Here is a 57671-nt window from a genome sequence, read left to right as displayed (position 1 = left end):
CTTGTCTTGGTTCGGCAAAACCTGTTATTATTTTTTTTACCGATTTACTTGAAAGGTCAATTACCGTTACTGTATTTGTTGCCTCATTATTAATATAAATTTCTTGACCATTGTTGCTAATTGCTGAACCAAATGCTCCAAAGCCTACCGCATATTTTTCAATGATTTTAAATTTCTTTGTTTCCAGTACAGTTAAAAATCCGGTGCTGCTGTCAGTGATGTAAAACTTCATTCCATCAGGCGAAAAAATGATGTTTCTTGGACTAATGAATCCAAATATCTTTTTTATTAATTTACGAGATTTTAGATTATAAACACTTACGAAATTTACGTCGCTGTTTGATGCTAATGCAATATTTTCGGTTGGACTTATTGCTAAAGAATTATTTTTTATGTTGCCGTCAAAGATTTGTTGCGCTTGAGTTTTGGTAGCAATAATACTAAAGAATAGTATTAACATTCCAATTTTGAATTCATTTTTCATATTTTTAATTTATTAGTTTGTTAAAGTTGTTACAGCCCAAAGTGCAGCAGTTGCTATAATCACCCATAGAATTACACCTTGAATTAATGGTTTAAATCCAACAGAGGATATTGTTTTTCTATTCAATCCACATCCTATTAAAAACAAGGTAAGCGTTAATCCTGCTTTTGCAAAATTTGTTAAATAATGATTGTATTGTTGAACAAAAGGAATATAGGTATTTGCAATCATTGCAAGAACAAATAATCCAATAAAGTAAGGAATTTTTATTTTACTGTCTTTATTTTTAAAAATAAAAGTTGATAAAAAAGCAACAGGAATTATCCATAATGCTCGTGCTAATTTAACAGTTGTAGCAATCTCTAAAGCTTGCGGACCATATTTACTTGCTGCACCTACAACTGAACTGGTATCGTGAATAGCAATTGCACACCACATTCCAAATTGTGATTGTGATAAATTTAACTGATGCCCAATAAAAGGAAATAAAAATAAGGCTACAGAATTTAGAATAAATATAGTTCCTAATGCAACCGATATCTGTTTTTCTTCTGCCTTTATTACAGGAGAAATAGCAGCAATAGCACTTCCACCACAAATGGCTGTTCCAGCTGATATTAAGTAAGAAGTCTTTTTTTCTATCTTTAAAAACTTACCCATAAAGAAACCAATTACTAATGTTCCAATAATAGAAACTATTGTAAATAAAATACCTTCTTTACCCGCTTTTAATGCACTTGTAACATTCATTCCAAAGCCCAAACCAACAACAGAAACCTGTAATAATATATGAGTTGCTTTATGATTTAGATGTAAATATGGATGTCCAATAAATTGCGCAATTATTAAACCCATAAGTAGGGCAATTGGCGGTGATATTAATGGAGACAAGCAGAGTACAACTGCTAATAAAAAAATCACTTCTCTCGTGGTTATACTTTTGTCTAATAAATTTTTGAATCCTTTTTGATTTTCCATCTTACTTTATATATTATTGTTGGTACAAATTTCTGGAAATAAAGGATATGTTGGAAATTGTAAAAAGTTATGCGTCATTACTTAAAGTTATAATGATTGGCAAATTTCATAAATAATTCGGGTAAAGCCTCAACTTGACCTTGTTGTTGGATAAAGTAAAAACTCCTTTCGATAGACAAATGTTGAACATCTATTATTGTAAATTTATTTTCTTTAAGTTCTTTGTATATGGAATGTAATGATATAAAAGCCATAGTGTTGCTGTGAAGTATATAATTTTTAATACTTTCAGTGCTGCCTAATTGCATTTCAATTTTTAAATCTGAAATTTTTACATTCAAAGATTTTAAATGATGTGCAATAACTTCTAGTGTTCCTGATCCTTGCTCGCGAAACAAGAGAGGAATGTTTTTCAGCTCATCAATAGTAATGTTTTGTCTTTTTGAGAGAGGATTTGTGCTATTTGAAACTAAAACAATTTCGTCTTTGACAAATTCGGTATATTTTAGATAGGCTTTTTTGGATTTTCCTTCTATGATACCCAAATCAATTTCATTTTTTTGCAGCGCAATTTCAATTTGTTCTGTATTATTAGCTTCTAAAGAAACGATAAGTTGGTCAAATTTTTTATGAAATGATGCTAAAATTTCAGGTAAAAGATATTGAGCAATTGTTGTACTCGCACCAATTCTTAATTTTCCGTTGAAATTTTGAGAAAGAGAATTAATTTCAAATTCTAAATTACGATAGGTTTCAAATATTTTTTCGGTATGAGAAAATAATATAAGTCCTGCTTTTGTTAATTTTACCTTTGAGCCATTTCTTTCAAAAAGTTTAGTTTTCAGAAAACTTTCAATTTCTTGTATGTGTTTTGAAACTGCTGGCTGCGTAATAAATAATTCTTCGGCAGCTTTTGTAAAATTAAGTCGTTTTGCTACTTTGTGAAATACTTGTAAACGAAAATCAAACATTATTATAGGATTAAGTTATTTTACTCATTTTTTCTTGAGTTCTCCAAGGGTTTCCGCTAACGTTTAGTATATGAAAAGTAGGCGATTACGAAGCACGAAACTTTCGGTTAAGCACGAACTTTGATGCGAGCCGAAACCCTTGATTATACTGATATTTCGCCTATTTTTTATATACATTGTTACCTGCTGGCTTTATTTTTTCGTTCGTCTGTTAGCGTTGGCAAAGACATACTCTTTTGCAATTTTTGGTTGCAGCGTGGGCTGGTGCGAATTGCAAATGTGTATGGCTTTTAGCGTTGGCATTTCTATTCGTTTAATGTGTTTTCTAATGTTGTCTTAAATTCATTTTCGTTGTTGTAATTGTAGAATGGAACGGCTGTTATCAAATAAGTGTCCGTATCAATTTTGATTGTCTTTTGTTCTGCTCTTATTTCATTTAAAAAGTCTTCTTTCCATTTGTCGTATCCTTTTAAATGTTCTCCTTTTGGCTCTATGAAAACTTGAAAAGTCATTTGTTCTCCGTCACGCTGTTTGCAGAAAAGTAAAAAGTCAGGCTCAAAAGCTCGTCCGAGTTTGTCGAAGATTTTAATTTCTCTTTCGTTTCGGATTAGGTAAATGTTTTCAAACTTTTGATTCAGTCCTTCAAATCGTCTGGAAAACAGTTCTACAAATTTCTTTTCTTCACTCGTGCCATAATTGGCATTATAAACATACCAAGGCTCGTTGGCTATCAATGTTTCTTGTCCGTTTGCTCGTTCGCTGTCTTTGTAAACCTTGATTTCTTTGTCTTTGAATACTTTATGAATTGGCTCTTTGATATAGTCTGAACCTTCGTATTCTGTTGAATTGCCTTTTATGTCTGCTTCAATGTTTTGCAAAAGACCATTTAGCGTTTGTAAATAGTCAAAATGGCTAATTTCTTTTAATCGGTTAGGTGTTCCGCTAAATGTGATTTCTAAACCCGCTAAAAAGTCTGTGCTGTCAATGAAGTTTGAAAGCGAATCAACGCTTGGAAAATAATGCATTAAACTGTCAAAATAGAAAAACGGGTTTTGACTTAATGCAAAACGAATTATGTTTTTCGGAATTTCGGTCAGCTTAACATCTTTGGTTTTGATTATTTCATCATTAGATTGTGTCGGCTCCATTTCAAAAAAGGCACTAGACATTCTGCCAACTCCTGAAGATAAAGTGTGTCGATAGTTCGTTTTCGTAACTCCTAAATCGGCAAACGATTTAATGTTGTCGAAACTTTTTGGAATTTTCTTATTGAAGAAAACGTGTCCGTCTCTATAAAAATCAGTTTGCTTAAATTCAGGTTTTAAGAATAAATTGAGCTGAACCAAATTAGCATCATCTTCATAAATACCCGAATCCACGAGGGCTTTCTTCAATTCCGAAATGTAACGACTGTCTTCTTTGGTGTGGTAATACAATTCTTCTAACGCCTTTAAGTCGTTGGAAATATCATCATCAAATTTTCGGGTATACTTGTCTTGTCCTTCTTCTAAGGCAAAAGGATAATATCTAGCACCACGACCAATTAATTGAGCTTCTGAAAGTGTGGTTTTTCCTGGCTTTCCGTCTTTGCCGTCACGGGCCTCATAAAGGCGAACAATGTCAAACAAATTCAAAACATCCCAACCTTCATTCAGTTTTTGAACGGCAAAAACGGCACGGATAGGATTGTTTTCATCTTCCAATGTGTTAAGTAAAATTTGGTTTTTCTCGGCTTCTGCGTCATTGTTGGCACTTAGGCAATTTTCAAATCTAAAATTGGATTGAATGCGTTTAACAATCTCGTTGGCTGAAATTCCTTTGGATTCAAAAAAGCGGAAAGCCTTTTGAACGATTGGAACGGTAGAAGTCTTTTGAATTTTCTCCACCATTGCCACTGAAAAGTCATCAATCAATTGGTGAAAGTTCTCTTTATTCTGTTCCGATTCTTTAATAGTTCTTTTGGCTTTGAACAGGATTACTGGCTTCAAATTGATATTGTTTGAAGTAGCCAATTCTTGCCTATACAAGTTCAAAATTATTGCTTGCATAATTCGGTCTTGCTCGTCATACAAGGAACGAATAAGGTTTATTTCTTTGGAATATTTGTCAATACGGAATTGAGCAAGGTCATATTTAAAAATCACCTTGTCTTGATAGTGTTTGACTAGTTCTGCTGTGTCAGTGTCGATAGTTGCAGTGAACTCCAACAAGACATTTTCATAATTGGAATCGTGAATTTTCTTTACAGTGTCTTCCCAACTACCGAACATATTCCCCGATTTTGTTCCTGCTACCAAGTGGTGAGCTTCATCAGCAATCAAAACCAATTTTTTGTCTTTAAAATCTTCGTAAGTTACGCTGTTTTCTTTGGTGTTGTTAAGGTCAATGTGAAGCTGTTGTATTGTGGTAAACTTCAAATTGATATTTTGATTGTCGGCTTCTTCAAAGTTGTCAATCTCTTTTATTAGCACTTCTTGGCCGTCAATCACAATTTTGTTGTTGAACAAGTATTTTGAAGCCTGTGGATTTAAAAAATTGTCTTTAGTTTTCTGAATGATATTGTTGCTGTTTACAAAAAACAAAAAGTTGCGATAGCCTTTTTGGTATAGGTGCAACATCAAACCTGCCATTATCAACGTCTTTCCACTTCCTGTCGCCATATTGTAAAGCAAGTGGTAAGGCTTTTTCGGCTTCTCTTCTAAATCTTCTTGGTCTAAATATATGTATCTCTTAAATGCTTCAATCTGATAAGGTCGTTGACCAAATCCCGGCTTTAAGTTATTGCTAATCCAATTTGGTAAATCAACCTGTGCCAAGGCTCTTTTAGCAAATGGATTATTGAATATTTCGTGTAGAAATGCCATTTGCTTACTTCTTAAATTGGTAAAAATCTTTGGTTACTTTCTTTTCTTCTTCGGTGCAGGCAAAGTCGGAATCATTAATCGAAGAAAGATTTACATACAATTGGTTTTTGTCTAACAGTTCGCAAAGGTGTTGTTTTTGCTCGGCAAGGCTCAGGGCTTTAAAATCTTCCAAATGTTCTTCTTGCTTCTTTATGTCTATATTGTAGTTCAAGAAACTTTTGGCTTTCATCTGCTCCCAAATTTTCAAAAGTGAATCTGTGTCTTTCGCTTCTTCAATCTGCTCAATGAAAATTTGATTGTATTTTTTGAGTTCGAGATAAATAAAATTCTCCTGCTCGTTATCGTCAATTACTTTTTCGATTCTCTTTGCTGTTACATCTTTTGCATATGAAAGTTGTTCGCAAAGTATGAATGACCTATTTCCTTCATCTTCTCTATTTAGTTCTAATACTGCGTGCCCTGTTGTTCCACTTCCACCGAAAAAGTCTAACACAACATCATCTCCACCGTTTTCGGTAAATAATGAAAGCACATCTTTTACTGCATAGAGTGATTTAGGAAAACTGAAAACTTTTTCACCGTCAAATAGTTTTTTCAAAGGTTTTGTTCCGTGAGAAGAAGCGTCATATTTGCTATCAGCCCACATTGTTTTTGGCCTTATACCATCCTTTATTCTATCTATAAGCTGAACCTTAAAACTACCATCATCTCTTTTTGATACTTGAATTTCTTCTACATCAAGATGCTTTTGAAATGAGATTGGTGTTTTTCGCCATACTCTTTTTTTGCCTGTTGAATCTAGTGGTAGAATTTCAACAAAGTCAGTTCCTTTATTCTCTAAAGAAATTTCCTTGGATTTTGGATTGTAAAATATAGGATAGTATGAATTAGGTCTTTCTTCTGGTGTAGAATAGCCGCCTGTTCTTAGAAAATCTCTCCATTTATAACTGGCATCACCATCGCCTTCTTTGTATTTACTTTTTTGTTCTTCTGATAGTGGGAAAAAGTTCATTTCAGGTTTACCCTGAATTTTAGAATAAAAGAGCACATATTCGTGGCAAGTTGCAAAATAGGCATCTGTTGTTCTTCCACTTGGTTTGATTTGCACAATTAATGAACCCATAAAATTATCTCGACCAAATACTTCGTCACATAAAACCTTTAAATGAGCATATTCTTCATCATCAATTGCAATAGCAATTACTCCATCATTTCTCATTAAAACCCTTGATATATCAAGGCGATTCTTCATAAATGATAGCCACGAAGAATGATTAAATGTGTTGTTGTATAAGAATGTGTTTGCGTCTCCTTTTGTATTATATGGCGGGTCGATATAAATCAGTTTTACTTTTCCTGCAAATTCTTCTTTCAGAGTATGCAAGGCTAAAAGGTTGTTGCCTTTTATAATTAGGTTGTCGGTTATTGTGCCATTTTCGTTTCTGTTAAATTGGTCAAGTGTTTTTTCTCCGTCATTGTCAATGCGTTTTGCATTGGTCAACACTTTTGGCTCTAAGAGTTGGGTAATTTCGTCTTGGGCTAAAATTTCATTGAAGAAAATTTCTTCTCGTTTGTCTTCTTCTCGGCTTTGTCCGCCTTCCAAAATGCAGTCTTTAAAGGGCCAAACCAAAGCCACTTCGTTGCGTTGTTTCAGGTATTTGCCGTCAATGGTCAGTCCAACTTTGTTTTTGTATTGGGTGTAGCTGTCGTTCAAGTAGTTTTTCTGTTCCAAAAACTGCACAAACAAGTTTTGGTTAAAAACCAACGTGCCTTTCACGTTTGCAAAAAACTTCTCTTTCAGGTCTGCATTATCGAGCAACAGTCCAATTAATTCTTCGTCAAAGTTCTGTGCTTTGTTTAGCACCACCCATTTTTTAAGTTCTCCGTTATCTGTCACGAAGTTGGGTTCTTTCTTGAGTTGTTGCTCTAATGTGCTGTATAATTTCATTTATCTTCTTTCAATTAGTAAATCTTTGACTTCCACGTTTAGGATTTCCGCAATAGTGTATAAGTCTTCCAAACTCGGTTGTCTCACATTTCGGGCGTACTCGTTAATCGTGTTGTAACTCTTGTCCAACTTTTTAGCAAGCCAAGCCTGTGAAATTCCTTTGTCCTTTAAAACTGCTTTAATTCGGTTCATTTGAAACCTAATTTTTGTTTATTCAGTGTCAAAGATAGTAAAAGTTCACTATGTTTCAGTGTAATTATCCATTGCATTATCGTGGGTGGGGTGGGAAAGGGCAAGCTCTTTTATTTTTTTGTGTGGTGGCTTTGAGCGGTGGCAAAAAATAAATGTGCTTGACCGTGCCGTGGCTTTTTTTTCAGCTTGCAGGTAACAACTGTATAAGTGCAATGGCACTTATATCTTTTATATAGTTATGATATTTTTTTTAGTTTAAAAAAATGTATCTATCTTAAAACTAGTTGTAAAAGCATTTATTAGTCGTTTGTTGTCATTTAAAAACGGATAAATGTTCACCAGCAATTCGTCAGATTCTTTTTTCCAAACCCGAAGATAAACTAAAAAAATAAATAAATAGAGTGGGAGCGCTTAAAAATTAGAAACTTAAGATGTTTATTGGGAAGTGGGTCAGTAAATTCTAATAACTCTTTCTGAACTTTTTTTCTACAGAGAAATTAATCAGGTTCATGAAGTTCTCATGAACGCCTAATGTAATGTCAAGCTTCAATTGCTCAATCAGTTTTAGAATTTGGTCTGGCTGAAACTGTAAATCAGGAATAGAAACGTATTTCTCGAAAAGGCCACCGATGCTTTTGTAGTACAACTGCTCGAAAATGTTCAAGTTCTCGGGCATTTCTTCCATGTACTCGTAATCGCTGATGTTAAAGGATTCCAACACATCACCCACATAATCTTTGTGCAAGATTTGTTTGGGGTTTACGATGTTGAGTTCTTTAATATCAGGATTTAAAAAGGCATATAAAACGGCTTTAGACACGAAATCCACCGGAACGATGTTCAGTCCACTCTTTTTGTCGATCCAAATCCGAAAGTTCTCCAACGACTTACTGGCATATTTATCTAAAAAGATGGCCCAGGAATAAAATACATCAAACTTAGGCGTTTCAAAGAATGGGCTGTCTAACAAACGGCCGCAAATAATGCTCGGTCGTAGAATCTGAGCATTGATGCCTTTGGCGATGCAGGTTTCCTTTACATACAATTCGCATTCGTATTTAGATTGCTCATACGGGTTTCTAAAATTAGTCACCTCATACTGATCAATGCTATCGTCTACTTTTTGGGTTTGAATGCCAAATGAATAAGCGGTGCTGATGTACAAGAAACGCGTGACCCGTTGCGGCAATTGATCCAACAATTGCTTCGTCACTAAATAGTTTTGAGTGTGTACTTTCTCTTTAGAGTCAGTGGTGTGCAACAAACTAGTAGAGCCCGCACAATGAATCACCGTGTCGAAATCGTATTGGTTTAAAGTGGCTGTATTAATAGAAGACAAATCATGAGAAATAACGGTTACTTTTTCTAAACATTCTTCTAATGAATAGTCGTTTAAAAAGCTTGGTCGTGATTTGTCTTGCAGAATATCTAGTAAACGCTGTTGTGCCGACTTCTCGCTGTCTCGAATTACTACAAATAGGTGGTCTACCGTTTTCTCAACAATAGCTTTGCGCATCCATTCAAAAAGAATGTGACTTCCAACAATTCCAGTACTACCTGTTAATAGACAATTCATGGTTCAGCTTTAAACTAAATATATCCTACAAAACTACTATTACCTTTCTTCATAAAAGTAGTTCAATTGTAATGTTTTACAAGGAAGTTTTAAGCTGTGATAATTAGTTGGTTAGTTTGATTTTAGATCAAAGTGATAGCAAGAGTATTCCCATCGCTGATTAAGAAGTATCTTTGTGCCTTATTATTTATCGTTGATAGATTGATCATTTCACACCTCTTTAGCGAATAGCTGAGTTATTATCTTTATCGACTACTTCAATTGTAGGAATCAGCTGAAAAGCGGTTGCTCCCGTTGTGTGAAAGCCCATTAAACCATGAGTATAGAAGTAAATAAACCTGCACCGATTACAGTCGGAAAGGAAGCGGCAAACTTTGCCAACGATTCTGATATTAATCAGATAATTAAAACATTAGAATCTGGTCAACCAGTAGTGATAAAGAAATTATTTAGCAATGGGTTGGAGCTTTTAAGCACGCTACAACGTCACTTACAAGCGGCGATGCCCAACAAGACTTTTCAAGAGCAACGTGATTTTCGTTCTGCTTATCACAAATTGTCCAACCTGATTTTGATAGAAATTGCAGATCATAAAATCAAGGTAAAAAAGGCGCCCTCCATTGGTTGGTTGGAAAAGTTGTATCCGGAATCAGGCAATTTTTATTTGAGCTTTCCACAAGTTCAGGGACTAAACAGTGCATGGCAATGGTATACCAATGGCATTCAGATTCCGGTGTTGCGGAATAAAATTCATCCGTATTACGGCACTTATTTTCCTACTCGTTTTGATCATTTGATTTTGTTTGACAACTGGTTGAAACGCTACGAAGGCCCAAAGAAAACGGCGATAGAAGTAGGAGTGGGGAGTGGAATTTTGTCTTTCCAACTGTTGAAACACGGCTTTCAGAAAATCTTTGCAACGGATATTAATCCCAATGCTATTGTCGGTTTAACCGAATTTATAGGAGATACTAAACTGTCTCGGAAGTTAGAATTGGACTACGCGCCATTGTTTGGAAAATGGGAAAAACAAACGGAACTGATTGTTTTCAATCCACCGTGGTTGCCACAACCAAAGAAAGCGGGCGGAAAAGAGCCAGCCATTTATTACGATGAGAAACTATTTCCTGAATTCTTCGAAGCAGCCAAGAAACGGTTGTTGCCCGATGGAAAGTTGGTCATCATATTCTCAAATTTGGGAGAAATCACCAATTCGACTAAAATTCACCCAATCAAGCAGGAGCTTGAAAAAGGAGGCCGATTTAAATTGGAGATTTGTTTGAATAGAGGAGTGAAAGCGGCATCAGAAAAAACAAAAAGAGATCAACACTGGAGAGATACTGAGGAAGTGGAGCTTTGGGTTTTGACGCATTAATAACAAAAAAGACGCATTTCCACTATTTGGAAATGCGTCTTTTTATGCTTTATTAGTTAATCTATTCTTCTGTTTTAACTGTTTTCTTCAAGTCAAAAATGTCTGTTCTTCTGTCTCTTAAATTACGAACGCTACCAAACTGATTTAATTCCCGCAATAAGTCAATGTCGCAATCTGCGATTAAGATCATTTCGGTGTTGGTGGTCGCTTCAGCTTTTATCCCATTTGCTGGGAACGAAAAGTCACAAGGCGTAAATACCATCGATTGGGCAAACTGAATGTCCATGTTGTGCACCTTTGGCAAGTTTCCTACACTTCCGGCAATCGCCACATAACATTCATTTTCTATCGCTCTTGCTTGCGCACAATGGCGTACTCTAGAATATCCATTTTGAGTATCGGTCAAGAAAGGAATAAATAGAATGTCCATTCCTTCGTCAGCCAATAAACGACTCAATTCAGGGAATTCTGAATCGTAACAAATCAAAACACCAATCTTACCGCAATCCGTGTCAAAAGTCTTTAATTCATGACCACCTTGCATTCCCCAAACTTTAGCTTCATCAGGTGTCACATGGATTTTTTCATAGCGCTCTATCGTTCCTTCTCGTTTGCATAAATAGCCTACGTTGTAAAGTAGATCGTCCTTTATTTCGGGCATACTACCAGTAATAATATTGATGTTGTAGGAGATGGCCAATTTAGAAAAACGCTTCACTATTTCAGGAGTGTGTTTCGCTAGTTCTCGGATAGCTTCAGATTCTGGCAATTCGTTGTCTTTTGCCATCAATGGAGCATTGAAAAACTCAGGGAATAGGGCGAAATCAGAACGATATCCAGAAACAGCATCTACAAAGTATTCCGCTTGTTGCATCAACTCTTCCAAATCTTTGTACAGTCTCATTTGCCATTGGATTAATCCCAGACGAATGACTTTTTTCTGAGTATAGGCAACTGTTTTTTTCTTTTCGTAATAGATGTTATCCCACTCCAAAAGCACAGCAAATTCATTCGACGCTTCATCACCTTCCAAATAGCCTTTCAATACCTTAGAAGGGTGGAAATCATTAGACATCTGAAAGTTCAATACCGGATCGTAAATTTCCTTTCGTTTCACTTTTTCGATGTATTCTTTCGGCGAAAGTTGGTCCGAATGTTTGTGGTAATTTGGAATCCGACCACCGAAAGCAATTCCTTTCAAATTTCGTTCTTCACACAATTCTTTTCTATAGTCGTACAGTCGTCTACCCAATCTTAAGCCTCTGTATTCAGACTTGATGAATACGTCGATTCCGTACAAAATATCACCTTTGTTGTCGTGTGTTTTAAAAGTGTAGTTTCCTGTAATTTCTTTATAAGTATGGTGTTCATCAAACTTATCGTAATCCACAATAATGGATAAGGCACATCCAGCTAGTTGGTCATTAATCTTTATAATAACTTGTCCTTCAGGAAATTTCTTGATGAGTGATTCAATATGCGCTTCTTTCCAATACGAATCAGGCATATTGGAATAGGCTTCAATCATCACCGCTTTTAACTCTTTATAATCATCTATTGTTAGATAACGTAACTCTATATTTTCGATACTATCTTTCATATTATTTTGATGTAGGGTCTCTACTTTTTTATCAATTTTTGGGCAAAGATACTATTTGTGCATGCTTGGGTTGAACATCTAAAAGCGTTAGCTCAAAATAATTTCACAATAAAACAAAATGTGATTGTAAAGGAGCCAAAGTTGCAATTTTAAAACTGTCTCTGTTTACCAAATTTTTAGTCTTCAGTAACTTCAATTTCAGTGCTCGTGTAATACTGCAGAACTTTAATTAGAATCGATTTAATTTCTTGAACAGACTTAGAATGCACTACATTGAATGGAATTTCCCAATTTTCATTCTTAATCATTTGAATCTTAAATTCCCCATCGTTATCCGCAATGTTGCCATACCATCCCAAATCGATGATCATATTGTCCTCTTCAAACTTACACTGCAACAAATCTTCGAATAAATAATCGAGGTTATCCGATTCAGTAAAGCTATTGACTGGATCATAGGTATAAAACTCGTGATGAATAACGGTGCAGTCAGCTGGGAAATCGATTTCTTGAAGTTTTATCATTTAGGCCTTTAATTTTCAGTTCACAAAATTAGCTATTTTATCAAGGACTCTTTCTCGAATGAGAGTAGTAGCTTTAACTCTTTATTATTGATTTTTCCATCGCTTCGCTCTCCATTCTTGCTGTTCGGTGCCATCAAGAAAAGTCCAAGCCACTATTCGGCTCGTTTTATTTCCTGTTCCCATCGGGATGGTTTTAATCTGCTTGGCATTGGTTTGTTCCAATAGTTTATAAATTCCTTTCAGGTTGGACTCTTTAGAAACCAAGGTAGTAAACCAAAACCAGTATATAGCAACTTGAGTGCTGTCGATAATCATATTGGCGATGAATCGGTATTCTCCACCTTCATAAACCAATTCGTTACTGTTTCCGGCAAAGTTGTGAATCGGTGCTTTATCTGTTTTTCCAGATAGGTTTTTCACTTTTCTTCGGGTTCCTTTTTGCGCTTCTTCAATGGATGCATGAAAAGGAGGATTGCAAATCACAAAATCAATTTGCTCTTCTTTACCCAAAATGCCATTTAAGATAGCTTTCGATTTCTTCTGAAGGCGACATTCCACTTTTCCAACCAACGATGGATTTGATTGAATGATACTTTCTGCAGAGGCAATTGATTCTAGATCTACGTCTGTTCCAATAAAGTGCCAACCGTATTCAGCAACTCCCAAAATGGGGTAGATGCAACTGGCTCCAACACCCACGTCTAATCCCACAACTGTTTCGCCTGTTGGAATCTTTCCTGAGTTACTTTCGCTCAGTAAATCGGCTATATAATGCAAATAGTCTGCTCTTCCTGGAATAGGAGGGCACAAATTTTCATCAGGAAATTCCCAATATTTGATTCCGTAGTAGTGATGAAGTAAGGCTTTGTTTAGCAATTTAACCGCTTCTGGATTTGCAAAATCAACAGATTCTACTCCAAATTTATTCAGTTGAACCGCATTTTTCAGTTTTGGAGAAACGGCAATTAATGCTTCCAAATCATAGCGTTCTCTATTTTTGTTTCGAGGATGTAAGCGTGTTTTCTCTGATAGACTATTTTTGATTGACATGGTTGGAGCGATTGTTATGGATTTATTCGAATTTTAATTGATGGGACAAAGGTACGCTACAAAATGGGCTCCAACACAATGCAACCGATGAGCGATTTTATTTGAACCATTATCTATTCTACCAACTAACCGAATTGAGAGTAAAGGTCAGAATTTCAGAGCAGTGTTTAGAAAAATAGAAACTGAAGAAATGTGTGATTTATATAACAATCCACTTTTAATCTATAACCTTTCTTCACTACTATAGTCCCAACTTCGCATGCTGATTTTTTTCAGCCGCTAAGATTGTAGCGTATAATCCAAATAACTTTTATGAAAATTAGAAAATTGACAACAGCAATTGCATTGGTAGCAATCGTTTTATTTGCGGGTTGCAAGGACGACGACGACAACTTAACACCAGTTCCAACGTCTACTGCAAGCCCTTCCGTAAAGGCCACTAGTCCGGCCAACAATGCAAATGATGTAGCACATGATAAAATTGTTTCCGCAGGTTTTAGTGAAACCATGGATGCAAAAACATTTGACAACACTAGTTTTACTTTAAAACAGGGCACTACCGTTATAGCAGGATCTGTGTCTTACGCAGGTTTGACAGCAACGTTTAAACCGAATGCCCCTTTGTCAAGCAATAGTATCTATACGGCAACAATCACAACAGCTGTTAAGAATACTGCAGGAAAATCGATTGCAGCAGAAGTTTCTTGGATGTTTACTACAGGATCTAGCGCAACAGGTATGAAAACCGTGAATCTACGATCAGCTGGTAATTATGTAATTCTCGCCAAAACAGCCATCAATAACAGTCCAATTTCAGCAATTACAGGTGATATTGGCATCAGCCCTGCTGCAGCTACATTCATTACAGGTTTTTCACTTGTGGATGCCACAGGATATGCAACTTCCTCTCAAATTACTGGGAAAGTATATGCTGCAGATATGGCGCCACCAACGCCAATAACCTTAACTACTGCTGTAGATGATATGATACTCGCATATAATGATGCAGCCGGACGTTCCAACCCAGATTTTAATGAATTAGCAACCGGTAATATTGGTGGAAAATTACTGACGCCTGGTTTATACAAATGGACCAATACAGTGACTGCACCAAAAAGCGTAGTTATCTCTGGTAGCTCAACAGACATTTGGATTTTCCAGATCTCTGGTGACTTAACCGTAAGCTCAGGGGTGAACATTACCTTGAGTGGTGGAGCTAAACCAGAAAATATTTTTTGGCAAGTAGCAGGAGAAGTAAGCATTGGAACAACCGCTAACTTTAAAGGAGTGGTGTTATCAATGACAGGGATTACGTTGCAAACAAATGCCGTATTTACAGGACGAGCTTTAGCTCAAACAGCAGTAATACTTGATTCCAATACGGTAACAAAACCATAAAATACCAATTAACGAAACCTTGATTAGCGATAAGTTAATCAAGGTTTTTGATATCCATTATTTTAAAAAACAAAAAAATGAAAAAAATATACTTTATTGCTATTCTTATCGTTGCATCTACTTTTAGTGGATTTGCACAAGGCCCAATTGCAAAGGGACAAGCCCAATTGAACGCAGGTGTTGGCTTATCAAGCTGGGGAATTCCTGTTTATGTTGGGTTAGATTATGGAGTGCATCCCGATGTCACAATAGGGGGTGAGCTGTCTTTCCGATCTTATAATGACCATTATAAAAATGAGAGGTACAACCACTCAATAATAGGAGTTTCAGGAAATGCCAACTATCATTTTAACACATTGTTAAACATACCAAGTAATTGGGACTTTTACGCTGGTCTAAACCTTGGTTTTTATTATTGGAATTCTCCGAATGATTATCGTGGAACTTACAACTCAGGTTTAGGGCTAGGTGCACAAGTGGGTGGTCGATATTACTTTACTGAGAAATTCGGGATCAACCTCGAATTGGGTGGAGGAAATGTCTTTTCAGGAGGAAAGTTTGGAGTTTCATTCAAACTGTAAGGTCCACTGAGCTTTGGTTTTTCAACTGAATTGTTACGGTTTTACTTCCTTGAAACCGAATTTTGCTTCGAGGGATTTTTTATTGAATTATTTTTGAAAGACTTGACAGAATAGGTTGAAATGGATTGATAGAAAGGTCAATAAAGTATATATTATGCGTTATTGACCTTTTTTTGCGACAAATTTATAGTGTTGCAAGAATAAACTTGACCGATTTTTATAAAAAAATACCAATAACAAGAAAGTAAATTTGAGTTGTAATGCAAGAAAACAACTGCCCGTTGGATGCAAGGAGAATGTAAACAAGTAATTCTTATTGCTGACTTGAAGTAGTGGGATTAATCCATAGATTGGATTTCCTCTCTGAATGAATGGTTTTCCAAAAAAAATGGTCCATCGATTCATAAAAATCCATAGACCATTTTGATCAGTTTTCTAAAACGTCAATTCCAAAGAAGTGCAGGTATTTGCAGTAAAGTTTTCTACTCCGCTCCAATATTCAAATCCAGTATCATCTATCACTTTATAAGAATAAGTTTTATTGGTGATGCTCCCCAAATTTTTAGTCACAGTGATAGAACCACTTTGACCACACGTTGGTTCATTCGCCCAAAATAGGCTCACGTTGTAAGTTCCAATAACCTGGCCATCTACATAATACGTTAATGTCGTCGCATCGTCATTCGCAAGATCCTCCGAAGTTTGTTTGTTATACCAAAAAACAAGTTCTCCTTGGTAAATACAAGACCCATCACTTTCTTCTGCATCAGCATTAAAATTGACACTGTTTACATCAGTACAGCCTTTTTCTTTTTTACAACTACTCATTACCATTAATGTGGATAATAAGAGAGTGGATAATGTAATCTTTAAAGTTTTCATCTGAATTGGTTTAAAATTTGAGAATTATTTAGTTTGAATTTTTACGATTCATCACCAAAAAATAGACGGGCGATCTTTGTCATAATTCTATTTTTATGGTTGGAGTAAAGCTAGAATGACCGCCATAAGATCACAATACCTAGAAATAGGTATTTTAATGTTTGACGAAGATGACGCTCATTTAGTGTGAGATGAATTGGAAGTTGAAATCAGAAGGGGACAGATGTAGTCTTTTTTATCACATATTATAAGCAAGAGAAACTAAAATTATTGAAACTTCATTGAAGACTACTTTTCAGAAAGAGCTTAGCGAATTTCTTGGAATGCATTCACCATCATTTTTCATCTACCCTTTAATAGTCAATGATGTATAAATACCTGTTTTACAGAAATTGGTATTTCTACTCTAATACAACCAAAACTTTCATCAGAGATTTGTAGGGTAATCAAAAACTAAATATTTGATTGAGTAGCTACTATCAGTTTTTGATTCTACAGGCGGGATCTGAAAAGCCTATTTTAAATAGAGTAGGAAAACTAAAACCATATCAACATGTCAAATTCAAATATGTTAGGAGCATTTTCACCTTATACTAGTGAAATCAGTAAAGAAAGTAAAGTCGTTTTTGATGAAGCATTAAAAGGACTTATAGGAGTAACATATACTCCGGTAGCAGTGTCTCAGCAAGTAGTAGCAGGTATGAATTACCATTTTTTCTGTAACACAGAAGCAGTGACAAGATTTCCTGTAACTGGAGCTGCGATTGTAAGCATTTACAAATCGTTAAATGGTACTGCTCACATTACTAATATTAAGGAAATTAATTAAAAACTCGTAAAACTTAAACCTATGCAACCTATACCAATAAAAGTAAAAAACGTAACAATCTATCAATATTTTAACCCATTGGAGCCTTTAAGTGAAGTGATTTTAACTGGAGGAACAGGTACTTATTCAGTAGGCACTTTAGGATTGAACTCTTTTTATAATCTAAATTTAGATTCTGAAGGGAAAGTAACCAACCCATTGAATGTTCATGGTAAGTATTATGCCACATTTGAAACAGAATCAGGTAGTCAATCTACTTCGCCTTGGATGTTTTGTTTGAACAACTCAAAAAAACCAGAGTTTGGTAGAACGATTCGTATGATGGCGGCAGATGTAGCTGATGCAGGTGTAAATGTAGCTCATGATTCAGGTTTTATAACACTTGGCGCATTAACGAACCTTACAGTGACTCAGTCTTTTCCTCCTCCCGCAATTGGAGTACGCTTGTTGATCACCAATGGAACAGGAAATATTATTGCCACGAAAATTGGTACACCACACGAAATGGGCGTACAAGTAGATTCAGGCGATTGGACTGGTCCTATTTCTGCCGGATCTAAAAATATCATGATCTCTGGTAAAACTAAAAATGGAGAGACCTTTTCTCAAGAAGGATATACTGCGATATCAGGAGGAAAGCCATCCATTTTTTTAAAGGAGTTCTTTCAATAAACTAGATCATTCACCTACTATTTAAATCTAAAAACCCCAAAAAATCAATTTGATTTTTTGGGGTTTTGTTGATATGATTTCTTTTAATTAGTAGTAATATGATTATTTATTTTGAGCTTTATCCTTTAATAATTTCACCTCATCCATCCAATCTTGCCTTGCTTTTTCAATCAATAGTTTCCTTTCTGCTTTCAATCTCTTAAGGTAAGCTTCGTCTATCACTTCGTCAAGAGCAAGAGGAATCGGTGGGGTATAACATCCTAAACAAAAAGGGTTTTGGAAACTTCTTGATGCTAAGCATTGGCTGATATCAATGAGATTTGATTGATCATCTAATTTTGCATAAACAATCCAAAATCCACTTACATTAGGAAAACTAGAACAGGATGTAAGACCATTACCTTGAATAGTGTCTGATAAAAATTGTCCTTTAAAAAGATCTTTAATTACAAAAGAATAAGTCAGATTAGAAGTATCATAATTGACCAATTCACCTAGAAAGATTATATCAGAGTATTCATAACTTATGTTTCTTAGACTCTCAAGCGAGCCAAAACTTTTGCAGTTACATGCAAAAGTTTGCCCTTGATGCAGTAGGAATAAAAGAATTATTGCTTTATTGATGTAAATCATAAAATTAAATGAGTTTTTACTAATCATAATTTAGAGGTAGATTTCATGTCCATACTTCGGAGTAGTAATTTTTATTTCGGTCTCACTTCTTTCTTGAAGTATAATTTTTAATCCTTTTTCAAATAATGTCTCATTCTCTTTTTTTATATTGTAATTGGCTTGTTACTAATGTTGAGTATTCTAGATTCAATTGGGCGGTTTGATAATACAATTCTAAATAAGCCTTAGTGATAAAATTTTAGAAACATAATTTTGGATACTCTTTTGAAGGTCGTGGAAATAGGAGTTTTTTTGTCGCTGTTTTGTTCTTTAATCATAAAATCAATTGTTTATAAAAAAAATCGAGATACTTTTCGAAATTGATATAAAGCCTCATAAATAATCAAGAGGGTTATTGTGCGTAATATTTTTTATTAAATTTAAATTCAACAATCTTATTTTCAATCTCAAACAAAAAATTAATTTCGTTTTTTGATGAGATATATCCATATCCCATATGATTAGTGTAAGTATACTTACTCTCTTCTGAATAACTGTATGGATTTTTCTTTGGTTTTACAAATGTGGAAGAAATTGAATTTTTAATTAGTATTCCTTTAATCTCGTGTTTTTCTTCTCCGTTTGCCCATTTTAAATTTATTAATTTATCGGTTAATTTTAAATCAACTATTTTGTTTTCAAAACTCCATTCATCAGAAGCTTCAATTGAGATAACTGTATTAGTAAATGCTGAATCCCCATAATGAGCTAAAAATTTATATTTTTTAGTTGCTTTCTTTATTATATTTTCTTCTTTTTCTTTTTCGATCCTCACTTTGTTGTTAAGATGCGTAGTTGCATTAAAAATACTATCATGAGTTTCTTCATTTAAATCTTTTGCTTTGTTCAAAAAATCGGTAGCTTCATCTTTAAACCCACTATTAATTAGCAAATATGCAATATTTGAAGCCGCAAGTGAACTCTCTTTCTCGAAACTTAACTTATACGCGTTAACCGATTTAATATCTAAATCTAATTTTTTGTAAGCAACTCCTAAATTGTTTAATGCACTAGAATTTTCAGGATTAATAGTTATTAGTTTTTTATAGAGTAATACACCAATATCTTTTAAGTCGTTTTCTGCTTCGCAATAGTTGTATGCTGAATCAAACATTAAAGATGTATTATTTGGAGCAAGCTCTAATGCTTTTTGATATGCAACGGCTTCTAATATTTTATTGTCTGTTTTTTTGTAATAATCTGCAATAGATTTGTATAAGTTTGATTTAGGTATTCTATTATTTATGTTATTGATATGATCCAAAATTATATTTAGAGAATTCTCTACAAAATCATATTCATAATATATGATTGACAATTTACTTATGCACATTACTTTCTGTTCGTCTTTACTAGTCAATTGTAAAGCTTCTAAAATAAGGTCCGTTGATTTTTTGTAATTATTAGATTCATTGTAAATTAAACCTAAGTAATAAAGTGAATAAGATTTTTGTTCGTTGTCGTTTACTATGGTTGATGAGAATTTTTCCAATTCCTCAAATGCATGTATATCTCCAAATATATGTCTCAAATAGAAGTCTCTATTTTTTAATTCATTCCTTTTAAGTAAGTCATTTTCTTTTTCAAGCAGCAATTGAAAATGGGTTTCAGCATCTTTAAATTTTTTATTTCTTAATGTGTTATGATATAAATAAAGAAGACTGTCAGGTTCTTTGTTCTTTTCAAGTTTTTCATTCTCGTCTTCTAATAACTCACTTTCAGGATTAACTTTGTCTTGTTTTATTTTATGATCTTTAACTTCCTCTTTCTCTGATTCCTTTCTATGAAATTCTATTTCATTTTCTCCTCTTTTTACTCTTATTTGTGTGAAGTTTTCTACAAAAGACCAGATAGTTTTCCACTTGACTATGAATATGATTATTACGAAAATAGTAGCTATAAATTTCCATTGTTTTCCAATTGCTTCAATAATCCCAAGTGTTTTATCATCCATAGATAGTTATTTTTATTATTACTCTTAACATCTAAATAATAGAAATGACTCTTTCTTCAATTATTAGAGGATACATTTTAGTAGTTATTTATTTTTTGAGAAATTCCGAACCCGAAGATAAGTCAAAAAGATAAACAATCATTCAGTCCACTGAAAAATAAAGTATTAAAAAGAATCAAGTGCATTTCTGCCTTTCTAATCATATAAAAGTAGAATCCTCTTTTTTCTAATAATCACCTAGCCACCATTATCTTTTTAACCACTCTAGAATCGGTTCCATTCAATGCAATAAAATAAATCCCTGGCTTTAATTGAGACACATCAACTCTGAAATTTTTATCCACGGTATTCTGTTGCTGAATCATTTTACCTGAAGCATTTAAAACAGTTACAGAAGTGGCTTTAAATGCGCCAGTTTCTATATTCACAAAGCTATTCGCTGGGTTAGGGTAGAGGGTTACTTGGTTGTCCATATATCGCTCACGGCTTCCAATAATAATCGGACTCAATAGGCTGTCTAGATCAAAACTCATCATACTTCTAGCGTGTGTTCCGGCAATTAATCTATTGGCCACATAATCTACCTCAATGTCGTTCACAGGAATCATAGGCATATTGTTCCCTATTCGATACCAATTGATTCCTCTATTGTAGGTAACGTAAACGCCCACATCTGATGCTACAAAAAGAACAGAGTCGCTTGTATTGTCTAATATTTCCACATCGTTCAAAGCAAAAGGAGGCAAATCACCAGTAATTGGTGTCCAATTGTTTCCTCTATCCAACGAAAGGTGGAGGTGAGGGGTATTCTGAAAATCAAGGTAACCTGAATGAGAAACTACCACTAAATTGGTGTTGGTAGAAGAGGTGTTTAACGCTGTTACATATCGATTCGGTAATCCAGCTGTAATATTGGTTTTTGCACCCGTAATGGCATGTACTCGCCAAACATTTCCATCGCCCGTTCCTGCGTAAAGTAAATCCCTGTCCACTTTAGATTCACAAAGTGCAGATCCAAAACTGTTGGTCATTGTGGAGGTGCCATTATTTAAAATTCCAGTATGAATAGGAGTGAAAGAACCGAATGGACCATTGTTGGTAGCGAAAATTTGGTCGGATAAGCAGTAGAGCTTATATTTGTCAAATCGACTCATAATGAATGGCATGTCCCAGTTTCGGTCGGCGCTTACCCCATTGTCAAAGTTATAATTGGTAAAACTCGAACTGGTATCAAAACTGTACAAATTACCATATTGTGTTTCACAGTAATAAATACTTGGATTTACAGGATCGTAGATCATCTGAAAACCATCGCCACCAAAAACTCGTTTCCAATTGGCAGGTTGTGTATGAGTACCCTCGCTTGTTCCATTGTCTTGCACTCCTCCAGCATATACATTACTTAAGTGCGGATTAATGGCTATTCTGTAAAACTGGTTGTTCGGAATTAAATCAATATCTACCCAATTGTCAGGGTCGGTAATGACATCAAAACCTTTGTAAAGTCCACCATCTGTTGCCAATAATACTTTATTTTGACCATAAAAAACCAAGTCGTGTTTGTCGGCATGTACTTCATAAGTTTGCCAATCAGGAACGGTTTGAGCAAAAGCAATCCCTGAATTTGTGGAAGTAAATAGTTCTACGCCTAGCAACCACACTTCATTGTCATCGGCAGGGTTAACACGAATTTGACCAAAATACCATCCAAAACCTCCAGTGTAACTAGGAGGAAGATTAATGGCCGGTTGTTTCACCCATGATTGACCGCCATTTAGACTCAAATACAAGCCTTCGTGATTGAAAGTTGAATCAACTATTGTCGCGTAGATTTTATTGGAGTTTTGCTGTGAAATAGCTAAACCAATTCTACTTACTGGAAAGTTGGGTAGGCCGTTGGTTAGTTTGGTCCAAGTTGTGCCTCCATTAACGGTTTTCCATATTCTTCCATCATTTCCAGATGCTATACTTACAGCTGAAGTTCTTTCTCGATTAAAGTAACTCACGTATAAAACTTGTGGATTAACTGGATCCATTACCATGTCGATAGCGCCTGCGCTGCTGCTAACATTGTGCACGTTTTGCCAGGTGATTCCCATATCTGTTGATTTGAACACCCCTTTTTGTGAGGAATTGATACGTGGATTTCCTAGTACAGATGCCCAAAGTACTCGATTGGTTGAATCGATAATGAGTTTAGAAACGATTCCCACATTGTTTAATCCAGCTGATTGCCATGTTTTTCCTCCATCACGGCTCACTTTTACACCATCTCCAATTCTGCTCCAACTGCCAAAATTTCGATCGCCAGTAGCGGCATAAATCGTATTGGGGAACAATGGATCTTGGATAATATCGGAGATACTGAGAAAAGCAAAATCATCAGTGATGGGAAACCAAGTGTTTCCTCCATTGTTCGTTTTAAAGATTCCTCCTGCAACCATACCTGCAAAAATGGTGTTGGTGTCGCGTGAATCTACTAATAAACAATTGATTCGGCCTCCAATATTGGTAGGCCCTTCTGTTCGCCATTTACTGGAAAGTCCTGATTTATTGACTTGACTTAGCGCTGCTAAATTTGCTTTCTCTGCTAGTTTTACACTCTGTTTGAAATTTTCTGTTTGTGGACTCGTAGAAGGATAAGACCATTTACTTTCCCAATAATCAGAAGGGATTGCTTTTTCTACCAAGTGATCCTTCGTTTTCTTTTCGACAATAGGTTCAGTATCAGTTTTAGAAGAGTATAAATAAATGACTCCTAAAACCAATAGAATAGCTGCAGCTTTTATTGTTTTCATAATTTAGTGTGTTATAGGTGGGTTGTTTAACAATAGACACGAAATAATAGGATTTCGTTGCATTTTAACCGATAAGCGTTTAAAACAAAACAGAGAGAAAGAGTATTGGATTAAATTGGAATAAAGCGTCGGTTTCATTTATACTATTGAGGTTTGTAGATTTAATTGATCTATTATTCAACTCAACAAGATACTTTATTTTTTAAAATAAACTGATAGCTAGTTGAAAAGTAAAGTGTTGAAAAGAGGCTTTTGTGGTTTGCTCGTGAGTGAAGTAGCCGTTTGTTTGGAAGTCTCTGTCTGTTGTGAATTTATAAGAAATCAACTTCTCTAAAATTGCGTTTTATAATATCTGAGACATTGTAAAATTGAACCATCTGTTCTTTTATCAGGCTAAAGCTTTGTGTGGTTTTGATTCTTCTATTTTAATAATTCTAACTGGCTATTCGATTGATTTTTTCGGTTTATAGTATTCTATAGTATTAAAACTGATACCTGAGCCAAAAAGAATTAGAATTGCTCCAAAGCCATCTATTGAAGTTTGAACAAGTAGTTCATTGTCTTTTGAAATTCCCACTCTTGTCTTTTCATTGTCACACCCTCCGGCTAAAAGTGGAACTCCATGGCACTTTAAAAAAGTATTATTTAAATGAAAGAAACCATTTCTTTTTAATTTTCCTGCAATCTTATAACTATAGATGGTGCTATCACTTAATGCTTTGCATTTAAGAAGTAAAGTGTCCTCACTCATAAATTGAACGTTATAAAAATCACAAACAGAACTATCAATAGTGTTTTTATACACTCTGAATAAAGCGTCTATGAGTTCTGTGTTTCTTATAGGATAATTAAATTCTTTTTTTATAACACTGTATTTATGGGAGAAACTTTCAAAATCAGCATTGAATGTCACTAATTTTTCTTTGGTCAATTTTACCTTGTCGTCTTTTACAAGGCCGCTTTTAAAAGTCGCACAACTAGTTAAACAAAAGGTAAGATATAGTATAAATGACTTTTTGAAATTCATAAGAGTTTTTAATTGTTCGATTTAACTATAACCGCCGCCTGCTCCACTTTTTAATACACTTAATGGTTTGTTGTTATAACCACAACTTGGGCAGATTGATTTTATATTCTCTCCCTCGAAATCGCACTTCAAACATTTAATTTTATTGTTCTTTTTTTGGCCAAATAGGCTACTAGAAACACAACAATAACTAAAAGTAATAAAGGCCATTTCATAATATGTTAACTTAACTATTTACTATCTAATTTTTCAATCTCGAAGTTAAGTGAAAAATGGAAGTTAATCCGATTATAATACTTACGATGAGAATGATCTTTTTAATGTGTCCCATTTATCTGTTTTCTTAAAGTGATTTTAGATTCTAGAGAGAATAAGATATTTTGTAATCTAATTTGGGCTCAGAAGAAATTTCATATTGTGTGTCAATGATTATTGAACCTTTTAGATTATCAGAAATCTCATGAATATAAATGGGAGTAGTCAAACCAATTTCATTAATGCCAATTCTTTCATTTTTATACACTTGAATTTCGGTGACAATTACAAGTTGATCAGAGTTCGTCAACTTTTCCTTTCCAATTACAGTTTGCTGCTTTGAGAAAGTAGCTGCTCTTGTTGTTTGTGTCTCTGATTGATTGGAAGGGAACATTGCATCTTTACTAACTTCAAACACTTTCTTCTCTTTGATATAATGATTGGGTTGAAGTTCTTCAAAGGGAATTCCTTTGTTTTTAAGGCCAATAAATAGCTCTATTTTCTCAGGAATAAATATAGAATCTTTCGTTATCTGACTCATCAAGTTTATAAAAATTGGAACCTGTTGTTCTTTAGCCAACGCATTTTGCATGGTCTCACTTATAATAATGTCAGGTTCATCTTCAGAATTTATTTGATATTTAGTTGCATCTTCATTTACAAATGTTAGGTCATAATCCGCTAAACCTAATTTTAAAATGACATTCTTTAATATCCGGAAACTAAGTGGATTTACTTCTAAAAATGTGTATTTCACATCTTGTTTTGAATATCTAAGGATAATGGGAAGAATAAGTGTAGCATAGGGCCCTGTTCCTGCATAAAGAATATGAATTGGTTTTTGACAATTAATTTTCTCTTTAATGGCCTCATTTATTCCTCTAACAATTTGTCTTGTTCTCAAGAAATCATCAAGACAAGCCGCTGCCCAAAATGTGCCGAGCGCCTTACCATTGTTTAATTCTACATCAATTCGCCCCTCTTCTGTATCCATGTTTTGTCCACAAATCTCATTCATTATAGATTTATACTCTTTGGAGGCATTTTTTAACTTTAAAATGTCAATATGGTCTTCAAAATATTCTGATGTCACTAGAATGATTTCTTTTTGGATATTCATTTTTGATTATTACTCGTTCAACATTAATTAAGGCCTCTGTTTAGTGTATTGTAAGTTAGAAAAAATTATCACTCACAATTTACTAATTCGATAGCTATTGGATAACAAAACACACGAAGCGACTTTATAATTTTCTATAATTTTGCAAGTGGATTTTGTGGGACGTCAAACAGCACCAAAACTAACCTAACTACTTAAACCCCCAATGAATTTTACATTATGTTGTAAAGAGTTATTGTTCTCTGAGTCAAGTACTCATAAAAAAACACTCGAGTCAAATAAGTTGTCCATTTATACTGAAACTAAGTGATAATTTGGAAAGCCAATGTTTACTGATTTTGTTTGTTCAAAATCTACCTTGATAATTTCTACTTTCATTCACGATACTAATAGCCAAATGTCTTAATAATTGAATCTCTTTTAAGTCTATGATTGATAAATTCTATAGAATCAGGAGAGCCAATATAGAAAGATTGTAATGTAAAGTTTTTCTCTTCACTCCTGTTATAGAAGGTTTTTGAGTAAAATAAATGAATATTATTTTCTGCAAATTCATCATTTAATATACTTCGAGTAGAATCATCATGATATTCTAAAAACACAGGCATCATTTCATTTTTATCATTATATCCACTTGATATCCAATTAAACTCTTTTGCATCATGGCGTAATGATTCTGTATAGACAATATCTTGTCTCTTGAGGTCTCTTATATTATTATATTTTTTATTGTAGTAGCCATAGATATAAAAGTAATTACCCTTTGATTCCTCAGTTCTGATATAACCTATATACATTGGCGAATTCAAAGTAACTTGATAAGTTATATATCCGGCTATAATAAGGATTATAGTACTTAAAATAATTATTTCAGTTCTTTTTATCAAACCAATTTTAGAGTTTAAATATTTTAGATTTTGAATTAAGCATAACGTTTAGTATATGGCAAGTAGGGCAGTAGAAAGCGATAACCTTTCAAGTTTGCACTGAGCTAAAACGTTGTCTTTTGTTTTTAATTTATTCATTTTTAAAAGCCAAATCAACGATTTGGCGGACTTTGTTAATTTGAACAGAACTTTCGGTTTAGCATAAATGCCCTATGTTTTTTATACCGTGTTGTAAGCTGGCTATTAATTCGTTTTGCAAAGAAGCAATACTGTCTTTCCATATTGACTTTCAGAATTACACCAATTTAGTTTACTCGCTACTTTTTCAGGTGCTTTAATATTCTCACAATTTTGAAATCCAAATTTTGAATAGAAATTCAATAAGTTTTCAAAAGGTAAGCACCATATAACAGATTTGCCAAATGGATTTCTATCACATAAATTCCGAACTATATTTTCAGCAACTCCTAAACCTCTATAATTCGGAAATACATAAATTCCTCCGAGTTCTATATTATTTTCATCAATTTTTACTAATCTACCAAGTCCAGCATTTTCATTTCCTACTTTGGCAATAACAATATATTCGTTTTCATAATTAGATTTAACAAAATCTACTTCACTATATTTTGCATTTACCCAATTCAATTCATTTTTTTCAGCCTGTTTAACTGTTACTTTGATCATTTTACTTTCTCGTTTTTTTCAGCTTGCTTATAACGGTTAGTATATGAAATGTAGGCGATTTCGAAGCACAAAACTTTCGGTTAAGTACAAAGTTTGATACGAGCTGAAAGCCTTGAATTCACTACTGTTTCGCCTATTTTTTATATACATTGTGTGTGCCTTGAATGGTAAATATAAATAAGTTCTTTTAAAATATTGAATTTAATCCAAAGGGTGTAAGTCCCTTATGCGCTAGGGTCGTGCCTAGAAGCATTAGTAAGACGCAAGCTTGTTAAGGGCGACCTTAGAAGTGAAGTAAGCGAAACTACAAAAGTCTGAACCGACGAACAGGAACAGGATATGAGGCATATAAGCTCGGGTAAGCAACCACATCATTGTAAAGCCCTAAGAATACAAAAAGGGCTATTATGTAGATTCTGCGGGATTAGATGGAAGGATACCCGCCTGCCGGCCGGCACGGTTTATCTTACCAAGGGAGATCTCTGTAGTCACGAGTTGTCAGAACAGAGAAGTCAGCCGAAGTCATAGTACCTATTGGAAACGAGGTGTATAATAACTACACAGGTCTCACAAGTAGGGAAGGACTGAACGCAATCCTTTCAGAAATTAGATTAGGAGCAGTAAATTTCATTAATGGGTGACCGATTCCCTAGGAATCTGTAGCCTTTTCAGAAAGTATGGAATAGTTTCAATCGGTGTAAAGAGCGATTGGAAAGATGGGTTGCGAACCGCCGTATACGAGACCCGTATGTACGGTGGTGTGAGAGGTGAACTCCGGCTACTTTAGTCGGAGCCATCTACTTGCTTAGAGACAGTTTAATTTAATTCAGATTTTAATATTTCAACTATTTTTGTTCTGCTATCTTTATAAACGAAAGGTGAAACTTTCCCATTTTTAAATGAAAGGTCAAAAAACAAAAGTCGTCCAAAAAATTCCTCAATTCTCTCTCTTTTATCAAATTCAAAACTGGATTTTTTCATAATTAATTGTGAAATGAAGTAGTCATTATATAAAGATTCTGGATTTAATACTAATTTTTCCAGTATTTGGTTATGATTTAGAATTTCTTCAAGCTCCTCTTCTAGTTTTTTCTCTTCATATCTTAAGTTTGCTGCTTCTTCATATTTCTGTTTTTTAACAACTTCATTTTTAAGCTTTCTGATTTTTATTGTTTCTTCGTGCTTCTCAATATATTCTTGTGGTAAAGGACTATCTCCATTTTTTATTTTTAGAGAAACATTTACACGTTGGACTTCTAACTCTTTGACTAATTCTTTATTCAAAAGGTTACTCAAGCTTTCCTTTTCTTTTGTTAATCTTCTTACAGTTCCAGTTTTGTTCTCATTTTCAGCTTCTTCTATTTTATCTTCCAATTCATAGTTAGATTCTATAAGGCTTAGTAATTCAGTATTTTCTGAATATTTTTTAATTTTTTTTGGATTCGGTTTTTTATTACTCTCTTTTTTTGTAAAAATAAATTCACCGCCTTTATGACCATAGGATTGTAAAGGTTCTCCTCTTGGAATTTGCTCCACATTTTCTGCGACTTCTGATACTATTCGATTCGATAATTCAGAAATACTTAATGAATCTGAATTCTTTTCAAGAATATTTATCAAAGCTTCAGCAAATGGACTATTTTTCCCTGGCTCTCCGTCAGACACAGGTTCTAATCTTCCTGAAGTTATTGCCCATTTAGAGGGGATTTTATCTAGTTTCTCTTTAGAAGTTTCCATTTTTCTATAAGGTGTAAATACACTTCCCGAAAAACAAGAATCAGATATTAGTAAAATATGATGGGATTTTAAAGCTTTTATATAACTGAATAATGTAGAATATGGTAGATATGTTGCTTTTGAATATGGCAATGCTTCTTGCGGAATTAGATATCCCATTTGTAATAAGTCATCAAATTCACCGTGTCCGGAAAAGAGTATTATCAGATTTTGACTTTCATCTTGAGTAGTCAAATAATTTTCGAGTTCATTCATAATATTCTCAAGAGTAGCTTCCTCATTAATAAGTTTAACAACATTTGATTTATCAAAGTCATACTTCTCTGTAAGAATGTCTAAAATATTATCAATGTCTCTAACTGCATTATTAAGTTTGGTGCAACTTTTATAGTTGTCTATTCCTATAGCTAATATATGGTTACTCATTTCGTGTAAATTGGCTCTAATGGTTATTATATGGCAAATAGGGCAATAGAAAGCGATAAACTTTCAGGTTTGCACTGAGCTAAAACGTTGTCTTTTGTTTTTAATTTATTCATTTTTAAAAGCCAAATCAACGATTTGGTGAGGTTTGTAAATAGCATTGAACTTTCGTAAACCACCGAACGCCCTATTTGCTATTTACCGTGTTGATGATAGTTATTTTTTCTTATTATCTTTCTTGGTCTCACTAATTTCTACAATTTTTTTCAATCTCTGTTCCCTTTCATATCTATTGATATACCATTCGTTAAATAATAACTCAATCAATTCGATTAGCAATTGTGCCTCTTTAGGATCTACTTCTATTATCTGATTAATGTCTTTTTCCATGTGAGCACCTATATTCCCAATTTGTCTTATTGCATCAATAGACTGCCATGTCAAAGGGTCAACTTTATCTTGTAATGCGTTAATTTCATCATAAAGTCTAGATTTAGAGATTCCCCAAAAATCTCTAATCATACCTTGCAAACATCTTCGTGATAGGGTTGCAGATGCTTTTGGGCTTAAATCTCTAATTGAACAAGCTTCTTCATAATCTTGAATCAATGGTTTAGGTATGTAATTTGGAAAAACTTGAGCTTCAGAATTTGGTATCAAATCCCATTTCTTAATCATTTCTCCATCCTTATAACTGAGTGTCCCGCCAGACCATGCTCCTTTTGCGTCAAATAGATACGTAGATAAAGTAAATTGATTACAATCAGGGTTGGGGCATACAATGAACTCAGAATAAAACGACTTCGGTCCTTTTGCATTATTTATCGATAAAACTGTTCTCCCTTGATGAAAATTATCGTCAGTAACTGTTGAGAATGTATTACAAAAAGGACATTTTCTTTTAAATGGTTTCATTATTTTTTCAATTATCGCCAACATCTGAAAAAATTAAAGGTGCGTTTATTCACCTTTTGTCCTGATGCTTATTTTTTAGTAATCTAAATTTTATTTATTTCAAAATCAATCATAAAAACGTTCCAACTCTAGCGGACACGTATTAGTCGTTTAATATCATTTCCACCTTAGTGGACAAATAAAAACGGATAATTTACAGCTTCCATTAAAGTGATTTGCAATTTCCAAATCCGAAGATAAGGTAAAAAATAAAGCATTCACTCAGGGTGTTGAAAAATAAAGTGTTAAAAAGAGAGTTGCCTAGCCAATACTAGTAATGCTGTACTTCTTCCCATTAAATGAAAAAGACTCACCAACGGTTTTGCCATTCAAGCTTTGACCGATTGGGGAGGCCAATGAAATCACAAAGTATTCGGTGGAATCCAAAGGCAATTTCCCGAAAGGGATGGAGAGAAAATATGTTCCATTGTTGGTGGTTACCAAGCTGCCATAACCAACAGTTGCATTTGTTTTGAAGTTGGATTGTTTTAGCTCGTTCAGTAAACGAGCCGTTTTGTCGGCTTGGTTTTCTAAGTTGTTAAGCTCAATTTGAGCCATTTCTCTAGAGGTCTCAAATTTATCGCCAGCGCTACTTTTGGTGTCGCTGTCCCTAGATTCTTGAGTAGAGGCAATGTTGACAGCTAGTTCGTCCAACTTATCTGTAAGAATACTGACCAACTTTGCAGTCAGTTGTTGTTTAATAGAAAGGCTCATTGGAACTTAAGCTTCGTCAGGTCCAGGTCTGTACTTTAGCTGCATGCCGTAAATGAAGTTTCTCAAAACTTGATCTTTACATTTTCTAAAGTGTTGGTGATCGGGCTTTCTGAATAAAGCGCTCAATTCCGATTTTCCAAATCTAAAATTGGCTAAATCTAAAATTTCAAGCATGTCTTCATCTTTCAAATTCAATGCAATTCTGAATTTTCGAAGCACGATATTGTTGTTCAAGCTTTTTTCAGGCTTTGGCTGTGGGCCTTCTTTTTTACCTCTTTTTAGGTTGATGAATCCATTCAAGAAAGTCGCCAATTCTTTGTCGTACAACTGCTGTTGCTCTGGATTGTCGTCTTTTTTTAACCAGTCACTCACTTCAGCACGAGTGGTTTCATGATCGGCAAGTGCAAATATTTGAATCATTTGGTCGTCGCTTAAATCAAAAGTGTAACGCGTTCTGCGTAAAATATCGTTGTTGTTCATCAGTGGTTAAATTTGAATGATTTTTTGAAGTCACAAAACTACGAATTTATGATAGCAGAGCGAGCGTTTGGTTGGTGTGAATGTGTTCTAATGTTGAAGGAGGAAAAAAATGAACGATTTAACTCTCGGAGGGTTAGTAAGCGGCTTAATACTAACCCTTCGAGAGTTAGTATCTAGACAAAAAGCTCTGCCTGACAAATACATTGAAGTAAAGACTTTTTATTTTACACAATCAACTCCGCAACTTGTGCTGCTTGGAAATCTCTAGAATACTGCTTGATTTTTTCGGGAGCAGTTTTAAGTGCATCGCCAGCTTCAAATCGCAACAGCTGCTTTTCTATAAAGTCGGCAATTTCTTGACTGCTACTTCTGTCAAAAGTTTGTCCGGCATCGCAAGCTTGTATTGTTTTAGCCACATCTCCGCTTAATGATGCCAAGGCTGCAATTTGGTTTTCACTGGCCAAGTATTCAAACAATTTTCCTGGCACAATGCCATCTCCTAAATTAATGTTCGGAATCAATAGTAACAATAAATCAGCGTTCTTTTGATAATGAGTAATCTCCGAATGAGGAACACTCGCAATGTATTCCAATGGCAAGTCTAGCTTTTTGATGTATTGTTCAATATTGGCAGACATAGAACCCACAATCTGCAACTTGATTTTATGAGTGTGGTATTTATCGATAGTAGTCTTTAATCCTTCCAAAAATGATTCTGGCTCATATTGGTCAGACATGGTTCCGGTGTAACAAATCGTGAAAGCATCAGAAAAAGTGGAGCTTCTTTCTACTAAATCCTCAGGATCAAACCCATTGGGAATGAGTTGAAATTTATCGCCACTAATTTTGTTCGATTTGGGTAAAAACAAATCCTTAAATCCCTGACTCACTGTAATGATTTGATCACACTTTTCAATGACTTCTCGTTCCAATCGCTTATCGATGTTCTTGGATAGTGCAGTATGACCCAACAAAGAATAGTAGTAAATATCCGTCCATGGATCTCTAAAATCAACAATCCATTTTAGTTGAGGAAAAGCCTTTTTTAAATCCATCCCAATCAACTGAGTGGAGTGGGGCGGGCTAGTCGTAATTACAGTATTGATTTGATGTTCTTTGATAATTTCCTTTCCTTTTCTCACCGCATATTTTTTCCAACCTACACGAGGATCAGGAATAAAAAAGTTGCTTCGAATGGCATTCACCAATTTCTGAATTCGACTCTCGTTGTTCACATTAGAGAAACCAGCAGTCGGTACGTTTTTCTTTCCAACTAATTTAGAGTAGTAATTGATCGGTTCAAATGAAGAGGTTTTATGCACCTGAATCGATGGATGAATGTCGTGCTTTAAACTTTCATCCAATTGCATATAACTCGCCACCTTTTCATCTACCGTCAAAATATGTACTTCAATTCCTTTTTGGGCGAGGTACTTGGAAAGCTTCAACCATCGTTGCACTCCAGCACCTCCACTTGGCGGCCAATAATAAGAAACGATGAGTACTTTTTTCATGAGGTTGGATTTCTAGAGGCGTAAAGATACTTGATCTATTTATACTTTATTTCTGATTTAAAAATGGGCAGTAAAAGTAATTAAAACAGTATAATCTATTTTTAAATCAGGTGTTTAAGTCTTCGAATTCAAAATAGCTCGTTCAATGGCGTTTCCAAATAAATCTTTCAATGAAATTCCGGCTGCTAGTGCCTGTTGTGGAATTAAACTTCCTTCTGTTAATCCTGGAACTGTATTGATTTCAATTACCGAAGGACCTGCTTCTTGAAGGATGAAATCAATTCGAATCACCCCTGTCATATTGAATTGCTGATAAATTTGAACAACCGTTTTCTGAACTTCTGCAGCCAATACATCGTCTATTTTTGCTGGAGTAATTTCTTGAGAAGCGCCATTGTATTTCGCCTCAAAATCGAAAAATTCATTCTGAGAAACGATTTCAGTAATCGGCAAAGCCATCACTTTTCCTTTATAATTCAATACCCCACAAGTCACTTCTCGTCCCACCATGGCGCTTTCTATTAATACTTCATGGTCTTCGCCAAAGGCTTTTTGAATGGCCGTTTCTAGTTCCGATTGTTGCTTCACTTTACTAATTCCAAAACTACTTCCAGCATTGTTTGGCTTCACAAAACAAGGAAATCCTAATTTTTGGCCAATGGCATTTTCATCATAACTCATTCCATTTCTGAGTAAAACAGAGTTCGCACATCGAATGCCCAATTGTTTCAATAAAGTGTTGCAATACCATTTGCTAAAAGTAACTGCTGTATTCAATAGGCTAGGGGTAGTGTAAGGAATTTGCAATAAATCAAAATATCCTTGAAGTTTTCCATCCTCTCCAGGTGTTCCGTGAATGGCAATAAAAGCACAATCGAACTGAATACGAACGTCTGAAGTTAGGATACTGAAATCATTTTTATCTACTCGATACGTTTTGTCGCCAATCTCTGTCGTCCATTCTTTGCCAATTATTTTTATCAAATAACAATCATACAGTGATTTGTCTAAATGGGTATAGACCACTTGGGCAGATTTTAAAGAAATGACGATTTCAGAAGAATCTCCTCCTGCTATAACTGCTATGGTTCGCTTTGTGTTCATTTTCTACTGAATTAAATCCAATTGCTAAATTAAAATTATAGCGGTGCAATTGAGCCATCATTTCAGGGTTTTATTAACATCTTGTTCGTTTATAGTTTTATTTCGAACACTCTTTTATTGCTGTTGGATTTCGATTTGGTCAAATAAGTGCGTAAATGATCTCTTTTTAGCTAAAAGTAGTCTATTCTCTAACAGTGAAACGGTCTAGTTTCTCTTATCAAAGGAACATGAAGTCATTTTGGAACACCTAAAAAATGCTTCAGTAACAAACTCTTATAAATGATTAAGAAAGCCACAACAGCCTCCTTTAAATTTAATATCTTTGTTGACTTTAAAGGAAAAATTCATGACCCTTTTTCGTTTTGTATTCTCTAAGGCTTTTGTCATCAATCTGCTGATCGCGTTAGTTGTAATTGTTGCTGCTTTTATCGGCGTATCTTCTTATTTGACAGGTTATACCTTGCATGGAGAAAGTATAGAAGTTCCAAGTTTTGAAAACTACAAGTTAGATCAATTGGATGATGTCTTTAAGAGAAGTCAGCTCAATTATGTGATTGTGGATTCTATCTACCTCAAAGAAAAACCTGCAGGTACCGTGATAGAACAAGATCCTGCTGAAGGCCGTTTGGTGAAAAAAGGTAGAAAAGTTTACTTGACAGTGACTGCGGTTAAGCCGCCACAAACGACTGTTCCTGATTTAATAGACCGATCCATGCGTCAAGCTGAAGCCACATTAGCGGCTTATGGCTTAAAGTTGGGCGTAGTAACTTATGAGTCCGATCCGTGTTCGAATTGTGTGTTGAAACAACAGCAAAAAGGGAATGATGTAACACCTGGAACTCCAATTCACAAAGGTGCAGTAATCGATTTAGTGGTTGGAAAAGGGTTGGGTGACGAATTGGTGCCTATTCCTTACTTATACCATATGAATGCGGAAATGGCAAAAGTGTTGTTAAAAACAAGTTTGTTGACCATTGGGGCAGAGGATTTTGATGAAACGGTCATTACTTCAGAAGATACTGCAAACGCCGTTATTTACCGACAGATTCCTGCTTATGCCGCCGATAAATCAATTAACTCTGGTAGTTTGGTGAGTATCTTTTTAACGATGGATAAAAATAAGGTGAATGATTCTGCCGTTGATACTACTGAAACGATTCAACCTTAAAGAATGAAAAGATTATTTGTAGCGATTTTATGTGTGTTGTCTTTTGGGACTTTTGCTCAAGATTATTTAACTGTACCTTCTTCCAATCCAAGTTTATTTCATCGAGCGCCTGCTGTTAGTCAAGATAAAGTAGAACAGTATCGATCGTTTATTTACTTGTTTGATACACTAAGCCTGCCTTTTAAAGACGACTTTACTCGAGATAAAATGCGAAAATTAAACGCCAAAGAAACGGACAATGGCGTGATTGATACCGTATTTTATTATCTGTACATAGGCAATCAAGTTTCTGATACCTCAGATCGTTTTTCTGAATTGAGAACAAATACTTATCGCTTTAATGCGGATAGTTCAGTAATCGATACTACTGCTAATCCACAAATTTCCATAACTATAAAAGATTATTCGGTATATCCCAATCAACAATTTGTTCGATCAGTTTATCCGGCCTATAATATTTATGATACCCTAGGCAAACCATTGGATACTATTCCTTCAGCATTTAATTATGAGCAAGATTCCATACAAAGTTACCTTGTTCCTGCAGATGGAAAGAAATCCTTGTGGCAAAATGATTTTGTATTGATTAATGATGGTTTTGCTTTTAATCCACCATCATATGGAGTGGCTACTTTTGACGGATTAGACCGTTATGGACGCGCTTACGATAATTCTGCGACGAACACCTATGGTGATGCGGACTTTTTAACATCTGCTCCAATTGACTTGTCAGGCTTAACACGCGCCGATTCTGTTTATTTGAGTTTTTATTATCAGCCTCAAGGGTTGAGCAGAGACGCTCCTGAGCCAAACGATTCTTTAGTATTGCAGTTTTATGATGTAGGTGTCAATCGTTGGAAATCGATTTGGGGAGCTAAAGGTGGACCGAATGCTCCATTCAAGCAAGAGATTTTGTTTGTAGATAGTGCTTTTTTAGCCAATGGATTTCAATTTAGGTTCAACAATAAAGGGAACCTCTCAGGTGCCTATGACAATTGGAATTTGGATTATGTTTATTTAAATAAACAACGAACTAGATTTGATATCGTTTACAATGACGTAGCCATTAAGTCGAACTATCCGAGCATGTTGAAGGACTATTCAGCGATTCCATTTTGGCAATATGCAGCGTTGGCCGGAGCAACAATGAGAGATACGATTTCTAATTTTTTTGGAAATAACACAACCGATTCAAAAACAGTCTATTTCCGTTATTTTGTCGGTGATCCATCAGGAGCTTATTATCCACAATTTCCTTTTCCATCAAACACAGCAACTACAACTACTTTGAATGGAGGTGAAACTCAAAGACGAAATTATCCTTTAAAAAATAGTCCGTTAAATTTTGAATATCCTGTAACTGATATGGACACGGCGCACACTTTTACCACCACATTCGTTGCGCAATTTAACAATACAGGTGCATCGGATTTTATTCCAGAAAACGACACTCTTTTTCACGAACAGCGTTTCGACCATTATTTGGCCTATGACGATGGAACTGCAGAGGCTGGATATGGTGTGAATTTATCAGATACTACTTTTGGAAAAAAAGGGATAGTGGCGCAGCGGTTTACTTCATTTGTTGAAGAAGATTCATTGACTGCAATTAGTGTTTATTTCTTACAACAAGGAGCTGACATAGAAGGGAGTACTTTTAATTTATGTGTTTGGAGCGATTTGACTATGGATAGTCTATTGTACAAAAAGCCGATGAAAGATATCGTGTCATATTTTGATAAGAATGGATTTAGAACCTACCATTTAGATACCTTCCTACTAGTAAGTGGTGATTTTTACATCGGAATAGAACAGAATACGTTTAGATCATTAAATGTAGGGTATGACTTTAGTAATGATCGTAAAAACTCTATGTTTTATTCTTTAAATGGAGGTGTTTCATTTGCTTCTCCAAGTGGTGCTATCAATCCTGGAACAATGATGCTACGTCCTTATTTTAGAATTAATAAAACACAGGTTTCAGTTGAAAAACAATCGCTTCCAACATTTGATTTGATGGTTTATCCAAACCCTACCAACGGGAAATTGACCTTGAGAATGTCAGAGGACAATCAGTCGGTTGTAAATTATCAGCTGTTTGATATACAAGGGAGAGTTATACAAGAGGATCAATTTGTACAACAACATGAATTGGATTTAGGCAATCACCAAAATGGGGTATACCTAATCCGATTGATCGATCAAAAAGGACAATCAGTCACCAAACGAATTATAGTTTCACATTAGATGATAGAAGAGGAAGATTTTAACGAAGAGCAGGATAGTGATGAGCTTTTTGAGCACTATAAATATGTGGCCGATAAAGGCCAAGCCGTTTTGCGGATTGATAAGTTTTTAAACGATCGTTTGCCCAATACTTCTCGAAATAAAATTCAAGATGCCGCCAACGAAGGAAACATAGTGGTGAATGGAGTGACGGTGAAAAGCAATTACAAGGTGAAGCCGTTGGATGAAATTTCATTTGTGTTGCCTTATCCTCCACGAGTGATTGAGTTGATTCCAGAGAATATCCCTTTGGATATTTTATATGAAGACGACACTTTATTGGTGCTCAATAAACCATCAGAATTGGTGGTTCACCCTGGATATGGGAACTACAGTGGAACATTGGTGAATGCACTCATTTACCACATCAATAATTTACCTGAAGCAGACGGAAACGAAGGCCGTCCTGGTTTGGTACATCGATTGGATAAAAACACCACAGGAATCATGGTGATTGCTAAAACCGAACATGCCTTAACGCATTTAGGAAAGCAGTTTTTCGACCGTACTTCCAGCAGAACTTATCAAGCACTAGTTTGGGGAGATATGAAGGAAGACAGCGGACGAATTGAGGGCCATATTGGCCGGAGCTTAAAGAATAGAAAGCTAATGGATATTTTTCCTGATGGAGAATTTGGAAAAGCAGCCATTACCAATTTTAGGGTGTTGGAGCGTTTTGGATATGTCACTTTGGTGGAATATAAATTAGAGACTGGACGTACGCACCAAATTAGAGCACATTCACGTTTCATTGGTCATCCATTGTTTAACGATCCAGAATACGGTGGAGATCGAATTCTTAAGGGAACCACTTTTACAAAGTATAAGCAGTTTATCAATAATTGTTTTGAAATTCTACCCCGACAAGCACTTCATGCCAAAACATTGGGCTTCACACATCCAAAGACAGGAGAGTGGATGGAGTTTACCTCAGACTTGCCGGACGATATGAAGCAAGTCATCGAGCGTTGGAAAAACTACATTGTAAACCGTGGGTTAAATGAAGAAGAGGAAGACACCAGCGGAAAAGAATTGGAATAATCAGTCCATTTTTTTTGGAGTGAATTAAGGTGATGTTCATTTAGAAATCACACCAAATATGTGGGTTCAAAAGTTTAATTTTGCGCAGATATGGAGTGTCCTCAATTTTCAATATCCATTGATTAACTTTTCGTATTACTTTTTAAATTAACAGATTAAGAATATCTATTTTATGGAAAATAAATGGAAGTCAACGACCTACGTGGTTTTACTGGTGATGATTATTTACCTAAAATTTGTAGATTCAAAAGCATCTGAGTTTATTGCAAAGACGGATCTGATGAAGTCAATTTTAGGATTCATCATCTTTTACCTTTTGATTTATTTGTTGTCCAATTCGGCAAAATATTTTTACAATAGAAGTCGAAAAATCACCAATAACAAAAAGAACAACGTTCATTTTGGAATAGAGAATATTGCCAATTTTTTGTTAGGTGGAGGTTTGTTGGTTTTGTTTATGAGTCTGTTAGGGGTAAAGCCGATTGAGCTAATTACTTCTTTAACTATCGTTGCGGCTGCTTTTGCTATTTTAACCAAAGAATACATTGTTGACTTTTTAAGCGGTATTTACTTGAGTTTTTCAAATACATTCGAAATCAACGATTACGTTAAAATCGATCATCAAAAAGGAAAAGTAATTGAGATCAGTATGCTGAAAGTGAAAATCTTAAACGATGACGATGATGTAGTTATCTTACCTAACTCTAAAGTGCATTACAACGAGATTATCAATTATACGCGCCGAGATGTTCGTTTGATGAATGTAGATTTTCAAATTGCGTTGAAATACATTGACAATATAGAGCAACTGGAAAGAGAGATCATTTCCTCATTAGAAAGTTTTAGTGAATACATCGAACCACGTTCTTATAACTTAAAGGTAGTGGAAATGAAGATGGACTATTTAGAGCTAAAATTTCAATACACTTTGAAGCTGTCCGATATGGATTTGGTGAAAAAGATCCGACGAAAAACAATTCGAGAGGTGTTTAATTTCATCTCTAGTAAAAAGGAGAACTTCCTTGAAAATAGCAATAAGTAAAACCAAAATAAAAAAGCATCCAAATTTGGATGCTTTTTTATTTTTCGATTATTTCTTCGCGCAATAAATACATATAAGGACATCGACCACAGGCCTTACCTTTTTTGTATTTGTCGCAGCACTTCGTCTTCAAGTCTAATTTCTTGAGGATCTTTTTATGTGCTTTTATAAGTTTCTTTTTTCCCATCTGCTGATGAGTCAAAATTACCTATTTAAAATCATTCTAAATAAGAAAAATTAAAAAAATACTAGACAGCCGCAGGGGTTACGGTCAACGTTTTTACATCTCTATCGAATAAATACAGTCCACCTTTATCGTCGCCGATTAAGTTGATTTTATCTAAAATTGTTCGTGCTAAAGCTTCTTCTTCAATTTGTTCAGCTACATACCACTGTAAGAAATTGTGTGTAGAGAAATCCTTTTCATTCAATGAAATTTCAACCAAGTCATTGATGCTTTGAGAAACGGTTACTTCGTGTTTAAACAACAATTCAAACATTTCTTTAGGAGAACCATAAGCCGTTTTAGGAGCAACTAAATCAGAAATAGTAGCATGTCCACCTCTTTCGTTAATATACTTTACTAACTTCAACATGTGCATACGCTCTTCGTCAGAATGCATGTACATAAAAGCTGCAACACCTTCTAATCCTTTAACTTCTGCCCAAGAAGCCATTGCTAAGTATACTTGAGAAGATTCTGCTTCTATTCTAACTTGTTTATTAAGTGCTTTTTCTACCTTATCTGATAACATATTCTATTTGATTTTTTGAATTTATAAAATTAAGAGTTTCTTTCAAATATTTGAGGGTAGAAACGAGGGAACATCAGTTTAGATTTTTATCTTTGCGCTCGACATGGTGAATGAGCGACTCATATTAGATCACAAAAAATTACAGCTGACAATTAAACGTCTGTGTTATCAGTTGATTGAAAATCATCATGACTTTTCTAACTCCGTTATTATTGGTCTTCAACCTCGCGGCGTTTTTATGGCAGATCGAATTCACAAAGAATTAGAAGCCATCCTGAATAAGAAGGTCTTGTTAGGCCGATTGGATGTTACCTTTTTTAGAGACGATTTTAGAAGAAGAGCCAATCCATTGATTCCAAATGCAACAAGCATCGATTTTACGATTGAAAACAAAAGAGTTGTTTTAATTGATGACGTTTTATACACCGGTAGAACCATTCGATCAGGATTGGATGCAATGCTAGCTTATGGCCGACCTGCAGATGTTGAATTAATGGTTTTAGTAGATCGAAGATACAGTAGACATTTGCCTGTAGAGGCAAATTATATTGGAACTCAAGTAGATTCTATCTCGGAAGAACGAGTGAAAGTAGAGTGGAAAGAGGCAGACGGTAAGGATCAAATAATATTATATACCCCAGAATAGTAGAATGGAAAAATTGTCAACCCGCCACTTATTAGGAATTAAGAACTTAACAAGAAAGGACATTGAATTAATTTTCAATACGGCTGATAATTTTAAAGAAATCATCAATCGACCGATTAAAAAGGTGCCTTCCTTAAGGGATACCACAATTGCCAATTTATTTTTTGAAAACTCAACACGAACAAAGCTGTCTTTTGAGTTGGCAGAAAAACGATTATCAGCGGATGTCGTTAACTTTTCAGCAAGCGGTTCTTCTGTATCAAAAGGAGAAACTTTAATAGATACCGTTAATAATATTTTGGCCATGAAAGTGGATGTAGTGGTCATGCGGCATCCAAATCCTGGGGCGGCTGTATTTCTTTCAAAGAATATCAAAGCAAGTATTATCAATGCTGGCGATGGAACTCACGAACACCCTACTCAAGGATTATTAGACGCCTTTTCAATTCGAGAAAAACACGGGGATTTAACGGGTAAAAAAATTGTAATAGTAGGAGATATCGCACATTCAAGAGTCGCACTTTCTAATATTTATTGCTTACAAAAATTAGGTGCAATCGTTAAAGTATGCGGGCCACCCACACTGATTCCAAAATACATTGCTTCATTAGGAGTGGAAGTGGAGTATAATTTAGATAAAGCCATTGCTTGGTGCGATGTAGCCATGATGTTGAGAATTCAATTGGAGCGTCAGACCAATTTAGCTGAAGGCAATCAAGTCAAATTATTTCCTTCTTTGCGTGAATATGCCAATATGTATGGTCTAACAGGCGAACGATTGAGTCGATTGGACAAGAAAATTACCATCATGCATCCTGGACCAATAAATAGAGGAGTTGAAATAACTTCTGAAGTCGCAGATTCAGAACATTCAATCATTTTAAATCAGGTTGAAAATGGAGTAGCGGTGCGTATGGCAGTTTTATATCTTTTGAGTGGTCGAGAATTTTTATAAGGAATTATTTTATATATATTTGTCTGCAACAGCACTATTATTATGGAATACGAAATCATCAAGGAAGAGAAATTCGCAGTTTTTAAGTTCTCAGTAGAGAAACTGACTGCTATAATTGCGCCCTCCGTTAAAGCCGACGTATTGGTTTTAAATGAGTCTGGATTCTCTAATTTTATTCTCGATCTTTCTGCAGTAAAGTATTGTGATTCTTCGGGATTAAGTGCTATTCTAGTCGCCAATAGAGTGGCTAAAGAAAGTAGAGGAACGCTAGTCATTTGCGGTTTACAATCAGCAGTAGATAAATTGATCAAGATCTCTCAATTGGATGGAATCTTGAATATTGTTCCTTCCTACAACGAAGCCATGGACTATATTTTTATGGAAGAGTTGGAAAAGGGTTTGGACGACTTTATCTAATTCATGGCTTTATCTGTTCTCATTCTCGGCAGTAGCGCTGCAGCACCCACATTAAATAGAAATCAAACCGCCCAATTAGTTTCCACCGAACGCACCCAATTTTTAGTGGATTGTGGCGAAGGTACTCAATTGCAATTGCGCAGGTACAAAGTTCGATTTCAGCAGATTGATCATATTTTTATTTCTCATTTGCATGGGGATCATTTTTTTGGGCTTGTGGGGTTATTGTCCACCATGCACCTTTTGGGGAGAAAAAATCCCATTCATATTTATGGTCCTAAGGAGTTAAAAGAAGTAGTAGAAGTGCAGTTCAAATACATTGGTGGACCTGGCTTGAGTTACAAAATAATTTTTCATGCAGTGGAAGGCAAAGACGACGCCATTTTTGAAGATGAAGAGGTGATTGTCACTTGTTTTGAAGTGAAACACCGAATCAAATGTTTTGGTTACAAATTTCAAGAACGAGTAAAACCTCGTAGAATCAATGGAAAACGAGTAGAGTTTTATAAAGTGCCCAATTATTATAGAGGTAAACTAAAAGAAGGCGTTGATTTTACAACTGAAGATGGAGAAGTGATCTCGAATGAGGTATTAACAGATGCTCCTCATCCTTCTTTTTCATATGCTTATTGTGCAGATACTGCATACAATGAAAAGATTCTTCCAATAATAGAAGGAGTTGATTTACTCTATCATGAAGCGACCTTTTTAGAGCAAGAGAAATCACGTGCGAAGAAGACCTTTCATTCTACAACGATACAGGCCGGAACAATGGCCGAAAAAGCAAAAGTGAAGCAATTAATTATTGGTCATTTTTCAAATCGGTACACGGATTTAGATCCTGTTTTAAAGGAAACGAAATCGGTATTCAAGAATACAGTTCTGGCTATTGAAGGCAAGACTTTCATCGCAGGAGATAGCAAGTCTAAAAAATAAAGAAGATGCTGTGCTGTTTGCATTTTATCTAAGTTTGCCTTTCAATTAAAATTACTATTTGAACGTATTGAAAACTCGATTTGACTTTGAACAGGTTTACGACGAAACTTCTAATGTGACAGAAGTTAGTTTGTTAGATGCTATCGCAGATAGCTTGGCTATAAATTCTTATGCCATTATAGATAATTTTTTATCCGATCAAGAAGCGTTGGATTGTTTGGAAGTACTTTATGAAAATAAAGAAGAAGGGAATTTTAAAAAGGCAGGAATTGGGACGTTGGGAATGCATCAAATTGATCGATCCATTCGAGGGGATGAAATTAAATGGTTGGATAACAATAATCTGTCTGCAGCATCTCAAGTTTATATGGACCAAGTGGATGCGATGATGAAATTTTTCAATCGAACGTTATTTTTAAGTTTGAAGGACTTCGAATGTCATTTTGCACATTATCCATCAGGTACTTTTTACAAGCGGCATTTAGATCTACTAAAACTCTCAGATCACCGAAAACTCAGCTTTGTTTTTTATTTAAATCCCGATTGGAAAGTAGGGGATGGTGGTGAATTATTATTGTATTTGCAAGAAAATGGAACTGAAAAAACAGTAGTGGTTAATCCGTTATTGGGCCGATTAGTGGTGTTTCGGAGTGAAATCCTCGAACATGAAGTTGCCCTTGCTCATAAAAGTAGGTACAGTATTACCGGCTGGATGTTGGATCAATATAAAGGAACCACTTTCTTATAAGTAGAGAATTTAACTATTACAACCTGATTTGAATTTCAAAATTCGTATTATTATTGATTAAAGGTGGAAATGAATCTTTCAGAAATATATCAATTATATGGTAGTATGGTTTATAACCTGGCACTTCAATACACTCAAAATATTGAAGATGCTGAGGAGATAACGCAAGACGTATTTTTGATTGTACATGAAAAGATTGATTCATTCCGAGGTGAAGCTTCACTTAAGACTTGGATTTATCGATTGAGCATCAATAAGTCTTTAGACTATATCAAGGTAAAAAAGTCAAAAAAAAGGTGGTCATTTTTCTCCTCTGGACGAGTAGATGCTGGAGAAATAGAGATTCCCGATCAAGGTTTTAATCACCCTGGAGTGGAAATGGAACAAAGGGAGTCGATGGAACACCTTTTTAAACTGATTAATCAGTTATCCGAAAATCAAAAAACAGTGATCATTCTGCTAAAAGTGGATGGACTAACGATGGAAGAGGTAGGTGAAATTATGGAGTTATCCTATAAAGCGGTAGAATCATTATTTCAGCGTGCAAAAAAAAAATTGAAAATTTTAATCGAAAATTCGAAGGAAAATGAAAAGTAATTCGTCTATGGAACAAATGGAAAAACAACTACAACTATTAAAGGATATTAATCGAGTGTCTCCTAGCGCTGATTTATTAGCTAAGATTGAAAATAGGATAGCGCAACCGAAAAAGCAGATTATCCCATTATTTTGGGCGAGAACTGCTGCTGCTTTGTTAATCTGTTTGATGGTAACTGAAGTTTATGTGGTCATAGAAAATCAACAAATCAATACCTCATCAGATATCAGCGAAGTGCTTCCTCAAACTAATAATTTGCTGTATTATGAAAATAAATAAATTTTACCTCATAATAATTGTTGCATTGTTGTGCTGCAACTTAGTTTTAGTATTCTTTCTATTAAATGGACCTCAAAAAGGGCCAAATAATAGACCAATGGGTGGGCCCGGGAGGCATGAACCGAAAAGAGTTATCATTGATAAATTACACTTTGATGATACTCAGATCATGCAATATGAGGAAGTAATTAAGTCTCATTTTGAAGCAATTCGTGGTTATGATCGTCAAATAAATGAACTAAAAAGGAACCTATATATTCAATTAAAAAGTTCAAGTAGTGAAGAGAGTCAGTCTATTATTATCAATAAAATAGGAGAAATTCAACAAAAAATTGAGCGCAAACACTTTGATCACTTTTTAGAGATAAAAAGTATCTGTCGTCCAGAACAGCTGAATGACTTTGAAGCGCTCACCGAAGAGTTAACTAGACTTTTTAATCGAGATAAACCACCGAGATGAAATTAAGATGGAGCTTCATTTTTCTGTATTTCCTACCAATTTTAGGTTACGCTCAAGAACTTAAGAATGTGTTGTCAATTCAAGTAACGTTTCAAGGGCAGCAATTGGAATTGGGAAAGAATTATTATTCAGATGCACTAAAGGATAGTATTCAATTTAATAAATTGCAATTTTACATTTCAGATATTGCATTGGTCACAGAAGACGGCAAGAAAGACACTATGGCTAAAAAGTATCACTTGGTTGATTATTCTCAACCGAAAACGTTAGTTATGGGACAGGTGCTTGAAGATAGGCCTATTTCGGAGGTTGAATTTAATGTAGGAATTGATAGCATTACCAATGTTTCTGGTGCTTTTGGTGGAGATTTAGACCCAACGATTGGAATGTATTGGTCGTGGCAAAGTGGATACATCAATTTTAAATTAGAAGGAAAATCGGAAGTTATTCCTTCAAAAAATAAGGAGTTCCAGTTCCACCTTGGAGGCTATAGTTTTCCGAATAAAAATGTGACTCAAGTTCACTTAAAAGCAGAGAGTAACTCTCCTAGGATTCTAGAATTGCCGCTGGATAAATGGATTGAAAAAATTGATCTTAAAACAGTAAATACCATAATGAGTCCGAGTAAAGATGCTGTTAAGTTGACCGAATTGATCGGAGAAACATTTATTATTCAAAAATGAGATTAAGGTTTTTTGCTTTCTTTTTTATTATTATGCTACTTTTTAGCTTCAAAAGTTTCGAAAATGGAACCTTGATTTATCCAGATTATTTCCCCAAGCCAAAATATAATTTTGAAAATAATCCGCTTGATTCTAATAAGGTAAAATTAGGGCGTTTGTTGTTTTACGATGGAATTTTATCGCTAGACAATTCGCTTTCTTGCTCTACTTGTCATTCACCATTTAATGCATTTGCTCATAATGATCATAAATTGAGTCATGGAATCGGAGATAGTATTGGAACTCGAAATGCACCAGCGCTTTTTAACTTGGCCTGGCAGAATTCATTCATGTGGGATGGAGCAATCAATCATTTAGACATGCAGGCATTAGCACCAATAAGTTCCAGTATTGAAATGGGTTCTGATATTAATGTGGTTGTTCAAAAACTTCAAGCTGATCGATTTTATAGAAAGAAATTTTATGAAGCTTATCAAGATTCTATCGTTACTGGGGAACATTTATTAAAAGTACTTTCTCAATTTCAATTGACATTAATCTCTGCAAATTCGAAATATGACCAAGTGAAACGAGGCGAAAATGAATATACCTCACAAGAATTAAAAGGCTATAAGCTGTTTCAAAAAAACTGTAATTCTTGCCATCAAGAACCCTTATTTTCAACTTATGGATTTGAGAAGAACTTTATCGAAATGGATTCATTATTGAATGATTTTGGAAAGGGAGTAGTTACGCAGGTTTCAAAAGATAGTTTGTATTTTAAAATTCCTTCTTTAAGAAATTTGAAGTACAGTTATCCATACATGCACGATGGTTGATACTATACTTTAAATGAAGTGTTGAATCATTATAACAGCAAGGAAATTCAGAAAAAATTTAAAGAAAATGGGTTAAAAAAAATTGATTTGTCTTCAAAAGCTCAAGTTGATTTAATCGCTTTTTTATTGACTTTGAATGATAAAGAGTTTGTTTTCGATCAAAAACATCGATTTCCAAGAGAATTATTAAATAAATGGAAGGAAAAATAAAAGTTTGTCGTCTAAGAGGAAATCAAACTAATAGTATGAAAAAAATTAATCTTTTAATTGGAGCGATGGCAATGTCTGCTGGTTCCTTTGCACAATTGACTCCTGATGTAACATCTTGGTTACAAGATACAGTAAACACAGGTAGTTATTATATGTCTGGAAATTCAACTCCAATTGCGAATAACATTTTAGTGAATTGCCAGCGAGTAGAATACTCAAGTAATTTTGTTTACATCAGTACTAAGGGAGTACCTTCTTATCCAACTGGTCCATTTCAAGATGGGAATCCATCACAAGCAACTGATCAGTCTGCGATATTTAAAATTCCTAGAAATCCAACACCGAATACTGGAACATTGATCACAACAATAGGCGGGAATATTGGAGTTTTCATAAATGGAGTTGCCTTATTTGATTACCGCGATGGAGTCGCTTGGAATTCCAATACGAATTCACCTTGCGGTGGACCGGGGAATGCTCCTTGTCCTGGAGGTCCTATGGCGTCACAAGACTGGAATAGGGATGCGGTACCTTCAGAAATGATTGGTTTTGATTGTTCTAAAGGTCATCCTGCTATGGGAAATTATCACCACCATCAGAATCCATCGGCGTTTAAATTGGATTTAAATGTCGTTTCTTCTATTTGTAATTTATATGATGCCAATGGATTGTATGTGATAGATAGCACGGTGCATTCTCCTTTAATTGGATTTGCTTATGACGGTTATCCGATTTATGGAGCTTATGGTTATAAAAATACAGACGGCACAGGCGGAATTAGTAGAATCAAATCTGGTTACGAAAAGAGAAACATAACGACAAGAACAACTTCTCCTGCCGGCACTTCAGTTTCATCAGGACCAGCGGTTAGCACTACATATCCATTGGGTTATTTTAGAGAAGACTACAAATGGTATTCTCATGCAACACAAGATTATTTAGATGAGCACAATGGTCGTTTTTGTGTGACTCCTGAATATCCAAATGGAACCTACGCTTATTTCGCTACAGTGGATGCCAATTGGAATTCTGCTTACCCATACGTTGTGGGACCTTATTTTTATGGAAATTTCGCCGATAGAAAAGTGACTTCAATAACAGAAAATACCACTCGGTATATTTCTACAACTACAGCAATTAGTGAGATTGAATGGGAGCAATTAAATATTTCTATTTTTCCAAATCCAGCCACTGAATTAGTTGCTATACAATTGGGTAGTCTATTAACACATAATGTAGAGGTGACTTTGTTGGACATGTCAGGACGAAAAGTAGCAATGACTAGCATTAATAAAGGAAGTTCGATAGCACATTTTGACGTCCAAACGTTATATGCAGGAACTTACATTTTGAGATTTGCAGGAGAAAATGGGGGAGTGTTCAGTAAGAAATTGATCATTGCCCGGGATTAATTGGTTTAAAGTATTCTATTAGATAATAAGGCAAGGGTCAACATGATTCTTGCCTTTTTTTGTTAAAAAAAACAGAGAATAAGATTCCTATAATTTGATATCGAACAAGTTCAGTTTGTCGTTATTTTTTATTCTAAATTCATTACTTTTATTTGATAAAAGATGTTAACCTTTTTTATCTTATTTGCGTAAAAACAGTCATGCTAAACCCCTGCAAAAAGACAATTCTACTATTATTTTCCTTGCTTTTGGTAGGTATTTCTACCTATGGTCAATGCTTTAGTGTATTAGACGGTAATGGAGTTTTTACAAATAATAATCCTCAGTGGGTAAACTGTACACCCGGATCATACACCCTAATTCTTCAAACAAATAATGCAATCGGTCCCTATACCATTAATTGGGGGGATGGAAATTCAGGAGGTGGAGCAGATATTACACCACCAGCATTTATTCAGCATACTTATCCCAATACAACCAATACATTTAATGTAACATTGATTGAGACGGGGACCGGATGTACAATCAATGGGTTAGTCGTTTTAGAAAGGAATCCATTGGCATCCATTCAGCTGCCTGCTGGTGATGACAACTTTGGTTGTACGCCTATTTTGTTTCGATTCATTAATAGTTCAACTCAAGTTTCCAATACAACCACTTTTACGTGGAATTTTGGAGATGGAAGTCCGGTAGAAGTCTATAATTCTACCAATTTAGGTGATACAATTAATCACATCTATCTACCCGGTGTTGGCGTTCAGAGTTGTAACTTAGAAGTAACCCTTGAAGCAACTAACTTTTGTGGTACTTCAACGGCAAGTTTTTTTCCGTTAAAGGTGTGGGATTTGGATGAAGCTCGGATTACACCTTCAGCTACATTGCAATGTTTTCCCGACAATACTTTTCAATTTACGAATTCAACCATTCGAAACTGTTTTCCGGAAGGTAACAATTCTCAGCGCTACGAATTTTGGAATTTTGGAGATTATTGGGGCAAAGGATACGATTCAATTATCAACTGGCGTCCGTGGAATCCACCTATTATTAACCCACCGCCCATTGAATACCCGGGAGTTGGAACCTATTCCGTTACCTTAATCGACAGTAGTTATTGTGGAACAGATGCGACAACAATTAGTGTGACCATTACAAGCGCTCCAACTGCAGTTATTACAGCCGATAAGGATACGATTTGTGCTGGAGAAACAGTACGTTTTACCAATGGTTCCTTTGGTGGAGCGAATACCTATCGATGGAATTTTGATCAGGGGAGTGGATGGCAGACCATGAATGGCAACCCAAAGAACAGAACCTATAATACTCCTGGAGATTATCGAATAGGATTAATAGCAGGAGTTGCCGGTGCAAATGGTTGTCGAGATACCGCCTTTGTTGACTTATATGTTAATCCTAGCCCAAATTCAGATTTCACTTTGAGTAATAACAATGCATGTGATAGCATGATTGTTAATTTTACGAATACGACCACTGGTGCAGTATCATGGCGTTGGTCATTTGGGAATGGAAATACTTTTATTGGAGAAAACCCGCCATCACAAAATTATACTTCCCCAGGAACCTATTCAGTTAAATTGTACACTGAAAATAGTTCTGGCTGTCCTGACTCTGTTACAAAGGTTGTAAATGTCTATCAAACTCCAATTCCTGCTTTTTTACCTGCATCTGTATGCGTCAATTCAGTGGCTAGTTTTATGGATCAATCGACAACAGCTATAGGAGATCCTGTAATTTCTTGGTTTTGGGATTTCGACAATGGATCGACTGCAACGATTAAAAATCCGACAACTGTATTTACCTCTGGAGGGACATATAATATTATTTTACAAGTTTCTACGGCCAACTGTACGGCTAGAGATACAATTCCTATTGTAGTAGAAAATTTACCTACAGCCGGATTTACACTTTCTCCTGATGGTGGCTGTTCTAAACTAGGCGTATCATTCACCAATACATCGTCACCGAATGCCACTAAGTTCAAATGGAATTTTGGAGATGGAAGTCCAATTGATACCAATAGGAGCCCAGTTCATGAATATGTAAATACATCTGATAAGGATACTTCATTTATAATAACTCTTATTGCATCTACTACCTTCGGATGTATCGACACCATTACAGATACAGTCGATGTATTCCCTGTTCCTTCCCCTAATTTTACATCAGATGCAGTGGTAGATTGTGGCCCTATTACGGTCAATTTTACGAATTTGACAATAGGAGACAGCTTAAGTTACATCTGGAATTTTGGAGATGGAACTGCGCTTTCTACTGATACCAACCCAACGCATGTTTTTGATAACAAAACATTGTTTATCAGTAATTACAACGTTCAATTAGTAGTGCTTTCAAATAATGGTTGTCGAGATACCACCACAAAAGTAATTACCGTTAATCCTGAACCAATATTCAATTTTACTACTTTGCCTGATTCGGGATGTAGTCCATTACGAGTTCAATTTCCTGTGGTAGTAGGAGCGGTAAGCTATAATTGGGATTTTGGAGATGGGAATACCTCTGTTGGAGCCAACCCTGCGCATACTTATGTTAATAATACCACCAACAATCAGTTGTTTAATATTCGATTGATTGCCATCAATAGTTTTGGGTGTCGTGATACTTCATTTGGAAGTGTATTGGTTTACCCGAACCCAACTTCAGTGTTTAGCACAGATACTATAAGGGGTTGTCAACCTTTGCCAATTGAATTTACCAATTCTAGTACAGGGGCAAATTTCTATGATTGGAGGTTTGGTGATGGAACAACAAGTGATACTTCAGATGCTATTTTTACAAAAACGTTCACCAACAATACAGCAGCAATTGTTAATCGAACTGTTCGATTAATTACTAGAACAACTCAAGGATGTAAAGATACCGCGACAACGCAAATTGAAGTATATCCAAAAGTAGTGGCGCAGTTTCTTTCAGATACTGCTGGTTGTACACCATATCCAGTTGCATTCACCAATCAATCTACCGGTGCGGCGGGGTACCAATGGAGTTTTGGTGATGGAGTTAATTCAACATTGAATGCGCCTTCTCATCTTTTTACGAATCCATTATTAAAGGATACAATTTACTCTGTAAAATTAATTGCACGCTCACCTCAAATGTGTGTGGATTCAGCAATTAGAAATGTAACAGTATTCCCTAAGCCTGTGGCAGATTATACCATTGATAACTCAGTGGGGTGTCACCCTTTATTGGTGAATTATACGAACAACTCTTTGATATCAGATTCTTGCCGATGGGATTGGGGAGATGGAACATTCAATACAAATTGTTTCTCTGCAAATTCTCATACTTTTAATAATACAACTTCATCATTGCCTATTGTGTATGCCTCTAATCTGTATGTTTTTACGGATAATGGTTGTAAAGATACGTTAAGAAGAACAATCACAGTGAATCCTGATATAATTGCCGATTATTCTGTTGATACTGTCGGTTGTAGCCCACATTCAGTGCGATTCAACAATGGTTCTACTGGAGCTTTAGATTATGTTTGGGACTTTGGTGATGGTGTTACCAGTAACGCAATAAATCCAAACCATATTTATGTAAATACCGGTTTAATTGACACTGTTTTCTATGCCAAATTATTAGTCCGTTCTCCTCAATTATGTTTGGATTCAATTACGATACCTATTCGTGTTCATCCAAAGCCAGTGGCTGATTTCTCAATAGACAATACTGTCGGCTGTCATCCATTTGAAGTGAATTACTCCAACAGCTCTCTGATTGCTGATTCTTGTAGATGGTCATGGGGGGATGGTACTTTTAATGATACTTGTTTCATTACTAAGTCACATTTATTTACCAATACGACTTCTTCATTAGCTATTGTGTATGCTACTAATCTTTATGTTTTTACAGACAATGGTTGCAAGGATACGATTCGTAAAACACTTACAGTAAATCCTAATATTATTGCAGACTTCACTGTTGATACCGTTGGCTGTAGTCCTCATTCAGTTCGCTTTAGTAATTTTTCTACTGGCGTAACCAATTACTTTTGGGACTTTGGCGATGGTGTGATTAGTAATACCTTAAATCCAAATCATACCTATGTGAACACAGGATTAATTGACACCGTTTTTTACGCCAAACTGTTGGTTCAATCGGCTCAATCTTGTTTCGATTCCATCACTATTCCAATCCGAGTGCATCCAAAGCCTATTGCAGATTACTCGATAGACAAAACCATAGGATGTCATCCACTTGAAGTGAATTATAGCAATGCTTCTTTAATAGCGGATTCTTGTAGTTGGTCATGGGGTGATGGGACTTTTAACGATACTTGCTTTGTAGGGAAGGCGCATACTTTTACTAATACAACATCTTCAACACCTTTGACTTACAATACTAACTTATATGTTTTTACCGATTTCGGTTGTAAGGATACGCTGCGTAAAACGATTACAGTGAACCCGCAAGTTATCGCCGACTTCACTGTAGACACTGTAGGATGTAGCCCATTGAAAGCGATTTTTAGTAACAGTTCAATTGGTGGTGCTACTTATCGATGGACTTTCGGAGATGGAGTTATCTCAAATATAGCTAATCCGAATCACATTTATGTCAATTACGGACAAACCGATACGACTTACAAAGCGAAATTAATCGTTCGATCTCCGCAGCAATGTTTAGATTCATTGGATTATGATATTTTGGTGCATCCTAAACCAGTAGCTGATTTTGTAGCTTCTACTTCAGGAGGATGTCAGCCACTAGAAGTGCAGTTTACAAACAACTCCATCATCGACGATTCTTGTAGTTGGGTGTATGGGGATGGGAATAGTTTAAATAACTGCAACTTAATTACCAATCATACCTTTTTTAATCAAACCTCGCTATTTCCAGTTTCTTACAGCACAGAATTGAGAGTTTATACTGCATTTGGATGTGCCGATACGTTGGATCAAGTATTTACTGTGAATCCACAAGTGATAGCGGATTATACATTTGATACAATTGGATGTTCTCCTTTTCCTGTCACTTTCCGTTCTCAATCTTTTGGAGCGAATAGCTACAATTGGAATTTTGGTGATGGAGCTACTTCTCAGGGATTAATTGCCAACCACACATTTGTTAATACTACTGGTGCAGATACAACCTTTAATGTAAGTTTAATTGCCAATTCAATCTACAACTGTAAGGATACTGCTGTCAATCAGGTCACCATTCGACCTACGCCAATTCCAGATTTTGTAGCAAGTCCATTGTCTCAAATGTATCCAAGTTCAACTGTTAATATTGTAAACACAACCAATGCTGGTCCTTGGACTTACAATTGGAGTTTTGGGGATACTAGCTTTTCAACTGTTCGTTCACCGGGAAGTCATGTGTATAATTATTGGGGGACTTATAAAATTTGGCTGAAAGCAAGTACTCCATTTTGTTCCGACAGTATTTTTAGGGAAATTGATATCATACCACCTATTCCTGTTGCCGATTTTAATGATAGCATCAGCGGATGTGAACCACTAGAAGTTACTTTTCAAAATCAATCCATTTATGCCAATCGATACATTTGGGATTTTGGTGATGGAAGTTCTTCAAGTCAAAGAAATCCAACTTATACCTACAGACAGCCTGGAATATTTACTGTTTCATTAAGAGCCATTGGTGATGGAGGCGAAGATGTTGAAGTAAAGACGAATTATGTAGAAGTCTATAGAAGAGCAAATGCCAACTTTACCATCAATAAAGGACCTGAAGAAAAGATTTTCATACCGAATGATCCATTAGTGACGATCAACTATTCGGTGAATGCTGACAGTTATTTGTGGGATTTTGGAGACGGAAATACATCTACAGAACGAAATCCTACCCATTATTATACTGAAGAAGGAACTTTTCCGATATTCTTAATTGCTGAAACCTCATTTGGGTGCAACGACACATTTGATTTAGGAAGAACAGTAATCGCAGAGTTACAAGGTAGTATTCGAGTTCCCAATGCATTTACACCTGGAAGTAGTGGAAATGGCTCCGGAGCAGGTAATGTGAAAAGGAATCCTGGATTTGCTGAATTAAACGATGTTTTTTATGCATTAATTGTGGGTGCAGAGACTTATGAATTGAATATCTTTAACAAGTGGGGTGAATTATTATTCGTTTCAACCGATCAGGATATTGGATGGAATGGATATTACAAAGGACAACTTTCAAAACAAGATACCTATGTCTGGAAAGTGAAAGCTACTTTCGCCGATGGAGAAACAGTGGTTAAAACAGGTGATTTGCTATTATTGAGATAACTATGAGAAAAAAGTTACTACTTATTTTATTACTAATTAGTCTAGTTCCTGTTGCTTTGGCACAAACAGAAGGCTACAGCAAAAAGGATAGAATCGCGTATGAAGAAGCAGATTCATACATTGCTTATGGCGATTATAGGACTGCTGCAGAGCTTTTTGAAAATTTATATTTAAAAGATAAGGGGAATCAATACATCAAATACAAGTTAGGTTATTCGTATTTCAAATTGCATGAATTTGATAAAGCGAAACCGTTTCTTCAGGAAACTCTCTATACTGTTGAAGATGCTAAGTTTTATTTAGCTCAAATATTACATTATCAATCATACATTGATGAGGCTGAGCTGATGTTGAAAAGTATAAAATCGAGTGAGATTGAGGAAAAAGAAATAGATCGCTTATTGGAACAAATTGATTTTGCAAGAGATCAGTTTAAAAATCCCAAAGAAGTAACTATAAAAAATTTAGGTACAAATATCAATAGTGAATATCCTGATTATGTTCCTTTGATTACTGCTAACGAAGATTTTTTATACTATACGAGTAGGCGTCCAAATGACCAACACCAATTAAAAGACGTGACTGGACAGTATTATGAAGAGGTGTATTCAAGTGTAAATATAGATGGAGAATGGACTAAAGCCATTCCGATAAAAGGAAGTATTAATACTGAGAAACATGATGCATGTGTTGGATTAAGTCCTGATGGAAACTCCATGTTTTTATTTAAAACCAATACCAATTTGGTGGGTGGAGACTTGTACGAAAGCCAACAGATTAATGGTTTTTGGAGTGCGCCTCTTAAAATGTCTGATAAGATAAATGGAGAGTTTAGCATCGAGCCAAGTGCGAGTATCAGTATTGATGACCGGACTTTTTATTTCTCAAGTAATCGGGAAGGTGGATTTGGAGGATTTGATTTATATCGAGTGATCAAACTGCCAAATGGAGAGTGGAGTGAGGCATTAAATTTAGGAGATCAAATTAATACCCCTTATGATGATGATGCACCATTTATTCATCCAGATGGGAAAACGCTTTATTTTAGTTCTAAGGGGCACCAAACCATGGGCGGATTTGATGTGTTCAAAACAAAGTTAAATGGAGATAATCAGTGGGGAGAAGTTGAGAATTTAGGGTTCCCAATTAATACTACGACCGATGATATCTATTTTGTTATTTCAGCAAATGAACAACATGGTTATTATTCTTCAGCTAAAGCAGGAGGAGAGGGCAGTCAGGATATTTACCGAATTAACTATTTAGAAAAATCATTGCGGCAATCAGTTGTAAAGGCGCAAATACCAAGCATCATTGATAATCCAAATGGTGCATCAGTGACTGTTTATGACTTAAGAACAAATGAAATAGCCGGAGCTTACACCCCTAGAACTCGTGACGGACGATTTATTTTTCTAGTAGATCCCAATGTAGAATATGAAGTAGTAATTGAGTCTGTAGATTTCGAAGAATTAATAAAAACGGTTTCTTTTTCGCTCGAAGAATTAATGGGAAGAACGAGTATTGAATTTAAATTGAAAAAAATAGACTTAGAATGAGATTAATATTTGTAATCATATCATTCTTTCTATTAACGCTCATTGGAAAAGCGCAGGACATGCAATTTTCGCAGTTTTATGCCGCCCCTTTGTATGTAAATCCCGCTTTCACAGGAACTACAGTAGAACACAGACTTGCGGCGAATTCTAGATTACAATGGCCGTCTATTCCCGGTGGGTTTAAAGCCTATCACTTTTCGTATGATTACAATGCTGCAGATATCAATTCCGGGTTTGGATTGATGGCAAACAGAGAAGAGTCAGGTTCTTTTGGTTTGACGACTAATTTGATTGCCTTGAGTTATGCGTATCGGTTCGAAATAAAACGGGAATTATTTGTGATGGGAGGGGTAAAGTTTGGATATGCCTTTAGAAGTTTAGATTATTCCAAACTGGTTTTCAACGATCAATTGGAAAATGAATCACCCGTGACTAGAGATACAGAAGCATTTGCAGATCAAAATATCAATTATCCAGACATTTCTGCTGGGGTTTTACTGTATTCTCCGCAATATTGGTTCGGGATGTCGTTGAATCATTTGAATGAACCGAATCAAACATTGTTGTCAGGTAATAATACGATAAGCGAACTGCCGATGAAATTTTCGATGCATGGGGGATATGTATTTTCTATCAAGGATAAGATTGTAAATAAAGCTACTGCTCAAAATGTTACAGTTGCTTTTCAATACAAATCTCAAGGAAAATTTGATCAATTGGATTTGGGATTTTACTACAACAATAGTCCATTGGTTTTTGGATTATGGTATCGAGGATTACCACTTATCAAACATTATGAACCTACTTATGCCAACAACGATGCAATAATAGCTCTAGTGGGTTATAGCATTCCTGATTATAACATTAGTATCGGTTACAGTTACGACATTACAATTTCTCGATTAATCTCTAATAGTGGAGGTTCACACGAAATTTCTCTCATATATGAAGTGGCCAGTAGAAGAAAGAAACGACGTAATAGAAAGTTCATCGTTCCTTGTGCTAAGTTTTAAGTGTAGGAATTAGTATCCACTTTTGGTATAAAAGATTGTTCTACTTTTCTAGCATCATCAATAATCTCAGATGGATACTTATAAAGTTCTAAAATCTTTAAAGCATTCCTA

Annotated in this window: 48 protein-coding genes (1 of these 48 running past the window's edge); 23 read left to right on the top strand and 25 right to left on the bottom strand. The window is 35.2% G+C overall.

All coding sequences use genetic code 11. From position 1 onward, the window contains the following. From ACTB0X_RS00240 to ACTB0X_RS00210, 7 genes are all read right to left on the bottom strand, one after another. Positions 1 to 484, bottom strand: partial view of a YncE family protein gene (locus tag ACTB0X_RS00240; protein WP_199717103.1) — the start only. Its footprint begins 491 nt before the window's first position; only the first 484 of its 975 coding nucleotides appear in the window; its start codon is at positions 482 to 484; its stop codon lies off the left edge, out of view. A 12-nt stretch (positions 485 to 496) separates the two neighbouring features. Then, a complete protein-coding gene (locus ACTB0X_RS00235) occupies positions 497 to 1462 on the bottom strand; it encodes a YeiH family protein (RefSeq protein ID WP_121312777.1) in 966 nt (321 codons plus the stop codon). Positions 1463 to 1539: 77 nt separating this feature from the next. Continuing rightward, a complete protein-coding gene (locus ACTB0X_RS00230) occupies positions 1540 to 2433 on the bottom strand; it encodes a LysR family transcriptional regulator (protein WP_055862367.1) in 894 nt (297 codons plus the stop codon). Between the two features lie 305 nt (positions 2434 to 2738). Further along, entirely contained in the window at positions 2739 to 5297 is a 2559-nt protein-coding gene (locus tag ACTB0X_RS00225; protein WP_463022958.1) for a DEAD/DEAH box helicase family protein, read from the bottom strand. A 4-nt stretch (positions 5298 to 5301) separates the two neighbouring features. Next, entirely contained in the window at positions 5302 to 7245 is a 1944-nt protein-coding gene (locus ACTB0X_RS00220) for a DNA methyltransferase (RefSeq protein WP_463022957.1), read from the bottom strand. Next, on the bottom strand, positions 7246 to 7437 hold the full coding sequence (locus tag ACTB0X_RS00215; protein ID WP_463022956.1) for a helix-turn-helix transcriptional regulator: 192 nt from the start codon (positions 7435 to 7437) through the stop codon (positions 7246 to 7248). A 460-nt stretch (positions 7438 to 7897) separates the two neighbouring features. Further along, positions 7898 to 9013: an SDR family oxidoreductase gene (locus ACTB0X_RS00210; protein WP_463022955.1), complete on the bottom strand. Its 1116-nt coding sequence runs from the start codon at positions 9011 to 9013 to the stop codon at positions 7898 to 7900. A gap of 316 nt (positions 9014 to 9329) precedes the next feature. Here ACTB0X_RS00210 and ACTB0X_RS00205 point away from each other — a divergent pair, with 316 nt between their 5' ends. After that, positions 9330 to 10388, top strand: coding sequence for a methyltransferase (locus ACTB0X_RS00205; protein ID WP_463022954.1), 1059 nt, complete (start codon positions 9330 to 9332; stop codon positions 10386 to 10388). A gap of 61 nt (positions 10389 to 10449) precedes the next feature. Here ACTB0X_RS00205 and ACTB0X_RS00200 read toward each other — a convergent pair whose 3' ends face one another. The 3 genes from ACTB0X_RS00200 to rlmF form a co-directional block, all read right to left on the bottom strand. Continuing rightward, on the bottom strand, positions 10450 to 11988 hold the full coding sequence (locus ACTB0X_RS00200) for a GNAT family N-acetyltransferase (RefSeq protein WP_463022953.1): 1539 nt from the start codon (positions 11986 to 11988) through the stop codon (positions 10450 to 10452). 176 nt (positions 11989 to 12164) lie between these two features. Next, entirely contained in the window at positions 12165 to 12512 is a 348-nt protein-coding gene (locus ACTB0X_RS00195; protein ID WP_463022952.1) for a hypothetical protein, read from the bottom strand. An 84-nt stretch (positions 12513 to 12596) separates the two neighbouring features. Continuing rightward, on the bottom strand, positions 12597 to 13562 hold the full coding sequence (gene rlmF / locus ACTB0X_RS00190) for a 23S rRNA (adenine(1618)-N(6))-methyltransferase RlmF (protein WP_463022951.1): 966 nt from the start codon (positions 13560 to 13562) through the stop codon (positions 12597 to 12599). 312 nt (positions 13563 to 13874) lie between these two features. Here rlmF and ACTB0X_RS00185 point away from each other — a divergent pair, with 312 nt between their 5' ends. Beyond that, complete coding sequence (locus ACTB0X_RS00185; protein WP_463022950.1) at positions 13875 to 14960, top strand: ice-binding family protein; 1086 nt, start codon at positions 13875 to 13877, stop codon at positions 14958 to 14960. Positions 14961 to 15037: 77 nt separating this feature from the next. Then, entirely contained in the window at positions 15038 to 15541 is a 504-nt protein-coding gene (locus tag ACTB0X_RS00180) for an outer membrane beta-barrel protein (RefSeq protein WP_463022949.1), read from the top strand. 435 nt (positions 15542 to 15976) lie between these two features. On the opposite strand, the gene ACTB0X_RS00175 is transcribed toward ACTB0X_RS00180, so the two are convergent. Next, on the bottom strand, positions 15977 to 16423 hold the full coding sequence (locus ACTB0X_RS00175; protein WP_463022948.1) for a hypothetical protein: 447 nt from the start codon (positions 16421 to 16423) through the stop codon (positions 15977 to 15979). A gap of 553 nt (positions 16424 to 16976) precedes the next feature. Here ACTB0X_RS00175 and ACTB0X_RS00170 point away from each other — a divergent pair. After that, positions 16977 to 17252 carry a hypothetical protein gene (locus ACTB0X_RS00170; RefSeq protein ID WP_463022947.1) on the top strand — a complete coding sequence of 92 codons (276 nt, stop codon included), beginning with the start codon at positions 16977 to 16979 and terminating at the stop codon, positions 17250 to 17252. 21 nt (positions 17253 to 17273) lie between these two features. Further along, complete coding sequence (locus ACTB0X_RS00165; RefSeq protein WP_463022946.1) at positions 17274 to 17924, top strand: hypothetical protein; 651 nt, start codon at positions 17274 to 17276, stop codon at positions 17922 to 17924. Between the two features lie 102 nt (positions 17925 to 18026). On the opposite strand, the gene ACTB0X_RS00160 is transcribed toward ACTB0X_RS00165, so the two are convergent. The 13 genes from ACTB0X_RS00160 to ACTB0X_RS00100 form a co-directional block, all read right to left on the bottom strand. Further along, on the bottom strand, positions 18027 to 18584 hold the full coding sequence (locus ACTB0X_RS00160; protein ID WP_463022945.1) for a hypothetical protein: 558 nt from the start codon (positions 18582 to 18584) through the stop codon (positions 18027 to 18029). A 364-nt stretch (positions 18585 to 18948) separates the two neighbouring features. Further along, entirely contained in the window at positions 18949 to 20550 is a 1602-nt protein-coding gene (locus ACTB0X_RS00155) for a tetratricopeptide repeat protein (RefSeq protein WP_463022944.1), read from the bottom strand. Positions 20551 to 20783: 233 nt separating this feature from the next. Further along, positions 20784 to 23348: a T9SS type A sorting domain-containing protein gene (locus ACTB0X_RS00150; RefSeq protein ID WP_463022943.1), complete on the bottom strand. Its 2565-nt coding sequence runs from the start codon at positions 23346 to 23348 to the stop codon at positions 20784 to 20786. Positions 23349 to 23790: 442 nt separating this feature from the next. Then, complete coding sequence (locus tag ACTB0X_RS00145; RefSeq protein ID WP_463022942.1) at positions 23791 to 24375, bottom strand: hypothetical protein; 585 nt, start codon at positions 24373 to 24375, stop codon at positions 23791 to 23793. 361 nt (positions 24376 to 24736) lie between these two features. Then, the gene (locus ACTB0X_RS00140; protein WP_463022941.1) at positions 24737 to 25750 is read right to left on the bottom strand and encodes an SAM-dependent methyltransferase; all 1014 of its coding nucleotides are present in this window, start codon (positions 25748 to 25750) and stop codon (positions 24737 to 24739) included. 386 nt (positions 25751 to 26136) lie between these two features. Beyond that, positions 26137 to 26637, bottom strand: coding sequence for a hypothetical protein (locus ACTB0X_RS00135; protein ID WP_463022940.1), 501 nt, complete (start codon positions 26635 to 26637; stop codon positions 26137 to 26139). 243 nt (positions 26638 to 26880) lie between these two features. Beyond that, a complete protein-coding gene (locus ACTB0X_RS00130; RefSeq protein WP_463022939.1) occupies positions 26881 to 27324 on the bottom strand; it encodes a GNAT family N-acetyltransferase in 444 nt (147 codons plus the stop codon). Between the two features lie 816 nt (positions 27325 to 28140). Further along, on the bottom strand, positions 28141 to 29487 hold the full coding sequence (locus tag ACTB0X_RS00125; RefSeq protein WP_463022938.1) for a caspase family protein: 1347 nt from the start codon (positions 29485 to 29487) through the stop codon (positions 28141 to 28143). 213 nt (positions 29488 to 29700) lie between these two features. Further along, the gene (locus tag ACTB0X_RS00120) at positions 29701 to 30423 is read right to left on the bottom strand and encodes a DUF4145 domain-containing protein (protein WP_463022937.1); all 723 of its coding nucleotides are present in this window, start codon (positions 30421 to 30423) and stop codon (positions 29701 to 29703) included. A 276-nt stretch (positions 30424 to 30699) separates the two neighbouring features. Next, complete coding sequence (locus tag ACTB0X_RS00115; protein ID WP_463022936.1) at positions 30700 to 31152, bottom strand: hypothetical protein; 453 nt, start codon at positions 31150 to 31152, stop codon at positions 30700 to 30702. Between the two features lie 6 nt (positions 31153 to 31158). Then, positions 31159 to 31632 carry a YehS family protein gene (locus ACTB0X_RS00110; RefSeq protein ID WP_463022935.1) on the bottom strand — a complete coding sequence of 158 codons (474 nt, stop codon included), beginning with the start codon at positions 31630 to 31632 and terminating at the stop codon, positions 31159 to 31161. A gap of 224 nt (positions 31633 to 31856) precedes the next feature. After that, positions 31857 to 33146 (bottom strand): glycosyltransferase family 4 protein, encoded by a 1290-nt coding sequence (locus ACTB0X_RS00105; RefSeq protein ID WP_463022934.1) that lies wholly within the window; start codon positions 33144 to 33146, stop codon positions 31857 to 31859. Between the two features lie 114 nt (positions 33147 to 33260). Then, a complete protein-coding gene (locus ACTB0X_RS00100; protein WP_463022933.1) occupies positions 33261 to 34250 on the bottom strand; it encodes a D-alanine--D-alanine ligase in 990 nt (329 codons plus the stop codon). 346 nt (positions 34251 to 34596) lie between these two features. Between ACTB0X_RS00100 and ACTB0X_RS00095 the strand changes: the two genes are divergently transcribed. The 4 genes from ACTB0X_RS00095 (at position 34597) to ACTB0X_RS00080 (ending at position 39787) form a co-directional block, all read left to right on the top strand. Beyond that, entirely contained in the window at positions 34597 to 35418 is an 822-nt protein-coding gene (locus ACTB0X_RS00095; protein ID WP_463022932.1) for a PASTA domain-containing protein, read from the top strand. A 3-nt stretch (positions 35419 to 35421) separates the two neighbouring features. Then, positions 35422 to 37665, top strand: a complete 2244-nt coding sequence (locus ACTB0X_RS00090) for a T9SS type A sorting domain-containing protein (protein ID WP_463022931.1) — start codon at positions 35422 to 35424, stop codon at positions 37663 to 37665. Beyond that, complete coding sequence (locus tag ACTB0X_RS00085) at positions 37666 to 38745, top strand: RluA family pseudouridine synthase (RefSeq protein ID WP_463022930.1); 1080 nt, start codon at positions 37666 to 37668, stop codon at positions 38743 to 38745. Between the two features lie 172 nt (positions 38746 to 38917). Further along, complete coding sequence (locus ACTB0X_RS00080) at positions 38918 to 39787, top strand: mechanosensitive ion channel family protein (RefSeq protein ID WP_463022929.1); 870 nt, start codon at positions 38918 to 38920, stop codon at positions 39785 to 39787. Positions 39788 to 40035: 248 nt separating this feature from the next. Here the strand turns inward: ACTB0X_RS00080 and ACTB0X_RS00075 are convergent, their stop codons facing one another. Beyond that, on the bottom strand, positions 40036 to 40542 hold the full coding sequence (locus ACTB0X_RS00075) for a ferritin (protein WP_463022928.1): 507 nt from the start codon (positions 40540 to 40542) through the stop codon (positions 40036 to 40038). A 103-nt stretch (positions 40543 to 40645) separates the two neighbouring features. On the opposite strand from ACTB0X_RS00075, the gene pyrR reads away from it, so the two are divergent. The 14 genes from pyrR (at position 40646) to ACTB0X_RS00005 (ending at position 57560) form a co-directional block, all read left to right on the top strand. Continuing rightward, the gene (pyrR, locus tag ACTB0X_RS00070; protein ID WP_463022927.1) at positions 40646 to 41188 is read left to right on the top strand and encodes a bifunctional pyr operon transcriptional regulator/uracil phosphoribosyltransferase PyrR; all 543 of its coding nucleotides are present in this window, start codon (positions 40646 to 40648) and stop codon (positions 41186 to 41188) included. 4 nt (positions 41189 to 41192) lie between these two features. Next, positions 41193 to 42143 (top strand): aspartate carbamoyltransferase catalytic subunit, encoded by a 951-nt coding sequence (locus tag ACTB0X_RS00065; RefSeq protein WP_463022926.1) that lies wholly within the window; start codon positions 41193 to 41195, stop codon positions 42141 to 42143. A 42-nt stretch (positions 42144 to 42185) separates the two neighbouring features. Next, a complete protein-coding gene (locus tag ACTB0X_RS00060; RefSeq protein ID WP_463022925.1) occupies positions 42186 to 42560 on the top strand; it encodes an STAS domain-containing protein in 375 nt (124 codons plus the stop codon). A gap of 3 nt (positions 42561 to 42563) precedes the next feature. Continuing rightward, positions 42564 to 43496 (top strand): ribonuclease Z, encoded by a 933-nt coding sequence (locus ACTB0X_RS00055; RefSeq protein ID WP_463022924.1) that lies wholly within the window; start codon positions 42564 to 42566, stop codon positions 43494 to 43496. Between the two features lie 58 nt (positions 43497 to 43554). Beyond that, positions 43555 to 44244, top strand: coding sequence for a 2OG-Fe(II) oxygenase (locus ACTB0X_RS00050; protein WP_463022923.1), 690 nt, complete (start codon positions 43555 to 43557; stop codon positions 44242 to 44244). A gap of 69 nt (positions 44245 to 44313) precedes the next feature. Next, positions 44314 to 44841, top strand: a complete 528-nt coding sequence (locus tag ACTB0X_RS00045) for an RNA polymerase sigma factor (RefSeq protein WP_463022922.1) — start codon at positions 44314 to 44316, stop codon at positions 44839 to 44841. Then, the gene (locus tag ACTB0X_RS00040; protein WP_463022921.1) at positions 44831 to 45121 is read left to right on the top strand and encodes a hypothetical protein; all 291 of its coding nucleotides are present in this window, start codon (positions 44831 to 44833) and stop codon (positions 45119 to 45121) included. Before ACTB0X_RS00045 ends, ACTB0X_RS00040 begins: the two co-directional genes overlap by 11 nt. Beyond that, the gene (locus ACTB0X_RS00035) at positions 45108 to 45581 is read left to right on the top strand and encodes a hypothetical protein (protein ID WP_463022920.1); all 474 of its coding nucleotides are present in this window, start codon (positions 45108 to 45110) and stop codon (positions 45579 to 45581) included. The genes ACTB0X_RS00040 and ACTB0X_RS00035 overlap by 14 nt, the downstream gene beginning before the upstream one ends. Next, a complete protein-coding gene (locus ACTB0X_RS00030; protein WP_463022919.1) occupies positions 45578 to 46264 on the top strand; it encodes an MbnP family protein in 687 nt (228 codons plus the stop codon). The genes ACTB0X_RS00035 and ACTB0X_RS00030 overlap by 4 nt, the downstream gene beginning before the upstream one ends. Then, the gene (locus tag ACTB0X_RS00025) at positions 46261 to 47082 is read left to right on the top strand and encodes a cytochrome-c peroxidase (RefSeq protein WP_463022918.1); all 822 of its coding nucleotides are present in this window, start codon (positions 46261 to 46263) and stop codon (positions 47080 to 47082) included. Before ACTB0X_RS00030 ends, ACTB0X_RS00025 begins: the two co-directional genes overlap by 4 nt. A 245-nt stretch (positions 47083 to 47327) precedes the next feature. Further along, positions 47328 to 48704 carry a YHYH protein gene (locus ACTB0X_RS00020; RefSeq protein ID WP_463022917.1) on the top strand — a complete coding sequence of 459 codons (1377 nt, stop codon included), beginning with the start codon at positions 47328 to 47330 and terminating at the stop codon, positions 48702 to 48704. Positions 48705 to 48904: 200 nt separating this feature from the next. Beyond that, positions 48905 to 54988 (top strand): PKD domain-containing protein, encoded by a 6084-nt coding sequence (locus tag ACTB0X_RS00015; protein WP_463022916.1) that lies wholly within the window; start codon positions 48905 to 48907, stop codon positions 54986 to 54988. Between the two features lie 2 nt (positions 54989 to 54990). Further along, on the top strand, positions 54991 to 56547 hold the full coding sequence (locus ACTB0X_RS00010) for a tetratricopeptide repeat protein (RefSeq protein ID WP_463022915.1): 1557 nt from the start codon (positions 54991 to 54993) through the stop codon (positions 56545 to 56547). After that, positions 56544 to 57560 carry a PorP/SprF family type IX secretion system membrane protein gene (locus tag ACTB0X_RS00005; protein WP_463022914.1) on the top strand — a complete coding sequence of 339 codons (1017 nt, stop codon included), beginning with the start codon at positions 56544 to 56546 and terminating at the stop codon, positions 57558 to 57560. Before ACTB0X_RS00010 ends, ACTB0X_RS00005 begins: the two co-directional genes overlap by 4 nt. The last annotated feature ends 111 nt before the right edge of the window (positions 57561 to 57671 follow it).

Source organism: Acidiluteibacter sp. (assembly GCF_055129545.1).
The sequence above is the reverse complement of the archived record's forward strand: the minus strand, read 5'-3'. Positions and strand labels throughout refer to the sequence as shown.

Coding starts and splice junctions, on each gene's coding strand:
- ACTB0X_RS00235 (WP_121312777.1), bottom strand. CDS start 1,462: ATGGAAAATCAAAAAGGATTCAAAAATTTATTAGACAAAAGTATAACC.
- ACTB0X_RS00230 (WP_055862367.1), bottom strand. CDS start 2,433: ATGTTTGATTTTCGTTTACAAGTATTTCACAAAGTAGCAAAACGACTT.
- ACTB0X_RS00225 (WP_463022958.1), bottom strand. CDS start 5,297: ATGGCATTTCTACACGAAATATTCAATAATCCATTTGCTAAAAGAGCC.
- ACTB0X_RS00220 (WP_463022957.1), bottom strand. CDS start 7,245: ATGAAATTATACAGCACATTAGAGCAACAACTCAAGAAAGAACCCAAC.
- ACTB0X_RS00215 (WP_463022956.1), bottom strand. CDS start 7,437: ATGAACCGAATTAAAGCAGTTTTAAAGGACAAAGGAATTTCACAGGCT.
- ACTB0X_RS00210 (WP_463022955.1), bottom strand. CDS start 9,013: ATGAATTGTCTATTAACAGGTAGTACTGGAATTGTTGGAAGTCACATT.
- ACTB0X_RS00205 (WP_463022954.1), top strand. CDS start 9,330: ATGAGTATAGAAGTAAATAAACCTGCACCGATTACAGTCGGAAAGGAA.
- ACTB0X_RS00200 (WP_463022953.1), bottom strand. CDS start 11,988: ATGAAAGATAGTATCGAAAATATAGAGTTACGTTATCTAACAATAGAT.
- ACTB0X_RS00195 (WP_463022952.1), bottom strand. CDS start 12,512: ATGATAAAACTTCAAGAAATCGATTTCCCAGCTGACTGCACCGTTATT.
- rlmF (WP_463022951.1), bottom strand. CDS start 13,562: ATGTCAATCAAAAATAGTCTATCAGAGAAAACACGCTTACATCCTCGA.
- ACTB0X_RS00185 (WP_463022950.1), top strand. CDS start 13,875: ATGAAAATTAGAAAATTGACAACAGCAATTGCATTGGTAGCAATCGTT.
- ACTB0X_RS00180 (WP_463022949.1), top strand. CDS start 15,038: ATGAAAAAAATATACTTTATTGCTATTCTTATCGTTGCATCTACTTTT.
- ACTB0X_RS00175 (WP_463022948.1), bottom strand. CDS start 16,423: ATGAAAACTTTAAAGATTACATTATCCACTCTCTTATTATCCACATTA.
- ACTB0X_RS00170 (WP_463022947.1), top strand. CDS start 16,977: ATGTCAAATTCAAATATGTTAGGAGCATTTTCACCTTATACTAGTGAA.
- ACTB0X_RS00165 (WP_463022946.1), top strand. CDS start 17,274: ATGCAACCTATACCAATAAAAGTAAAAAACGTAACAATCTATCAATAT.
- ACTB0X_RS00160 (WP_463022945.1), bottom strand. CDS start 18,584: ATGATTAGTAAAAACTCATTTAATTTTATGATTTACATCAATAAAGCA.
- ACTB0X_RS00155 (WP_463022944.1), bottom strand. CDS start 20,550: ATGGATGATAAAACACTTGGGATTATTGAAGCAATTGGAAAACAATGG.
- ACTB0X_RS00150 (WP_463022943.1), bottom strand. CDS start 23,348: ATGAAAACAATAAAAGCTGCAGCTATTCTATTGGTTTTAGGAGTCATT.
- ACTB0X_RS00145 (WP_463022942.1), bottom strand. CDS start 24,375: ATGAATTTCAAAAAGTCATTTATACTATATCTTACCTTTTGTTTAACT.
- ACTB0X_RS00140 (WP_463022941.1), bottom strand. CDS start 25,750: ATGAATATCCAAAAAGAAATCATTCTAGTGACATCAGAATATTTTGAA.
- ACTB0X_RS00130 (WP_463022939.1), bottom strand. CDS start 27,324: ATGATCAAAGTAACAGTTAAACAGGCTGAAAAAAATGAATTGAATTGG.
- ACTB0X_RS00125 (WP_463022938.1), bottom strand. CDS start 29,487: ATGAGTAACCATATATTAGCTATAGGAATAGACAACTATAAAAGTTGC.
- ACTB0X_RS00120 (WP_463022937.1), bottom strand. CDS start 30,423: ATGTTGGCGATAATTGAAAAAATAATGAAACCATTTAAAAGAAAATGT.
- ACTB0X_RS00115 (WP_463022936.1), bottom strand. CDS start 31,152: ATGAGCCTTTCTATTAAACAACAACTGACTGCAAAGTTGGTCAGTATT.
- ACTB0X_RS00110 (WP_463022935.1), bottom strand. CDS start 31,632: ATGAACAACAACGATATTTTACGCAGAACGCGTTACACTTTTGATTTA.
- ACTB0X_RS00105 (WP_463022934.1), bottom strand. CDS start 33,146: ATGAAAAAAGTACTCATCGTTTCTTATTATTGGCCGCCAAGTGGAGGT.
- ACTB0X_RS00100 (WP_463022933.1), bottom strand. CDS start 34,250: ATGAACACAAAGCGAACCATAGCAGTTATAGCAGGAGGAGATTCTTCT.
- ACTB0X_RS00095 (WP_463022932.1), top strand. CDS start 34,597: ATGACCCTTTTTCGTTTTGTATTCTCTAAGGCTTTTGTCATCAATCTG.
- ACTB0X_RS00090 (WP_463022931.1), top strand. CDS start 35,422: ATGAAAAGATTATTTGTAGCGATTTTATGTGTGTTGTCTTTTGGGACT.
- ACTB0X_RS00085 (WP_463022930.1), top strand. CDS start 37,666: ATGATAGAAGAGGAAGATTTTAACGAAGAGCAGGATAGTGATGAGCTT.
- ACTB0X_RS00080 (WP_463022929.1), top strand. CDS start 38,918: ATGGAAAATAAATGGAAGTCAACGACCTACGTGGTTTTACTGGTGATG.
- ACTB0X_RS00075 (WP_463022928.1), bottom strand. CDS start 40,542: ATGTTATCAGATAAGGTAGAAAAAGCACTTAATAAACAAGTTAGAATA.
- pyrR (WP_463022927.1), top strand. CDS start 40,646: ATGGTGAATGAGCGACTCATATTAGATCACAAAAAATTACAGCTGACA.
- ACTB0X_RS00065 (WP_463022926.1), top strand. CDS start 41,193: ATGGAAAAATTGTCAACCCGCCACTTATTAGGAATTAAGAACTTAACA.
- ACTB0X_RS00060 (WP_463022925.1), top strand. CDS start 42,186: ATGGAATACGAAATCATCAAGGAAGAGAAATTCGCAGTTTTTAAGTTC.
- ACTB0X_RS00055 (WP_463022924.1), top strand. CDS start 42,564: ATGGCTTTATCTGTTCTCATTCTCGGCAGTAGCGCTGCAGCACCCACA.
- ACTB0X_RS00045 (WP_463022922.1), top strand. CDS start 44,314: ATGAATCTTTCAGAAATATATCAATTATATGGTAGTATGGTTTATAAC.
- ACTB0X_RS00040 (WP_463022921.1), top strand. CDS start 44,831: ATGAAAAGTAATTCGTCTATGGAACAAATGGAAAAACAACTACAACTA.
- ACTB0X_RS00035 (WP_463022920.1), top strand. CDS start 45,108: ATGAAAATAAATAAATTTTACCTCATAATAATTGTTGCATTGTTGTGC.
- ACTB0X_RS00030 (WP_463022919.1), top strand. CDS start 45,578: ATGAAATTAAGATGGAGCTTCATTTTTCTGTATTTCCTACCAATTTTA.
- ACTB0X_RS00025 (WP_463022918.1), top strand. CDS start 46,261: ATGAGATTAAGGTTTTTTGCTTTCTTTTTTATTATTATGCTACTTTTT.
- ACTB0X_RS00020 (WP_463022917.1), top strand. CDS start 47,328: ATGAAAAAAATTAATCTTTTAATTGGAGCGATGGCAATGTCTGCTGGT.
- ACTB0X_RS00015 (WP_463022916.1), top strand. CDS start 48,905: ATGCTAAACCCCTGCAAAAAGACAATTCTACTATTATTTTCCTTGCTT.
- ACTB0X_RS00010 (WP_463022915.1), top strand. CDS start 54,991: ATGAGAAAAAAGTTACTACTTATTTTATTACTAATTAGTCTAGTTCCT.
- ACTB0X_RS00005 (WP_463022914.1), top strand. CDS start 56,544: ATGAGATTAATATTTGTAATCATATCATTCTTTCTATTAACGCTCATT.